General features: G+C 35.8%; 43 protein-coding genes and 1 pseudogene (2 of these 44 only partly in view). 32 read left to right on the top strand and 12 right to left on the bottom strand.

What is annotated here, in order from left to right; genetic code table 11:
- Window positions 1–1,543, bottom strand: partial view of a glycoside hydrolase family 13 protein gene (locus BCR21_RS15525; RefSeq protein ID WP_069647365.1) — the 5' portion only. It extends 323 nt beyond the left edge of the window; the window shows 1,543 of its 1,866 coding nt (coding positions 1–1,543); it begins with the start codon at window positions 1,541–1,543; its stop codon lies off the left edge, out of view.
- A gap of 371 nt (window positions 1,544–1,914) precedes the next feature.
- Here BCR21_RS15525 and BCR21_RS15520 point away from each other — a divergent pair, with 371 nt between their 5' ends.
- The 3 genes from BCR21_RS15520 (at window position 1,915) to BCR21_RS15510 (ending at window position 5,452) form a co-directional block, all read left to right on the top strand.
- Window positions 1,915–3,150: an extracellular solute-binding protein gene (locus BCR21_RS15520; RefSeq protein ID WP_069647364.1), complete on the top strand. Its 1,236-nt coding sequence runs from the start codon at window positions 1,915–1,917 to the stop codon at window positions 3,148–3,150.
- 98 nt (window positions 3,151–3,248) lie between these two features.
- On the top strand, window positions 3,249–4,604 hold the full coding sequence (locus BCR21_RS15515) for a carbohydrate ABC transporter permease (protein WP_069647363.1): 1,356 nt from the start codon (window positions 3,249–3,251) through the stop codon (window positions 4,602–4,604).
- An 8-nt stretch (window positions 4,605–4,612) separates the two neighbouring features.
- Window positions 4,613–5,452, top strand: coding sequence for a sugar ABC transporter permease (locus BCR21_RS15510; RefSeq protein ID WP_069647362.1), 840 nt, complete (start codon window positions 4,613–4,615; stop codon window positions 5,450–5,452).
- 38 nt (window positions 5,453–5,490) lie between these two features.
- Here the strand turns inward: BCR21_RS15510 and BCR21_RS15505 are convergent, their stop codons facing one another.
- Entirely contained in the window at window positions 5,491–6,126 is a 636-nt protein-coding gene (locus tag BCR21_RS15505; RefSeq protein WP_069647361.1) for an NAD(P)H-binding protein, read from the bottom strand.
- Between the two features lie 1,616 nt (window positions 6,127–7,742).
- Between BCR21_RS15505 and BCR21_RS15495 the strand changes: the two genes are divergently transcribed.
- Together BCR21_RS15495 and BCR21_RS15490 are read left to right on the top strand one after the other, a co-directional pair.
- A complete protein-coding gene (locus tag BCR21_RS15495; protein WP_069647359.1) occupies window positions 7,743–9,773 on the top strand; it encodes a leucine-rich repeat domain-containing protein in 2,031 nt (676 codons plus the stop codon).
- Window positions 9,774–9,991: 218 nt separating this feature from the next.
- Window positions 9,992–10,414, top strand: a complete 423-nt coding sequence (locus BCR21_RS15490) for a hypothetical protein (RefSeq protein ID WP_069647358.1) — start codon at window positions 9,992–9,994, stop codon at window positions 10,412–10,414.
- Between the two features lie 324 nt (window positions 10,415–10,738).
- On the opposite strand, the gene BCR21_RS15485 is transcribed toward BCR21_RS15490, so the two are convergent.
- The 3 genes and pseudogenes from BCR21_RS15485 to BCR21_RS15480 all read right to left on the bottom strand — a co-directional run.
- Entirely contained in the window at window positions 10,739–11,560 is an 822-nt protein-coding gene (locus BCR21_RS15485) for an endonuclease/exonuclease/phosphatase family protein (protein WP_069647357.1), read from the bottom strand.
- Window positions 11,561–11,697: 137 nt separating this feature from the next.
- On the bottom strand, window positions 11,698–12,117 hold the full coding sequence (locus BCR21_RS17375; RefSeq protein WP_420809832.1) for a PTS sugar transporter subunit IIA: 420 nt from the start codon (window positions 12,115–12,117) through the stop codon (window positions 11,698–11,700).
- Window positions 12,118–12,209: 92 nt separating this feature from the next.
- A pseudogene (locus tag BCR21_RS15480) lies at window positions 12,210–13,875 on the bottom strand (PTS transporter subunit IIBC); the annotation flags it as partial.
- 182 nt (window positions 13,876–14,057) lie between these two features.
- Between BCR21_RS15480 and BCR21_RS15475 the strand changes: the two are divergent.
- From BCR21_RS15475 to BCR21_RS15465, 3 genes are all read left to right on the top strand, one after another.
- Window positions 14,058–16,397, top strand: a complete 2,340-nt coding sequence (locus tag BCR21_RS15475) for a glycoside hydrolase family 65 protein (RefSeq protein WP_276204499.1) — start codon at window positions 14,058–14,060, stop codon at window positions 16,395–16,397.
- Window positions 16,390–17,064: a beta-phosphoglucomutase gene (gene pgmB / locus BCR21_RS15470; RefSeq protein WP_069647354.1), complete on the top strand. Its 675-nt coding sequence runs from the start codon at window positions 16,390–16,392 to the stop codon at window positions 17,062–17,064. The genes BCR21_RS15475 and pgmB overlap by 8 nt, the downstream gene beginning before the upstream one ends.
- Window positions 17,065–17,188: 124 nt before the next feature.
- The gene (locus BCR21_RS15465; protein ID WP_069647353.1) at window positions 17,189–18,202 is read left to right on the top strand and encodes a LacI family DNA-binding transcriptional regulator; all 1,014 of its coding nucleotides are present in this window, start codon (window positions 17,189–17,191) and stop codon (window positions 18,200–18,202) included.
- A 139-nt stretch (window positions 18,203–18,341) separates the two neighbouring features.
- Here the strand turns inward: BCR21_RS15465 and BCR21_RS15460 are convergent, their stop codons facing one another.
- Complete coding sequence (locus BCR21_RS15460) at window positions 18,342–18,923, bottom strand: lytic polysaccharide monooxygenase (RefSeq protein ID WP_240488109.1); 582 nt, start codon at window positions 18,921–18,923, stop codon at window positions 18,342–18,344.
- A 674-nt stretch (window positions 18,924–19,597) separates the two neighbouring features.
- Between BCR21_RS15460 and BCR21_RS15455 the strand changes: the two genes are divergently transcribed.
- Entirely contained in the window at window positions 19,598–22,063 is a 2,466-nt protein-coding gene (locus BCR21_RS15455; protein ID WP_069647351.1) for a heavy metal translocating P-type ATPase, read from the top strand.
- Between the two features lie 118 nt (window positions 22,064–22,181).
- Here BCR21_RS15455 and BCR21_RS15450 read toward each other — a convergent pair whose 3' ends face one another.
- The 3 genes from BCR21_RS15450 to BCR21_RS15440 all read right to left on the bottom strand — a co-directional run bounded on the left by BCR21_RS15450 (window position 22,182) and on the right by BCR21_RS15440 (window position 24,432).
- Complete coding sequence (locus BCR21_RS15450) at window positions 22,182–22,853, bottom strand: NAD(P)H-dependent oxidoreductase (protein WP_069647350.1); 672 nt, start codon at window positions 22,851–22,853, stop codon at window positions 22,182–22,184.
- A gap of 117 nt (window positions 22,854–22,970) precedes the next feature.
- A complete protein-coding gene (locus BCR21_RS15445; protein ID WP_069647349.1) occupies window positions 22,971–23,318 on the bottom strand; it encodes a winged helix-turn-helix transcriptional regulator in 348 nt (115 codons plus the stop codon).
- 106 nt (window positions 23,319–23,424) lie between these two features.
- On the bottom strand, window positions 23,425–24,432 hold the full coding sequence (locus BCR21_RS15440; RefSeq protein ID WP_069647348.1) for a serine hydrolase domain-containing protein: 1,008 nt from the start codon (window positions 24,430–24,432) through the stop codon (window positions 23,425–23,427).
- A 635-nt stretch (window positions 24,433–25,067) separates the two neighbouring features.
- Here BCR21_RS15440 and BCR21_RS15435 point away from each other — a divergent pair.
- Together BCR21_RS15435 and BCR21_RS15430 are read left to right on the top strand one after the other, a co-directional pair.
- Complete coding sequence (locus BCR21_RS15435; protein ID WP_069647347.1) at window positions 25,068–26,267, top strand: multidrug effflux MFS transporter; 1,200 nt, start codon at window positions 25,068–25,070, stop codon at window positions 26,265–26,267.
- Between the two features lie 150 nt (window positions 26,268–26,417).
- Window positions 26,418–27,326: an AEC family transporter gene (locus tag BCR21_RS15430; RefSeq protein WP_084013362.1), complete on the top strand. Its 909-nt coding sequence runs from the start codon at window positions 26,418–26,420 to the stop codon at window positions 27,324–27,326.
- 110 nt (window positions 27,327–27,436) lie between these two features.
- On the opposite strand, the gene BCR21_RS15425 is transcribed toward BCR21_RS15430, so the two are convergent.
- A complete protein-coding gene (locus BCR21_RS15425) occupies window positions 27,437–28,954 on the bottom strand; it encodes a UDP-N-acetylmuramoyl-L-alanyl-D-glutamate--L-lysine ligase (protein ID WP_069647346.1) in 1,518 nt (505 codons plus the stop codon).
- Window positions 28,955–29,416: 462 nt separating this feature from the next.
- Here BCR21_RS15425 and BCR21_RS15420 point away from each other — a divergent pair, with 462 nt between their 5' ends.
- The 5 genes from BCR21_RS15420 (at window position 29,417) to BCR21_RS15400 (ending at window position 34,621) form a co-directional block, all read left to right on the top strand.
- Window positions 29,417–31,066 (top strand): putative polysaccharide biosynthesis protein, encoded by a 1,650-nt coding sequence (locus BCR21_RS15420; protein WP_069647345.1) that lies wholly within the window; start codon window positions 29,417–29,419, stop codon window positions 31,064–31,066.
- 353 nt (window positions 31,067–31,419) lie between these two features.
- Window positions 31,420–32,142, top strand: a complete 723-nt coding sequence (locus tag BCR21_RS15415; RefSeq protein ID WP_069647344.1) for a pseudouridine synthase — start codon at window positions 31,420–31,422, stop codon at window positions 32,140–32,142.
- Between the two features lie 123 nt (window positions 32,143–32,265).
- Window positions 32,266–33,153: an ABC transporter ATP-binding protein gene (locus tag BCR21_RS15410; protein ID WP_069647343.1), complete on the top strand. Its 888-nt coding sequence runs from the start codon at window positions 32,266–32,268 to the stop codon at window positions 33,151–33,153.
- Window positions 33,150–33,971, top strand: a complete 822-nt coding sequence (locus BCR21_RS15405; protein WP_069647342.1) for an ABC transporter permease subunit — start codon at window positions 33,150–33,152, stop codon at window positions 33,969–33,971. Before BCR21_RS15410 ends, BCR21_RS15405 begins: the two co-directional genes overlap by 4 nt.
- Window positions 33,971–34,621: a TetR/AcrR family transcriptional regulator gene (locus BCR21_RS15400; RefSeq protein WP_069647341.1), complete on the top strand. Its 651-nt coding sequence runs from the start codon at window positions 33,971–33,973 to the stop codon at window positions 34,619–34,621. Before BCR21_RS15405 ends, BCR21_RS15400 begins: the two co-directional genes overlap by 1 nt.
- On the opposite strand, the gene BCR21_RS15395 is transcribed toward BCR21_RS15400, so the two are convergent.
- Window positions 34,622–35,455, bottom strand: a complete 834-nt coding sequence (locus tag BCR21_RS15395; RefSeq protein WP_069647340.1) for an NAD(P)H-hydrate dehydratase — start codon at window positions 35,453–35,455, stop codon at window positions 34,622–34,624.
- Window positions 35,456–35,607: 152 nt separating this feature from the next.
- Here BCR21_RS15395 and pepV point away from each other — a divergent pair, with 152 nt between their 5' ends.
- Entirely contained in the window at window positions 35,608–37,023 is a 1,416-nt protein-coding gene (gene pepV / locus BCR21_RS15390) for a dipeptidase PepV (protein WP_069647339.1), read from the top strand.
- A gap of 279 nt (window positions 37,024–37,302) precedes the next feature.
- On the opposite strand, the gene BCR21_RS15385 is transcribed toward pepV, so the two are convergent.
- A complete protein-coding gene (locus BCR21_RS15385; RefSeq protein WP_069647338.1) occupies window positions 37,303–38,793 on the bottom strand; it encodes an AcpB/EbpR/MafR family transcriptional regulator in 1,491 nt (496 codons plus the stop codon).
- Window positions 38,794–38,922: 129 nt separating this feature from the next.
- Between BCR21_RS15385 and BCR21_RS15380 the strand changes: the two genes are divergently transcribed.
- From BCR21_RS15380 to BCR21_RS15305, 15 genes are all read left to right on the top strand, one after another.
- Window positions 38,923–41,286: a lectin-like domain-containing protein gene (locus BCR21_RS15380; RefSeq protein WP_069647337.1), complete on the top strand. Its 2,364-nt coding sequence runs from the start codon at window positions 38,923–38,925 to the stop codon at window positions 41,284–41,286.
- A gap of 49 nt (window positions 41,287–41,335) precedes the next feature.
- Window positions 41,336–41,947 (top strand): hypothetical protein, encoded by a 612-nt coding sequence (locus BCR21_RS15375; protein WP_084013361.1) that lies wholly within the window; start codon window positions 41,336–41,338, stop codon window positions 41,945–41,947.
- A gap of 21 nt (window positions 41,948–41,968) precedes the next feature.
- Window positions 41,969–42,982, top strand: a complete 1,014-nt coding sequence (locus BCR21_RS15370; RefSeq protein WP_084013360.1) for a DUF916 domain-containing protein — start codon at window positions 41,969–41,971, stop codon at window positions 42,980–42,982.
- Between the two features lie 224 nt (window positions 42,983–43,206).
- On the top strand, window positions 43,207–43,719 hold the full coding sequence (locus BCR21_RS15365; RefSeq protein ID WP_069647336.1) for a hypothetical protein: 513 nt from the start codon (window positions 43,207–43,209) through the stop codon (window positions 43,717–43,719).
- 13 nt (window positions 43,720–43,732) lie between these two features.
- Window positions 43,733–44,821 (top strand): WxLIP family cell surface protein, encoded by a 1,089-nt coding sequence (locus BCR21_RS15360; protein ID WP_069647335.1) that lies wholly within the window; start codon window positions 43,733–43,735, stop codon window positions 44,819–44,821.
- Between the two features lie 5 nt (window positions 44,822–44,826).
- On the top strand, window positions 44,827–45,150 hold the full coding sequence (locus tag BCR21_RS15355; RefSeq protein ID WP_069647334.1) for a hypothetical protein: 324 nt from the start codon (window positions 44,827–44,829) through the stop codon (window positions 45,148–45,150).
- Between the two features lie 284 nt (window positions 45,151–45,434).
- The gene (locus BCR21_RS15345; protein WP_069647332.1) at window positions 45,435–46,148 is read left to right on the top strand and encodes a WxL domain-containing protein; all 714 of its coding nucleotides are present in this window, start codon (window positions 45,435–45,437) and stop codon (window positions 46,146–46,148) included.
- Between the two features lie 116 nt (window positions 46,149–46,264).
- Window positions 46,265–46,963, top strand: a complete 699-nt coding sequence (locus BCR21_RS15340; RefSeq protein WP_069647331.1) for a winged helix-turn-helix transcriptional regulator — start codon at window positions 46,265–46,267, stop codon at window positions 46,961–46,963.
- 186 nt (window positions 46,964–47,149) lie between these two features.
- Window positions 47,150–50,758: an LPXTG cell wall anchor domain-containing protein gene (locus tag BCR21_RS15335; protein ID WP_069647330.1), complete on the top strand. Its 3,609-nt coding sequence runs from the start codon at window positions 47,150–47,152 to the stop codon at window positions 50,756–50,758.
- Between the two features lie 334 nt (window positions 50,759–51,092).
- Entirely contained in the window at window positions 51,093–52,046 is a 954-nt protein-coding gene (locus BCR21_RS15330) for an ABC transporter ATP-binding protein (RefSeq protein ID WP_069647329.1), read from the top strand.
- Between the two features lies 1 nt (window position 52,047).
- On the top strand, window positions 52,048–53,565 hold the full coding sequence (locus tag BCR21_RS15325; RefSeq protein WP_069647328.1) for an ABC transporter permease/substrate-binding protein: 1,518 nt from the start codon (window positions 52,048–52,050) through the stop codon (window positions 53,563–53,565).
- A gap of 1,406 nt (window positions 53,566–54,971) precedes the next feature.
- Window positions 54,972–55,799, top strand: a complete 828-nt coding sequence (locus BCR21_RS15320) for a hypothetical protein (RefSeq protein WP_069647327.1) — start codon at window positions 54,972–54,974, stop codon at window positions 55,797–55,799.
- A 34-nt stretch (window positions 55,800–55,833) separates the two neighbouring features.
- Window positions 55,834–56,904 (top strand): hypothetical protein, encoded by a 1,071-nt coding sequence (locus BCR21_RS15315; protein ID WP_069647326.1) that lies wholly within the window; start codon window positions 55,834–55,836, stop codon window positions 56,902–56,904.
- 26 nt (window positions 56,905–56,930) lie between these two features.
- A complete protein-coding gene (locus BCR21_RS15310) occupies window positions 56,931–57,299 on the top strand; it encodes an ASCH domain-containing protein (RefSeq protein WP_069647325.1) in 369 nt (122 codons plus the stop codon).
- Between the two features lie 4 nt (window positions 57,300–57,303).
- A protein-coding gene (locus BCR21_RS15305; protein ID WP_069647424.1) for an AAA family ATPase crosses the window boundary here: on the top strand, window positions 57,304–57,671 show its 5' portion. The gene runs 169 nt beyond the window's last position; 368 of the gene's 537 nt are visible here — the first part of the coding sequence; it begins with the start codon at window positions 57,304–57,306; its stop codon lies beyond the right edge, outside the window.

Here is a 57,671-nt window from a genome sequence, read left to right as displayed (position 1 = left end):
GCGGTTGGTGTTCTTTTCTAAACGCAATTAATGCTTTAGTGAACTCATACATGTCTAAATCTTGTTTTTCGGGTTCCCAAATCATACATTTTCGGCAATCTGGATCGCCTGCACCGTCCATTGCATATTCATCTCCATAATAAAGGCAAGGTACACCTTTTTGTAAGTAAGTAAAGGCTAAAACTTGTTTCATCAGCTCTTTGTTATTTTGAGCAATCGTTAATAAGCGTGGTGTATCGTGGGAATCCAGCACATTGAACATGATTTGATTGGTTTGTTCACGATAAAGCATCAATTGATGGTTTAGTTCAGAAACTAGCTTGCTTAATGAAATCGTTTGATAGATAAAATAAGAAAGAATGGCATCTGTAAAAGCATAATTCATGACTCCGTGAAATTCATCTCCTTGTAGCCAAGCTTGAGAAGAATGCCAAATTTCACCTAGAATATAAATATCTGGTTTGGCTTCTGTACAAACATCGTGGAATTTACGCCAAAAACGATGATCTACTTCATTCGCTACGTCTAAACGCCACGCATCGATATCAAATTCTGTGATCCAGTAACGGGCAATTTCTAATAAAAAGTCCTGTACTTCTTTGTTGGCCGTGTTCAATTTAGGCATGTGTGGAGTGAATGCAAAAGTATCGTACGTAATATTATCTGAGAATTCAAAGTCGGCTGTCGGAGTGTAGTCAACTGGAAATTTATGGATGTGGAACCATTTGGCATAAGGTGAAGTTTCACCATTTTTGACGACGTCCTGCCACTGAGGTGAAAAGTCACCCATATGATTGAAAACGGCGTCCAACATAACACGGATCCCTCGTTTATGACATTCGTCTACGACCTTTTTAAAGAGCTTTTTATCTCCGAAAGCAGAATCAATCTCAAAATAATCAATTGTGTCATATTTGTGATTGCTAGCGGCTTGGAAAATCGGACAGAAATAAATTCCGTTGATCCCAAGGTCTACGAAGTGGTCTAAATGATCTAAAACACCTTGCAAATCCCCGCCAAAAAAGTCTTCTCGTCCAGGATGTTCTTTGCTGCCCCAAGGTAAAGTGCCTTCTGGATCGTTTGAGATATCGCCGTTGGCAAAACGTTCAGGGAAAATTTGATACCAAATGGTTTCCTTCGCCCATTGAGGTGCTTTGAAACGGTCTGCTTCGTGAAAATAAGGTAGTTTAAAATAATTGCTAGCTGATTTTAATGTAGAATCTTGATAAGGAAAGAAGCCGTGATCACCGTAAAATAACACTGTTCCATCCATGCCTTCTATTTTGAAAGCGTAACTTAGACGTCTAAACGGTGCAGAAGTTTCGATTATCCAATAGTCATGTGTTGTAGTAGATAGGTATTTTTCCATAGGAATCGTTAATTTGAACCACTCGCTGTGTTCGAATTGATACGGATCGCCATTTAATAGTTCGACGCTTTTGATATCTCCTCTACCTGTTTTTAGCCGGATGTGCATTTTATCTGATGTGTATAAATAAGCATATTCGCTTTCTGGTTGATGGTGGATCGCTGCAGTATTCATCTAATTTCTCCCCCTGTAATCGACTCGGTATCTTTTATTGTCATACTTTTCTAAAAACCACCCATATTATGACACATAAGAAAAACGTTTTCAATGTATTTTTTCGCAATCGATTGCATTTTGTTTTATCTGCTGGATGATTTACTTGATAAATAAAGTAAATCACTTTTAAAAAGCACTATTTAAGCTATATATAAATATTATCTTTGTTTAATCAGTGTTTTTCTATTTGAATAGTATGATTTCTAAAGGCTTTTTTATTGATATCAAGGAAAAAAATAAATTTATTTATATTTCTCTTGACAATTTACGCAAACGATTGCACAATATAGGAGAACAGAACAGTAAAAAATTCCTAGGAGGAACAAAAGATGAGAAGAAACACAAAAAAGCTTTTGACATTAGGGGTAACAATGACAGCGGCAGCGTTTTTACTTGCAGCTTGTGGCGGAGGATCATCAGAAGAAAAAACTTCTGCCAAAAATGAAAACGCTTCTATAAAATTATGGGTAGACGTAGCATTTGTTGATACGTATAAACCATTAGTAGAAGAATTTGAAAAAGAACATAAAGATTGGAAAGTAACCATCAAGCCAAGTGAATCTGCAACAGCACAAGAAAATCTGAAAAAAGATCCTAGTGCCGCAGCCGATGTTTTCATGATGCCTCATGATCAATTAGGTCAAATGGTGGATGCTGGAATTATTTATGCTAATACAAAATATGAAGATAGTGTGAAAGAAAATAGTACTGAAAGTGCAGTAGAAGCTGCGACGTATGATGGTAAATTATACGGCTATCCATATGGTGTCGAATCTCAAATTTTATACTATAACAAAGAAAAATTAGCTGAAGAAGATGTGAAAAGCTGGGAAAGTTTAACAGCTAAAGGCAAATTAGGCGCAAACTTCGGAGAAGCAGGTGCCAACTATATCTTTACGCCATTATTCATGTCAAATGGTGATGAATTATATGGTAAAAATGGTGAAGATATCAACGGAACGAACTTTAATAATGATAAAGGGGTCCAAGTCTTAAAATGGATTCATTCACAAAAAGATAACGCTGGTGTCGTTCAATCCAATGCTGACGCGCTTTCTAATTTAGGTAACGGTAAAATCGATGCGTTTTTATCTGGACCATGGTCTAAATTAGATGTGGAAAAAGCATTGGGAGATAACTTTGCAGTAGCACCATATCCAACAGTTGATTTGGGTAATGGCCCGGTTCAACAAAAAGCATTTTTAGGTGTGAAATTATTCGGCGTTAACGCATCTACTAAAAGTCCAGTTGCGGCAATGGCTTTAGCAGACTTCTTAACAAATAAAGAAAATCAATTAACTGTTTTTGAGAAAAATGGTACAGTACCTGCAAACAAGGATGCGCAAACAGATGGAAAAGTGACATCTGACAAAGTAGCCGAAGCTGTAATGACAATGAGTGATGCAGATCATTCCGTTGTGATGCCAAAACTTCCAGCAATGGTTTCTTTCTGGGGACCGGCTGATGCGGTGATCAATGATACGTATAATGGCAAAATCGCTGAAGATCAATACTTACCAAAATTGGATAAATTAGTGAAAGATACGAGTAAATCAGAAAAATAATTCTTCACCATTTTCAAGGTGACCTTGAGGCTGGAACGAAACTCTATGAGCTTTGTCTCAGCCTTATTTTTTATTTTAAGAACAGGAAGTGAAATGCAATGAAGCGAAAGGCAAAAGCCGATGGGCCAATTTCTTTTAGAGAGTTATTTAAAAAAGGGGATAAATCAATCAAGCTTTCTTATCTATTTATGGGAACAGCGAATATCATGAACGGACAAATCGTCAAAGGTTTAGCATTTTTAGCGCTGCAAGTTGGGTTTGTAGCGTGGTTGGTGGTTAATGGATTTCATGCATTATCAATGTTGCAAACATTGGGAACGAAATCTCAAGGTTGGATCATGGATGAGTCACTAGGAATCGAGGTTCAGCAGCCAGGGGATAACTCGATGTTGCTATTATTGTTTGGGATTGCTGCAATTATTCTTATTTTGCTTTTTATTTTTCTATACATCGTAAATCTAAGAAGTGCGCGTAAAATTTTTATATTGAAACAAGCTGGCCAATCTTTACCGACGTTAAAAGAAGACTTAAATAGTTTGTTGAATGAAAAATTTTATATTACGTTGATGAGCATTCCCTTGCTCGGAGTTTTGGCATTTACGATTTTGCCACTGCTTTATATGATTTCTATTGCATTTACGAACTATGATCATAATCATTTGCCGCCGAAAAATTTATTCCATTGGGTTGGTTTTTCTAATTTTGGGAATGTGCTGACGGGAGATATTGCTGGAACCTTCTTCCCTGTACTTACTTGGACCTTGATTTGGGCAGTTTTAGCAACAGCTACGACATTTTTCTTTGGGATTTTATTAGCGTTGTTGATCAATGCTAAAGGAGTGAAAGGGAAAAAAGTTTGGCGGACGATTTTTGTAATCACGATGGCGGTGCCACAGTTTGTCAGCTTGTTATTGATGGCGAATTTGTTTAACGGTTCAGGGCCCGTCAATGCGATGTTACAAAATTGGGGATTGATCGATCAGCCGATTCCTTTTTTGACAGATGCATTACTCGCGAAGGTTACGGTTATCTTCGTGAATATGTGGGTTGGGATTCCGGTGACGATGTTAGTTGCGACAGGGATCATTACAAATTTACCGACAGATCAAATCGAAGCAGCTGAAATCGATGGTGCAAATAAATTTCAAGTTTTTAGAAATATTACGTTTCCACAGATTTTGTTTGTTATGGCGCCTAGTTTGATCCAACAGTTTATTGGAAACATCAACAACTTCAATGTGATTTTCTTGTTGACTGGCGGACAACCGGCGAATAGTAATTTTCACTCTGCCGGTGAGACGGATTTGCTCGTTACGTGGTTGTATAAACTGACAGTGACAGCGGCTGATTATAATCTCGCATCCGTAATCGGGATCATTATTTTTGTTCTTTCAGCAGTCTTCTCATTATTTGCTTATACAAGAAGTAGTTCATTCAAAACGGAAGGGGCGTAAGCGGACTTATGAAATCGAAAAAAAGAAAAAATCTATTCTTGCACTATACGTTATTGACGATTTTGTCGATCGTTTGGATCTTTCCGATTGTTTGGATTGTGTTGACTAGCTTTAGAAGTGAAGGTGGCGCTTTTGTGACGTACTTTATTCCTAAGCAGTTTACTTTTGAAAATTATAAGATGTTACTGACGAGTTCGACGTATCCTTTTGTGCAATGGTTTTTGAATACGCTGTTTGTGGCGATTTGTAGTTGTATTTTATCGACGTTGATCACGATTGCGATGGCTTACTCTTTGAGTCGTTTACGTTTTAGAGCACGTAAACCGTTCTTGAAATTAGCATTGGTGTTGAACATGTTTCCAGGATTTATGAGTATGATCGCTGTGTATTATATTTTAAAAGCGATGAACTTGACGGGTAGTTTATTGGCGTTGATTTTAGTTTATTCATCTGGTGCAGCGTTAGGTTTTTATATTGCGAAGGGATTCTTCGATACGATTCCGATGGCCTTGGATGAATCTGCGATGATTGATGGAGCGAGTAAGTTTGAGATTTTTACGAAAATCACGTTGCCATTGAGTAAACCGATTATTGTTTATACAGCATTGATGGCATTTATGGCACCGTGGATGGATTTCATTTTTGCGAAAATCATTTTAGGTGATAACGTGAACAAATATACGGTTGCGATCGGTTTGTTTACGATGCAGACAAAAGATAAAATCGATCAGTATTTCATGGCGTTTACCGCAGGCTGTGTGCTGATTGCAGTTCCAATCACGTTGTTGTTTATCTTTATGCAGAAATATTATGTAGAAGGCATTACGAGTGGTTCAGTTAAAGGGTAACGTTTAAAAAAAGCATTTCCGTATTGGAGATGCTTTTTTTATGTTCGTCTGTGGGTGTAAGGAGAAGCTTTTCCTTCGATCACGTTGGCGATTTCTACTGCTAAATGTTCTCTTGAAATAGGATCATATCCTTGAGTAAGCTTTTTGACTCCAGGTATTTTTTTCAGTAAGTTCATGGCGGATGCACCGATAACAGAAGAAAAACGTTTTTTATCCACAACTAAACTAGGGTAAATAATCACACTTTTAATCGCTTGTTCTTGAATCAACTGTTCAGCCTGAAGTTTGGCATTCATATACTTTTTCAAAGGGAAAGGTGCGCTGTTAGCTGACAGAAACAGAAATTTTGCCGGAGTTGCCTGTGTGTTTAAATACGCTAAGATAATTTGGACAGGTTCTAGAATAAATCGCTTATAGGTAATATGTTTAGACGGATTTTCTCTAAGAATACCGATCGTATCGATGACCCAATCGGCATTTTGAACAGCTGAATGCCAATGGTCATCTGTTAGAACATCAGAACGAAGCCAGTGAACTTTTTGTGACCAAACAGTTGTTAAATCGCTTGGTTTTCCGCTGCGGGAAATAGATGTTACGTGATGACCTCGATTGATGAGTTCTTCTGAAAGTTTTTGTCCGATAAAGCCGCTGCCGCCGAAAATAGTTATCTGCATCTTCTCTTCCTACTTTCCTGAAATTATCATGATACATCTGTCTTGTAGCTAGTTTATCATTATCCGTCGGAAAGTAGGTTAAGGGATGCTTGAGGTCGAGAATAAATGATTAGTACCCATGGCATTTAGCATTTCTATTTAGTAGCAGCCTTTTCTTGGAATGACGAATTTTGTCTTTTGATTGCGATTGTTGGCATAATTTTTAGAAACTTACAAAAATATAACGAATCCTATCAAACGTCATGAGGAATTAATGAAATTGAGACGGAACTTCCTTCAGGTGAATTATTGATGCTCAAATGCTACTATCAAGGGTTATTTGATAGTGACATTACAAACGACTTTAAACTGGAAAATAAAAGGTAGACAATTTAGTAAGGATAAACGGCTCCTTTTATTTTATTCTTACTATGTAAAACTAGAGTATAGTCTAAGCTATTTCTAGTTTATGTTTTAGGTGTAAAAACTGTTATTGATAATTTGTCTTTATTAGCATATTTATGCAGAATTTAGCAAGAACGTCGATGTGCTTATTTTCATTCTATAATGTTAAAGAATCTTTCCTTTTTAGTTGTAATCGTTTAAACTAATGATAGCAAACTGTATTTTACAAAAAGAGGACTATAGGTGTCTATTAATAGCGCAACCAGTGTAGCAAGTGACGTGTCAGCTTCATTTAGTTAATCTGTGAGTGCTTTAAACAGCATTTTTATCTCTGTTAGTTCAGTACAAACCAATGTTACAGGAAATAGTGCAGCAATACAGAGTTTTTCAATATTTCAATCCAGTCTAAAAGGGGTCTCTAACAGTATTGTATAAGCAGGGGACAACATTCATTCTGTCGCCAAAGAGTTTGAAAGGATTGATCAAAAGATTGCTCAGTTACCGACTCTTTCTTTTGGTGGGTTGAGATAATGGAATTGACGGCACAACAACTCTTTGAGGACAAAAATTATCGCTTCAATAATCAATTGGAGGAACTTTAAGAAGCGCAACGAGAGAAAAAAAGAGCAAGAATTTATTGAACAACTACAAGAACGCTTTTATAGCGTGCAACAACAAGAACACAAAATTGAAGAGGTATTAGATACTGCTATGACAATAACAAAAAGTGTTCAATAGAGTTGCTCAAAAATGGGATAGGTCAGAAGGAATATCTATCTTATTTGCTTATCCCCGAAACATTGGTTTTTCATATCGTCGACACTGTATTCCTAACCAATCAATTTTTGAAAAAATCTTATGTAAAAGTTTAATCAATTTAGTTGAAAATAATTAGCTTATTATGAGTAAAACCAGTAAATAATATTTGAAATAAAAAAATTGTATACAACCATATGTGTGGAGTATACAAAACGATGGTCGACAAAAAATGATTGGGAAAAGGAGGTGTTACTTTGGAAATGATCCTGCATTTGAAGAGAAGAGTAATCAAAGAGCTCTGCCTACATGGTTAACTTGTAAAATATCAGATATTTTTGTTTTGTCTATTGGTAAGTGTTTCTCGTTGAGTGATTATCAGTATCATTCTTTTCCAATTAGTACTACCATACTCAAATTTGCTGAATTATCTATGTTTTTTACACAGTCTATTTTATAAAAAAGGAGGAATCTGTATGAAGTATCTAAAGAATTTGGTGTTGATGTTAATGTTTTTATTTGTTGGATTTCCAGTAATTTCAAATGCAAATGAAGGAAACGAAAGTACGGTGTATTTAGATGGGGAGGGGGAACATGCGATCTTTGACGGTATATTTCCCAGTAAGACGAAAGATATTTTTGAAAGTCCCGAAATAGCGAGAATAGTAAGTTCATATATAGGTAAAGTAGCAGATGATCTTGTCACCCAAGAAGACTTGGACACTATTTCTATTTTAGAGTGCTATACGAATACCAGCGCAAATGTGATTTCTTTACGTGGTTTAAAGTATCTAACTAATTTAGAAACATTAAAGATATCTGGTGGAATAATACTTCACTTTGATGAATTAAAAAGTTTAACTGAATTGAAGTCTCTAGATATATCTGATAATCAATTACAAAATCTAGAAGGGATAGAGAGCCTAACAGAATTGAAGTTTCTAAATATATCTAATAATCAATTGCAAGATCTAGAGGGAATCGAAAATTTAACTAGTCTGGAATCTCTCTATATTAATAGTAATAAATTAATAAATTTAGAAGGGATAGAGCATTTAACTAAATTGGCTGTTCTAGATGCGTCATACAATCAATTACGAGGTCTAGGGGAGATAGCAGGGTTAGTAAGTCTGGATAATTTATCTGTGTCGAATAATCAATTAGAAAGTTTAGAAGGGATAGAAAACTTAACAAGTTTGCTAAGTCTGAATGCGTCTGGAAACCAATTAACAAATCTAAAAGAGGTGCAAAATTTAACCAATCTAGTTAATTTAGATGTGCCTGATAATCAATTGAAAACCTTAGATGGTTTAGAAAATGTGTCTTATATCAATATAAGTGCATACAATAATCAAATTGAGAATATTGATGGGTTAAGAAATCTACTGTATTCTGATCATATTGATTTATCTATTAACAAAATAAGTTCTATTGAAGGTTTTTCCAATTTGATTGCTGTAAATCATTTATTTTTATCTAGTAATTGTATATCAGATTTTACCCCTATCAATAGAATTATTACCGTGTTAGCGTTAGGATTTTATGGAAATCCTGTTACGCGAGAGCATATCAAATCCTTATCAGGTATACAGTTGTACTATGGAGATTTAGCTGCTAAATATTCTACATCATGGGGTGATTCAAAATGGACATACGATAATACAACCCAAACAATGTACATTGATGGTGGGACTGTTGATTTGGACAGTACTGGTGGCCATGAGAGCGCTCCTTGGTATCCATATAAAGATGAAATTAAAAGAATTGTCTTTAAAACTATGCTGAAGCTAGAGGGGGATGGCACTTCTTTATTCGAAAAAACAAACGCATTTTCTATAAATTTGGAAAATCTTGATGTTTCAGAAGTAACGAACATGGATCATTTATTTTCTGATTCGAAGAACTTAACACACTTAGGTGTTTCTAAGTGGAACACAGATAAAGTGAGCTCTATGGAACGACTGTTTTATGGATGTACGAATATCACTACGTTGGATATAAGTGACTGGGACACTAAGGATACAAATGTATCGCAAATGTTTGCGAATGCTCCTGCCTTGGATAAGTTGGTTCTAGGTGATAAGAGTCTAATCAAAAGTAGTGGGCTAGAGGAAAAAACGAATGAATTGTATACAGGAAAGTGGAGATTAGACTCGGCCAATTCTCAGATTGTGTACGATAATAGCAAAGAGTTCATGGATAATTATGACGGAAAAATGCCAGGGATATATATAAGAGAGAGACTAGATGATCCGACAAAGGTTTCGAGTATTACGATGACCCCTGAAAAAGACACTTTATTAGAAGGAAAAAGCAAGTTGCTCTATCCAACGGTCTATCCAGAAACTGCTATCAATAAAAAAGTCATTTATAAAAGTTCTGATCCATTGATCGCAAGAGTTTTAAGTAACGGAAAGGTACAAGCTTTGAGCAAAGGGGTTGTTGAAATTACGGCTACTACTGAAGATGGAGGATTCGTGGCGACTTCGGTGTTTACTGTTGAGTAATCAACCAAAGAATTTATTACTGAGAAGAACGTAACATTATCACAATATAAGTATTGATCAAATAAAATAATGCAACAAAAATTAGGATAACAGGTCGTTAAAAGTTACGATTATAAGTACTACAAAATTAAGTAAAGGAATCTGGCATGATTTGATTGTGTCAGATTCTATTAATTGTATAATTCCCAAAAACCGTCGTTAAAGGAAGAAGTATAGATATGGCTTTAACTCGTGAATTTGAAATGTTTAAGAGTAGTAAAAATGTTGTATTTAATAAAGAAACAAGAAAAAATATGGTGAGTGTAGATGATACTTTTATATTATATGGTATAGATACTTTAAAATGGATTCCATCATTTTCAAAGAATTTTGAACAAAGTTCTAACGGTTTGGATTATTATGAAAGAACATATCTAGATTCTGAAGGAATAACTGTTTTAAAAGGGATCATTGGAGGGGGGCAAATATTTAAGTATTGCCCTGTCAAAATTGAATTAACTAGCGATTGCGATACAGAGAACGGTAAATTTAATAGTGTTATTATTGAAAAAGAAACTTTGGTAACCCAACTACAAGATCTGTTTGTTCTATGTGATAGTGCGATAAAAAAAGACTACATTTTAGTTCATTTTGGTATTTAATATAGATTTAAGATAGGGATTTTCTCTATCTTATTTTTTTGAGAATCTTTAAGTTAATAAATATTAGTATCTGACAAAAGCACGTTGAATCGGATTTTTTTAACATAATATTTATAAAAACACTAAGAATAATATTCTTATACTTATTGTCATTTAAAATAAAAGCGTAGTCCATTATTGGTTATGTGGATTTCCGATGTAATAATTTTTATATTACAATGAAACAACACTAACATTTGATTTTAAAAGCACGAAAGACATTCAAAATAAAATAAAAAAACATACGCAAAAGAGGCTAATTTATCTTTGGCGTACATTTTTATTTTATTGGATAATAGCTGACACGCCGAAATGATCACTAATTACAGGTGTACTTTTTCCATCAAAAACGATTTGGTAGCTAGAAACGGATAGTTCTTTCGAAGTGAAAATATAGTCGATTCTCAGTTTCTCTTGATTTTCTCCCCAACCATCAATGGCTTTTTCAATGGTGTGTTCACCAATTTTTTTATCCGCTGTTAAAAAGCTATCTTGCAAGTGTAAGGAGCTATCAAGAACCAATGCGTATCCGGTTTGGTTCTTGATAGCAGGGTTATTGAAGTCGCCCATCATCAGTAAAGGGGAAATGTGTTCTTGTAAGGCAATCTCAGTTTGCTGCCATTCATATGAAAATCCGCCAGTTTCAGACCACCAAGAATAGTGACAGCTTAAAGCGGTGATAGTTTTGTCTCCTAACGTTGTCTGCCCTATCAGTAAAACTCTTCTGCGGTAGTCACGGGGATCTTTTTCTGCAGAAACTACAACGGCTCGTGGCTGGATCGGCTGTTTTGAAAGGAGTGCAACGCCCTCATGATAGATCGAGTACCCAATGTGATTGTATGCCCAACTCCAATGGTAGTCGTAGCCTTGCTCTTTTAGATGCTGAACTAAAAGATATGCAAAATTGTCTTCATGGATTGGCAGCTGGTCTTCCGTGGGATGGAAGTTATGAGTAGTAATGGCTGGTAAGCTGTCAATCCGTTGATTGACTTCTTGTAGGGCAATCAGTGCATAATCCTCTTTAATGATTTGATCTGCTAGTTGTTGTAATTTTTCTAATGGCTGATTCTCTAACCAACTGTGGGTGTTCAATGTTAAAACCTTCATGTTGTTCCTCCTCGTTTAAAAACTAGTCCGCGAAGCTAGATGAAGCTAGATGAAGCTAGATAATGATAGAAAACAGGGTCAGGATAAAACTCTGTGAGCTTTAAGCCAACCCTGTTTAAACGTGTTTTTAATTATGATTAGATCTCTAAACGTCCAATAGCTGTCCCGGGATCTTGTTTACCGGTTTTATTTAAGTGAAAAACATTAATCTTCTCGCCGTTTGTAAAGACAACGATCATGGTTGTTTGTTTACCAGCAGATTTGATTTTATCTAAATCAGCTGTGGCAATGGTTTCGCCTGCAGTAATCTTTTGTCCTTCGACCACATGAATCGTAAAGGCGGATTCTTTCATTTCGATCGTATCAAGTCCCATGTGAATCAAGACTTCGATTCCCTCAGTAGTTGTAATACCTAACGCATGTTTAGAGGGGAAAATGCTGGTGATCGTTCCGTCGATCGGTGCATAAATCGTCGTGTCGGTTGGAATGACTGCGAATCCATCGCCCATCATTTTTTGTGAGAAGACAGGGTCATCAACTTGGTCGATGGCGATCACTTCGCCATTTGCGACAGGCACAATCGTTTTTGTGACGCCTAGATAATCTGGCGTATCAATCGTTGTATCAGCTGTGGTTGCCAGTGGTGAGTCTGGAATAGCAACGCCAGAATCCAATAAATCTTGAATATCTGATTTTAGCACATCCGCTTTTGGACCGTAAACAGCCTGAACCCCGTTGTCTTTAACAATCAATCCCATTGCGCCAGCTTTTTTCCAAGCCTCTTCTGTTCCAACCTTGTTTTTATCTGAAACGCTAACGCGTAAGCGAGTCATGCAGGCGTCTACATCAACGATGTTTTCTTTTCCACCTAACAAATGAACGATTGCGATGATTTGAGGGTCAATGCCGTCAGCGTTCTGAGCATTTGTTTGCGTTGAATCAGTCTGTGTTTCGTTATTATCGTAATTTCCGTTTCTACCAGGTGTAGCAAAATTGAATTTTTTGATCATAAAGTTGGCGATAAAATAAGTGAGAACACCGAATACGATGACGAAAAGAACGAAATTCAGTAAATCGCCGCCTAAGCCAGCTTTTATTGCTAATGGTGTCCGAGTCAAAAGTTCAATGTTACCAAAAGAATGAACCCGTAAATTGACGATATCCGCCATAGCAAATGCAGCGCCTTGGATGATGGCGTACACAACATATAATGGGACAGCTGCAAACATAAACATGAACTCTAAGGGTTCAGTAACCCCTGTGAGAAATACCGCTAACGCTGCTGAAAGATACATTGATTTGTAGCTTGCACGTTTATCGGGATCAACATTGCGGTACATTGCAAGTGTCATTCCCATCAAAATACCAGATGCACCAATCATCTGTCCGACTTTAAAACGAGCTGGTGTCCAGTTTGCAAGAACATAATTGTATTGAGAGGTATCACCGGCACCCTTTAAATTAACCAAATCAGTAGCCCAAGCTAACCACAATGGATCTTGCCCGAAAACCTGAGTTCCTGCCTGTGCACCAGATAAAATCTCATAGGTTCCTCCTAGTTGCGTATAGTTGATAGGAATCGTCAACATATGATGCAAACCAAACGGCAATAGTAAGCGTTCTAATGTTCCGTATAAAAAGGGTGCTAAAATCGGCGCAGTATCTTGAGATTGAGCGATCCAAAGGCCGAAATTATTAATACCAGCTTGAATATAAGGCCAAATAATGGCTAAAAGAATCGAAACGATCGTCGACCAAAGAATGACAACGAATGGGACAAAACGTTTTCCATTGAAAAAAGAAAGTGCGTCGGGCAATTTTCGATAATTATAATATTTATTGAAAGCCATCGCACCGACAAAGCCGGCAATGATCCCAACAAAAACCCCCATATTTAAAGCTGGAGCTTCTAAAATACTAGTGAAAAATCCTTTGACCATGATTTTTGTGCCGAACAATGTATGAGTAAATGCTTTGTCATCGGCTAACATTTCGCTCGTCACACCGAATATCGAACCTGTGATCCGATTGATCAAAATAAAAGAAAGTCCTGCAGCGAAGGCTCCACCTGCTCGTTCTTTCGCCCAACTTCCGCCAATCGCAAGTGCAAATAAAATATGCAAGTTGCTGATGACACCCCAACCGATGTTTTCAATCACACCGCCTGTTGTAGCGAGTGCTGTCCAATCTGGATTGATCAAAGGAATTGTTTTACCGATACTGATCATTAATCCTGCTGCAGGCATCACGGCAATCACGACCATCAATGCTTTGCCGAACTTTTGCCAAAACTCGAAACTGAATAACTTTTTCATTTTTTTCTCTCCTTTGCAATAATAGCGCAATCGTTTTCGTTGGTTGTAGTATAAAATAGTTTTCTTGTTTTGTAAACCCTTAAATAAAATCAATTCTTTTTTATTAAATATAAAACGATAGTATCATTATAGTTGAAGGTTTTTCAAACAATAAGCACTTCCTAATCAATAAATGTTTGACAATGCAATCGGTTGCGTTTATTATGATGTTAAGAAGCGAACCATTTACAGGAGGAGAGAGAATGAATCACTTATTTGAAATAGACCCGTGGAAGATTGCTACACATCAGTTAGAACGGAATGAACGTCGTTTGCAAGAATCGTTGACTTCAATGGGAAACGGTTATATGGGGATGAGAGGTAATTTTGAAGAACAGTATACGGGAGATCATCATCAAGGAACTTATTTAGCAGGTGTTTGGTATCCGGATAAGACAAGAGTCGGCTGGTGGAAAAATGGTTATCCAGAGTATTTCGGGAAAGTCATCAATGCGGTTGATTTTATTGCAATGGATATATTTGTGAATGGGGAAGCACTTGATTTAGGTGTTCAAGATCCGAAAGACTTTTATTTAGAATTAGATATGCGCAATGGTTTACTGACACGGACATTCACATTTGAACAAGGAGAGACAAGTGTTAAATTCCGTTTTGAACGTTTCTTGAGTATTGTGCAACAAGAACTAGCTGTGATTCGTGTAACAGCAGAAGTTCTTAAAGGGATAGCCGATATTGAAATCGTCTCAAAAATAGATGGCGATGTGCGCAATGAAGATAGTAATTATGATGAAATGTTCTGGGAAGCACAGCAATCAGGCTTTGAAGAAGCAATCGGTTTTTTAACGACGCGCACAATTCCCAACCCATTCGGGATCGAACAGTTTAGTGTAACGGCAGCAATGAAACATGTGACCGATGCTAAAGCAGGTATCGCTGAAACAGAACCGCTAAAAGTACAGCAAGCATTTCAAGCAACGCTACAATCGAACGAGATCATGTCACTAGAAAAGCAAGTAATTATTTTGACAAGCCGCGATGTTCCAGAGACAGAACAACAAGAAAAATCTGTTCAATTATTGAAAGAGAATACTAAGACGTTTGATGAATTATTAAAAGAACAAAACGAAGCCTGGGCTGCTCGTTGGGCACTTGCCGATGTCGTGATCGAAGGGGATGATGCGGCGCAACAAGGAATTCGCTTTAATTTATTCCAATTATTTACCACGTATTATGGTGAAGATGAACGCTTGAATATCGGACCTAAAGGTTTTACGGGTGAAAAATATGGCGGTGCCACTTATTGGGATACAGAAGCATACGCTGTTCCTCTGTATCTAGCATTGGCCAAACCAGAAGTGACAAAAAATCTATTGAAATATCGCTACAACCAATTGGAACAAGCAAAACATAATGCCCGTCAACAAGGACTAGCCGGTGCTTTATATCCGATGGTTACGTTTACCGGTATTGAGTGCCATAATGAGTGGGAAATCACATTTGAAGAAATTCATCGGAATGGTGCGATAGCCTACGCCATCTACAATTATGTGAATTACACAGGTGATAATGACTATTTGAAAAATGAAGGCTTACAAGTCTTAACTGAAATCGCACGTTTTTGGGCAGATCGAGTTCATTTTTCTAAGCGAGCTCAAAAATATATGATCCATGGTGTCACGGGACCAAATGAGTATGAAAATAATATCAACAATAACTGGTATACGAATACGATTGCTACGTGGGTGCTGCAATATACCCTAGATAATTATCGTAAATATCAAGAGGAAACACCTGTCGAGATTACGAAAGAAGAACAAGCGCATTGGCAAGAAATCATTGAAAATATGTATTATCCATTCGATGAAGAGTTAGGTGTTTTTGTTCAGCATGATACTTTTTTAGACAAAGATTTGATGCCAAGAACCGCTTTAACGCCAGCTGATTTGCCATTGAATCAACATTGGTCTTGGGACCGCATTTTACGCTCTTGCTTCATTAAACAAGCGGATGTGTTACAAGGGATTTATTTCTTTGGCGAACGTTTTTCACGAGCAGAGAAAGAGCGGAATTTCTTATTTTATGAGCCGATGACGGTTCATGAATCTTCTTTATCACCAAGTGTCCATGCGATTTTGGCGGCTGAACTTGGGATGGAAGAAAAAGCGGTAGAAATGTATCAACGGACAGCACGTTTAGATTTAGATAACTACAATAACGATACAGAAGATGGTCTGCATATCACGTCTATGACTGGTAGCTGGCTTGCGATCGTTCAAGGGTTTGCTCAAATGAAGACGGCTGATGAAAAATTAAGCTTTGCGCCGTTTTTGCCTAGTACGTGGACAAGTTATGCATTTCATGTAAATTACCGAGGTCGTTTGTTGTATGTAACAGTGGATAAAGAGAATGTTCGTATACAGCTTGTGTCAGGATCGGAGTTACCTCTTACCTTATACGGAAACAAAATGGTTTTGGTAGATGAATTAGTGTGTGCGATGGAAAAGGTGAATGAACATGTTTAAAGGTATTTTATTTGATTTAGATGGTGTGTTAACCGATACGGCGGAGTATCATTATCAGGCGTGGCAGCGTTTAGGAAAAGAAATCGGGATTACGATCGATCGTGCATTCAATGAAGAATTAAAAGGGGTTAGCCGTGAAGATTCGTTGAAATTATTATTGGCTCACGGAGATCGTACACAAGATTTCGACTCAGAGCAGTTTGCTGAACTGGCACAACGGAAAAATGAGTATTATGTAGAGATGATTCAAGAAGTCAGTACAGCTGATGTGTATCCAGGTATTTTAGATTTGTTAAAGCGTTTAAAAAAACAAGGAATCAAAATTTCGTTGGCTTCTGCTAGTAAAAATGGACCATTTCTACTTGAAAAGATGTCTTTGCTTCCCTATTTTGATGGTATTGCTGATCCAGCGGATGTCGCAAAAGGGAAACCAGATCCAGAAATTTTCCAATTAGCAGCTGAAAAAATTGGTTTGACAGCTGTAGATTGTATTGGGATCGAGGATGCTAAGGCTGGTATTCAAGCGATTTTAGCAAGTGGTGCATTCCCAATTGGTGTCGGACGTCCCGAAGATCTTGGGACAGATATCGTTTTAGTTTCTTCAACGGAAGAATTAACAGCCGATTTTTTAACTTCTTCATGGCAAACAGCAAGAAATAAAGTTTGATTTAAAGGTTATTTTCCTCGAATCAAAATGACGATAGCAACAAGGCATCAATCTATGGTATTATTTTCTACGATAGAATGATTTTTTGACAGATTTATAATAAACCGTGAAAGGAGTGGGAAAGATGACGATTACAGTGAAAGATGTTGCTAAAAAGGCTGGAGTTGCGACTTCTACTGTTTCCAGAGTGATCAACGATCATTCCAGTATTTCGGACGCTACGAAGAAAAAAGTTTATAAAGTAATGGAAGAAATGGGGTATGTACCCAACATTGCTGCCCGAAATCTTGGGAAACGTTCTTCAGGAGCTGTTGGTGTAATCTTGCCGCCGCTAGATTCTCGCGAGCGGATGGGGAATCCGTTTTATTTAGAGATTATTGAGTCAATCAATGATGAAGCGCGCAAACATAGCATGACAACAGCGATTGCTACGGCACAATCATTTGCGACTTTGCTAGAAAACGTGCAACTAATGCACCGACAAAAACAAGTTGATGGATTTATCCTGCTGTATTCAGATAAAGAGGATCCTGTCATCGATTACTTATTCGAAAATCAAGTTCCCTTCTCATTGATCGGTCAACCTTATACAAATGAGGATAAAGTTATTTATGTGGATAATGATAATCAGCTGCTAGGAAAACATGCAACAGATTATTTGATTGAAAATGGTCACAAAAATATTTTATTTATCACAAATACAACACATGAAAATGTTTATTATGAGCGTTATTTTGGCTATCAAAAAGCAATGATGTTAGCGGATTTAACGGTGCTTCCTTCTGTTGATATGGAAAACCCAGAAGATTATGTAGCATTTGAAGAGCTTTTAAAAGCAACGAAAGCAACAGCGGCTGTCGTGATCGATGATATCTTTGCGATGCGAATGATCCAATTAGCACAAATGTATGGCTATCGGGTGCCAGATGATTTTTCGGTGATCAGTTTTAATAATTCGATTTATGCGACGTTAGTCCATCCTTATCTTACGAGTATTGATATCGATATTGCGGAATTGGGTAGAATGGGGATGCAAAAACTGATTGAGTCTCTGCAGGAAAAAGAAGCGACAGGCGTTCGGATGGTGATTCCGCATCAGTTAATTAAGAGGGAAACTGTTCTTTCTTTGAAGGAATAAATTGTGAATAGAAAATAGGCAGGATTTGATTTAATTATCGAAGTCTGTCTGTTTTTTTTCGGTAAAATCGAAAAAACCAGAGACGTTTGTCCCTGGCTGCAACATAATTTAAGCTAAATCATTTTTATTATTAAAGAAATTATTTAACATCCACATCAATCGCTTGATAGAATGAATTAATCGTATCATTAATATCCCAAACCGCATAAACTACATGATATCCACTTCTGTCAGTTGGGATATTTACTTGTTGAGTTTCATCTACAGCTGGAGTAAAACCTTCTCCTTTAGGGAAGTCTTCGCCAATTGGTTGACCGATCACTTTAATAAGATCCATGTTTTTCAAAGTCAATGGTTCATTTTGGTTCCAACCTTGTTTTGTCATATAGTATCTGTATCTGTTCGTTTTATGAACAGCAGTGTGGTGCCAGTTGAAATTGTTTTCTCCAGTACTCATTGGATTTTTAACCCATCTACTTGAAGTTTGCACATTTAATGGTGAGTAAACGTCTAAACCAGCAGAAGCTAATTTACCATTTAATTTACCAGAGTCTAAATCAGCAGTAGGAGCTTCAACTCCTTGTGGTGTTGAGATGATTTCAGGATGTGATGAAATTTCTCCAGGTCCCCAACCAAACCCATTTGCTTTTGCGTTGACCACTCGGCTTGCTGGTTGGTTTACATAACCGTGAGCAGATGCCTCGTTGCCTCCGCTAAACATAGTTAATCCAGTAACACTTAAAGCTAATAAACATAACGTTAAAGATTTCTTTTTCAAAATATTCTCTCCTCTACAAATTGGTAAAATAATTATTTACAAGTTGATAATAACACTGTTATGTAGGTCTATGAATCATTATGTGTGTTATTTAATCCATGAAGTGTGTTTAGGATAAAATAACACAAATGATAATTAAAAAATATTATCAGAAAAGTTGGTTTATTTATTTTAATACTTTATGTTAATTAAATATATAGTAACGTTTTAAGCTGTTGTTAATAAGTTTGATTCAAAATTCTTAGTAACGAATTTGATTGACAAAAAGAAAAATATAAGTCTTTTATTGGTGAGTAATTATATATATTTTTATTATATAATAAAAAGAAAACGATGAGTAAAGGAGAGGGATAAGCAGGATTATCAAAAAATATTACAAAAAAATAGAAAAATGTTTATTTGGAAATTTAAAAGGAATGAAAAAAATATTTGATTTCCTCTGAAAATAGTTTTTAAAACTATTTTTTACATACACCTAAATATAATCGGTCAGATCTTTATGTTGACAATTAGCTTGTTCTATTTTAATATAAAGAAGAAATGATTCGACTACAATTATAGTCGTTGTGTTTATAAACATAAAAATAGAAACCAATAAACAAAGGAGCTGGAAAAAAATGCAAGCAAAAACATTCGATATAGAAGGCATGACCTGTGCATCTTGTGCGCAAACAGTAGAAAAAGCCACCGCAAAACTAACCGGCGTGTCAAAAGCCACTGTCAACCTAGCAACAGAAAAGCTAAATGTTGAATACGATGAAAGTAAGTTATCAGAAAGTGATATTCAAAAAGCCGTATCAGATGCAGGGTATGAAGCGTTAAGCAATGTCCAACAAAAAACATTTGATATAGAAGGTATGACGTGTGCATCATGTGCGCAAACAATCGAAAAAGCAACAAATAAGTTAGCAGGTGTATCAAAAGCCTCGGTCAATTTGGCAACAGAAAAAATGGTCGTTGATTTTGATCCATCGGTAATAAACGTTTCTGATATTACCAAAACAGTTTCAGATGCAGGCTATGAGGCAATCGAACAAGTCGATTCAGCAGATACCGTGGATAAAGACCGTGAGAAGAAACAAAAGCATATCAAGGAAATGTGGCAACGATTTTGGTTGTCAGCAGTATTTACTGTTCCGTTATTATACGTCGCAATGGGGCATATGATTGGCTTACCTTTACCCGCATTCTTAGATCCAATGGTGCATCCTGAAACATTTGCGATGGTTCAATTGGTTTTAACGATTCCAGTATTGTATTTAGGTAGAAGCTTCTTTACAGTTGGTTTTAAAGCGTTATTCAAGGGTCACCCCAATATGGATTCGTTAGTTGCTCTAGGAACGAGTGCGGCTGTTGCCTACAGTTTATATGGAACAATAATGATTTTTGCAGGTGAACCACACTTTACAATGGTGCTCTACTATGAGTCAGCAGGTGTGATCTTAACCTTAATTACATTAGGTAAATATTTTGAAGCTGTTTCAAAAGGAAAAACATCAGAAGCAATCAAAAAATTGATGGGCTTAGCGCCAAAAAATGCCCGTGTTTTCCGTAATGGTCAAGAAATGGAAATTCCAGTTGATAGCGTTCAATTAGAAGATATTGTTGTCGTTCGTCCTGGTGAAAAAATTCCAGTAGATGGTGTGGTGATCGAGGGGGCATCTGCAATCGATGAGTCAATGCTAACAGGTGAAAGTATGCCAGTTGAGAAAAAAATTGGTGATAACGTGATCGGCGCAAGTATCAACAAAAACGGTAGTTTCCGCTTTAAAGCAACCAAAGTTGGTAAAGATACGGCATTATCTCAAATCATTAAACTTGTAGAAGATGCCCAAGGCTCAAAAGCACCGATCGCAAAAATGGCGGATAAAATTTCCGGTGTCTTTGTACCGATCGTAATGGTTTTAGCTGTTTTAGCTGGTCTCGCTTGGTACTTTTTAGGTCAAGAATCTTGGGTCTTTGCTTTAACGATCACTATCTCCGTTTTAGTCATTGCATGTCCCTGTGCTTTAGGTTTAGCAACACCGACAGCCATTATGGTTGGAACAGGAAAAGGCGCTGAAAATGGTGTGTTGATCAAAAGCGGTGATGCACTTGAAACGACACATAAAATTCAAACGATCGTTTTTGATAAAACAGGAACCATCACAGAAGGAAAACCCAAAGTTACGGATATTGTTACCGCAAATGATCTGGCGCAAGATGAGTTATTACGTTTAGCGGCGTCCGCTGAAAAAGGCTCAGAGCATCCGCTTGGTGAAGCAATTGTCAATGGCGCTGAAGAAAAAAATCTGACATTTGCTACAACAGAGGCATTTTCAGCAATTCCAGGTCATGGAATCGAAGTAACGATTGAAGGGAGTCGTTTATTACTAGGAAATAAAAAATTGATGGATGACCGCAACATTTCTTTAGGCAATTTAGGCACTACGTCAGATCAATTAGCAGAGCAAGGAAAAACACCGATGTATATTGCAAAAGATGGCAGCATTGCCGGAATTATCGCAGTTGCGGATACAATCAAGCCAAACAGTATTCCAGCAATCAAAAAATTACATCAAATGGGTATTGAAGTTGCCATGATCACAGGTGACAACAAAAGAACAGCCCAAGCAATTGCAAAACAAGTAGGAATCGATCGTGTCTTAAGTGAGGTCTTACCAGAAGATAAAGCAAACGAGGTAATGAAACTTCAAAAAGAAGGTAAGAAAGTTGCCATGGTCGGTGATGGGATCAATGATGCACCAGCGTTAGCTCAAGCAGATATCGGGATCGCGATTGGTTCTGGGACAGATGTTGCCATGGAATCAGCGGATATCGTATTGATGCGCAGTGATTTGATGGATGTACCGACAGCCGTAGAGTTGAGTAAGGCAACAATTAAGAATATCAAAGAAAACTTATTCTGGGCATTCGCTTATAACACGTTAGGAATTCCAGTTGCGATGGGAGTCTTGTATCTATTCGGTGGGCCGTTATTGAATCCAATGATTGCAGGAGCTGCGATGAGTTTTAGTTCAGTGTCTGTATTGTTGAATGCGTTGAGATTGAAAGGGTTTAAGCCTTCAGTGTTGAAAAAATAAATAGATAAACTTAAGATAAAAAAATCGACTAATTTCTTAGTGAGCAGTAAAAAATACTGTTTCTAAGGTGAGTAGTCGATTTTTTTGCTGTTCAAGTAAAGTTGTAGAGATGATTTTTTTATTCGACAACTGTCAGAATTTCATCAGTAGTTTGGCGTTTTTTCAGTGGTATTTCTTTTGTACGATAACCTAATCCAAGCATATAAGAAACACCGAATTTAGTAGTATCTAAAAGTACTTTTTTACTCAAATACGTTTCTACCTCAGTGCGATTAAATCCTTCAATCGGACAACTATCAATTTCCAACAAGGCTGCCGTTGTCATCATATTAGCTAATGCGATATACGTTTGTTTAGAAGCCCAATCGAACAATGATCGTTCACTATTTAAGTCAAAATCTTTTACCTGAAATTGTTTGAACATTTGAGTTTGTGGAGCGTCTGGCGAAAAGGGGAGGCCAAATACATCCTCTACCATATGTTTTACGTGTGAGCTTTCGGCTGTAACATTTTTACGTGCCAAAGCGATGACAAAATGACTGGTCCCATTTAAACTGTTGACGGCGCCCCAAGAAAATTCCTTCAAGTCTTCTTTTACCTGAGTATTTTCTATTAGTAAAAACGACCAAGGCTCGTATCCAAATGAGCTTGGAGATAGACGTGCAGCTTCTAAAATGATTTCCCAATCTTCTGTTGGAATTTTTTTAGTTGAATCAAAAGCTTTTGTAGCATGGCGGTGTTCAAAAGCTGTTAAAATTTCTTTTCGTTTGTCTTCCTTCGTTCTATTCATGTCATTCTTCCTGCCTTTACCTAATAGTTTATTGCACTAAGCAACAAGTGGCTTTAGTGTAAAGGAAGAAATGATCAGTGTAAATCGGGGTAATTTTTTATACCACTATTTAAATGATTATTGTGTATTTAATTGATGCAAATTAAATGAATTGCCCCAATCATACATCGATTCAATGACAGGGGCCAGTGTTCTTCCGTAATCAGTTACTGAATAGCTTACAGCTATAGGCTTTTCCTGTAAGACTATCCGACTGATTAGTCCATCCGTTTCTAAATCCTTTAATTGTAAAGACAACATTCTTTTGGTAATTCCAGGTACAAAACGTTGTAATTCACTGTAACGATAAGCACCTTCAAAGATCAAATGGTACAAAAACACGCTTTTCCATTTACCTGAAATTAGCTGTAAAGTTGATTCTACCGAACAGCCATCTAAACAATTATGAATTTTTCGTTTTGCCATTGAATTACCCCCTAGTCTTTATTTTGTTGAAACTGTCAGTGATAGATTATGTATTATAATAGCATAATCAATATTTTTATATGATGTACATTGTCTTGCAATAGATTCAATCCTTTGAGGAATCATCCTTTTTAGCCAAACAAGCAGAAAGCTCTTTATGCATCGCCCAAACATTTTGCCCTAAATTGCTCATAATAGTAATCGTGCGATTTAAGGATCGATCATAAGAAGAGATAAACGAAATACCGGGATCTTGCCCTTGCATATAAGGAAAAGGTTGTTCATTGTTTTGAGCGATCCAAAAGCCATAGCCGTAATAATCAGAAGCTTGCATCGTTTGCATTAAATTTACCGCATGTGTAGAAATGATTTTTCCGCTAAACAATGTTTGCCAAAAACGTTCAAGATCTTTTAAAGTAGTAAAACAACCGCCAGCACCAGTACCTTTGACGTCTATACTGTAAATGTTGCTGTAATATTCCTTTGATTCTTTATCGTAAATATAAGCATTAGCAACATTAGCGGGCAGTCGATCTAAAGCGAAGTAACCAGTCGAAGTCATGCCAGCTGGGTCAAAAATGGCGTGCTTCAAATAACCATCAAAATCTTGGCGTGTAACTTCTTCGATGATTGCCGCTAAAAGAACGTATCCTGTATTGTTATATTGAAATTTTTTCCCAGGAAGATCCATCATTTTTTTATCAATAAACAGTGGCAAAAGATCGCTATTTTTGCGTATTTTATAATTAGGGAAATCTTCCCATAATTCAGCATAGTCAGTAAGTTCTTCTTCATCAAAATAATCCCCGATCCCAGAGGTATGATTTAGTAGCTGATGTACCGTGACATTAGGATCGATATTAGGCATTTTCTTTGAGAGAATTTGGTCGATCGGTTGATCGATCCCGATTTTCTTTTCTTCGATCAGCTTCATGATGGCGACTGCAATGAAGGTTTTACCGCCGGATGCTGTACCGAAAATCGTATCAACAGTATTTTTTATTTTATTAGGAAGATCTCGATATCCGAAAGCCTCGAATAATAATGATTCATCATTTGATGTAATATTAACAAAACCACTGAAGTCTGCTGGGATAGATTGTTTCAAGTTCATGAGCGAAGCTCCTTTATCAGAATGTTTATTTGCTTGTTATGTATTTAGGATAAGTTTATCATTAATTGGCTGAAAGATGTTTTATTTTTTTACTTTTAGAAATATTTTGACTTGAGAAGGAAGTTAACAGCTTGAGTTAGGTTGCGCTTGGAATTGAAAACAGAATAGGATTTGTGCTACCATGAGGAAGATGGGAAATGACCATATAAATAAATGAAAAGGAAGTGATCAGCAGATGAATACCTATAAATTAATATTGATTATGCTCCCGCCGCTTCCCGGAGATAGATGTTTTTTTTCAACCCTTTAATTTAATGAACTGGGGAAGTGGGATAGTGCTGTGCTCTGCTCTGCTTCGATCTCGACAATTCCTAAGAGATAAGGCTCTAAGGATTGAAGACTTCGGAAAAAAGATAGAATCTACCTGTGATAAAAAGCATCACAAATAGATTTTCCTATTTTCCAGTCGAGACCGAACGAACCCGCTTCGCTTTTAATGTTATCTAGCTGCATGGGCTAGCTCTTCGGAAAAAAGATAAAAATTGAATGAGGCAAAAAGCACCTCAGTCAATTTTTCCTATTTTTCAGTCAGAGCTGGACGAGCCCATTCCGCTTTTAATTTAGGAGGAATTTTCTTGAAAAAAAGCATCGAAACTCGTATACCATCGTTATTATTACTGATTGTTTTAGTTGGGTTTCCACAGATCAGTGAAACGATTTTTACTCCGTCACTGCCAGATATTGCCCATGATTTTCAAGCGTCGATGGCAATGGTTCAGTTAACGTTGAGTATTTATTTTCTAGCCTTTGCGCTAGGTGTGTTCTTTTGGGGCTGGTTGTCTGATTTTATTGGACGGCGTAAGGCTATGCTTTATGGCTTGTTGTTTTATGGAATTGGCAGCTTTCTTTGTTTTCGTTCAGAGACGATCGAAGTATTGCTGCTAGCTCGATTTGTTCAAGCTTTTGGTGCTAGTACAGGATCGGTTGTCACTCAAACGATATTGCGTGAAAGTTATTCTGGGAATCAGCGTCATGCATTATTTGCGCAAATTTCTGCAGCTCTTGCCTTTACCCCGGCAATTGGTCCACTGATTGGCGGTATTGTTGATCAGTATTGGGGGTTTAGGGCGGTTTTTCTTGTATTAGTATTCATGAGTGTGTTGATTTTTTGTTATGCGTTTTTGCGTTTGCCGGAAACGTTTGAAGTAAGTAAGCGAGTACCAGTAAAATTGTTACCTATCGTTAAACGTCTGTTAATGAACCCAAAAGTCTTGACCTATGGATTTTTGATAGGGGCGATCAATGGTGTGTTGTTCAGTTACTATGCAGAAGCGCCATTTATCTTTATTGAACAATTTCATTTATCAACCGCGATGTATGGATTTTTAGGCATTGGTGTGGCTGGGGCTTCAATTCTAGGTTCTTTATTGTCCAAACGGTTATTGCCGATTTATCAGCCGGAGAAAATCATTCTGATTGGCATCAGATGTATGTTGTTTGGAGCGGTTTTTCTGTTTTTCGCCAGTGCGGCAACTGTTCTACCGGAAATGATTCAGTTTTGGTTGATGTTGATAGGGATTTTCATTTTGCTGACTGGTACAGGAACGGCTTTACCTAATTGCCTTAGTTTAGCATTAAGTGATTTTCAAGATGTGATTGGAACCGCTGGAGCTATCTTTAGTTTAGGTTATTATCTGCTGGTTAGTTTATTCACGTTTGGAATGAGTAAACTTCACAACGGAACTTTGCTTATAATGCCATTGTATTTTCTAGTTATCGGTAGCTTGATGTTATTTTTAACAAGAAAATATCTATTGCCTGGAAATAAAAAGTGATAGTAACGCTATTTTAAAGTTATGAAAATGAAAAAACATCTGCGTAAGAAAGTTTGCGTGGATGTTTTTTTGTTAAAATCGATGAGGAATAGAATTTTTTTGCTATACTTTATGTTAGTGATAGAAGTAGATAAGTGAGGAGCGAGCTGGTTGAAAGAAATTTTAGTACAAGCAATTGGGTTTTGTTTTGTCATATTTTTGGGTTATCTAATGAAGCGAATCGGTTTATTGAGTAAAGCGGATGGTGGAATGTTATCCGTTATTATTGTAAATATAACGTTGCCCGCAACGGTTATCGTTAGTTTAGCCAGTATCGTTGTTTCGGGAACGTTGTTTTTCTTGTTGTTAATGGGTATCCTTTTGAATATTTTGGTGATTTTGATTGGTGGGCGAGTGAGTAAAAAGCGTCCCATTCTAGAACAGAAATTTCAAATGTATTCGATGTCAGGATATAATATCGGTAATTTTAGTTTACCGTTTATTCAAGGTTTTTATCCTTTAGCGGTGCCATTTCTCTTGATGTTTGATATTGGAAATAGTGTAATGTTGACAGGGGGAAGTACCTTGTTGATTGATAAAGTAGTGGGAGCTAAAGAAGAGACAACACTTAAGAGAATTGTTTTGTCTTTGTTTAAATCAGCGCCTTTTACAGCCTATATGGTGATGTTGTTACTGAGGATCTGTCAAGTTGGACTGCCTGTAGAAGTGTTAGGGATCCTAGAAATGATCGCCAAAGCAAATGGGTTTTTATCGATGTTTATGATTGGATTATACTTTGAATTGAGATTACCTAAAAAAGCCTTACATTTAGTGAAAGAAGTTCTGGCTTGGCGTTATCTATGTGGGGCAGCGTTTGCGTTGTTATTTGCTTTTGTAATTCCATTGTCTCCATTGTTGAGAATCGTTTTAGTTGTGCTGAGTGTCGCGCCGATGCCGACATTTTCAGTGATCAATAGTGTCAAAGCTGGAATGCCGGAAGAAACAGTTGGGTTTACGTCTTCAGCAAGCATTTTGATTAGTTTGGTATTGATGACGCTGATAATGATGTTGATGGGTTGAAAATAGGAAAAAAAGCAGAGATAAAAGTGTTTCACTTTTTTTCGCTATTTATTCAAATTTAAAGCGCAAACCAAAGCGAATTATTCGTTTTGGTTTGCGCTTTTTCTTTTTTATCCAAGGATTAAACGTTCAGCGATAGAAAAGTCACCCTCATAAGGTGTATCTTCTCCACCAACTTTTTGATATAAGTCAGCACCTTTACCGGCTAAGACGACGGCGTCAGCGGGTTTGCTCAAAGACAAGGCCTCTTTGATTGCTTCACCACGATCAAGTACGGTTTCGATTTGAATATCTGTCGTGATATGACCTGCAATCTCAGCGCAGATATCTGCTGGGTTTTCATCAGCCGGATCATCTGTCGTTAAAATAGCAATATCAGCTAGTTCAGATAAAACAGTTCCGAAATCTTTTCGTCTAGAAATTGCTTTGTTTCCAGTGCTGCCGATTACGACAAGTAAGCGACCACTAGGATGTTCTTCTTTGACAAACGTTAAAAGATTCTTTAAACTATCGTAATTGTGTGCATAATCTACATAGACTTTTGCGCCATTTTTATTTGTTAATAATTCCATTCGACCAGGAACAGTGGTTTCTTTGATCCCTTGCTGACAATCTTTGCGTGTAGCACCAACCAGAGCACTAGCAAGAACAGCACTTAGCGCATTCCCTTTATTGAAATCACCGCCTAAACGTAAGTGATACTCACCAGAAACGGCTAATGTGTCGTTTTCTGTGCTTATAGAAAAGGCAAGTGAGTCATCAGGGGTCGTTTGATAGATATAATCTGCATCTGTGGATGATTGATCGCCATAAACGAGATAAGGGACTTTATGAAGCTCTGCTGTTTCTTTCAATAATTGGAAATGATCTGATTCATGATTTAAAATCATCGTTTTTGAATGTTTGATCAACTGGCGTTTACAATAAAAATAATCATCGAATGTAGGATGTTCGATGGGGCTGATATGGTCAGGCGTGATATTCAGAAAAATCCCTACATCGAAAAATAAACCATATACTCGATTGGTTTTATAGGCTTGTGAGGACACTTCCATGATGAAGTGGGTCATGTTGTTTTTAACCGCTTCTGCCATCATTTGATAAAGATCAAGTGATTCAGGTGTTGTTAAATGTGATTTGAAAAAAGTTTGCCCATCTAAAGTAGAATTCATGGTAGACAACATCGCCGTTTTTTTATTGGTTGCCTGATCTAAAATAAATTTAGTAAAGTAAGCTGCAGTTGTTTTGCCTTTTGTGCCGGTGAAGCCGATCAGCTTTAATTTATTTTGCGGGTAATCATAAAAGGCCATACTTAAAACAGCCATTGCTTTTTTGATATCTGTTACAATGATTCCTAATGCTGCAGGTACATCATACGGTTGCTCCGCTACATAAACGTCAAGTCCTGATTTGACGGCTTTTTCTAAATATTCTGATTTGAAATTCAATCCTTTGCAGAAAAAAAGTGTATCAGCATTTACTGTACGGGAGTCATAGGAAACGGTGTTAAACGTTTTATTATTCAACGAGGTAGGTAAAGTCAAAGACCAGCCTTCTGCTGAAATGAATTCTTTTAAAAGATGTTCTTTGAGTAAACATTCACGGATTTTTTCTAAAGAAATAGTCATCATTACGCCTCCAAGCGGTATCTAAAATCTGAATGTAAGATTTTTGGGATAGAAAACTTTAGAAATTCATCATACAATTTAAACGTCAAAACTTCAAGGCGCTTGCTAGGAGCGGAAGAAAAATCTTGGGAAAATATTAAGTTTGGGAGAACTAAATCTACTATCAACGCTCTATTTAAAATAACAAACGCATAATAAATATATTTTGGTGAAATGCAAAAAATAAATATGGATTTAAAGCGATATTGAGTTGTTTTTACTCGGAATATAAATAAAAAAGAAATAGTTATAAACGGAGTGTTTATTTGCTTTTTAGATATTTTAAAATTGAAAACGACTGTTTTTTTACAAAATCTGTGAGGAAAATACAAATAAGTTAATTTATTCAAGAAAGTCGTTGCATATACTTGATTTAACAATTAAAATAAAGAAAGCATGTTCAAAGAAAGTTGGAGGAGTTAAATGATAAATCAACCAAATCCTGCTGATCAACCGATCTTGACCAATCAAGAGAAAATGGTTAAAGGATCGGCTTGGATGACAGCTAGTAATATAATTTCTCGTTTGTTGGGTGCGGTATATATTATCCCATGGTATGCATGGATGGGAGAACACGCCAATGAAGCGAATAGTTTATCTTCAATGGGGTATACCGTATACGCTCTCTTTTTATTAATATCTACAGCAGGAATTCCTGCCGCTATTGCTAAGCAGACTTCTTATTACAATTCATTGAATGAATATAAGATCAGCCGGCAGCTTTTTTATAAAGCTCTTCAATTGATGGCCATTTTAGGGGGCATTTTTGCGATCGTTATGTATCTGGCCTCGCCACTTTTGGCAAAATGGTCTGGTGGGGGAGAAGAACTGATCCCGACAATGCGATCGTTAAGTTTAGCTGTTTTGATTTTCCCATGTATGAGTGTAGTGCGAGGCTATTTCCAAGGAAATCAGGATATGATGCCTTATGCTTTGTCGCAAATCGTTGAACAAGTTGCACGTGTTTTTTATATGTTGTTAACAGCGTTTATCATTATGAAGATGATCGATGGTAATTATGTTGATGCAGTAACACAATCAACGTTTGCAGCATTTGTGGGGATGTTGGCAAGTCTTATTGTTTTGTTTTACTATTTCCAAAAACAAAAACCAATGTTTGACTATCTTGCAGAACATAGTGCGAATGAGCATGAAGCGTCAACACGCGATTTATTGATTGAGACATTAAAAGAAGCACTTCCTTTTATTATTGTTGGTTCAGGTGTGACAGTCTTTAAATTGGTCGATCAATTTACGTTTTCTAATTTTATGAATACATTTACGACTTATTCTGGTAGTCAGCTACGAACACTATTTGCGATTTTTAATGCAAATCCAGATAAATTGACAATGGTCGTGATTGCTTTAGCAACATCTATCTCAGCTACGGGATTACCGTTGATCACTGAAGCCATTACCTTGAAAAAATATAGAGATTTATCAAAATTAATCAGTAACAACTTACAGTTATTTATGTTTGTGATGTTGCCGGCGACATTTGGTATGATCGTTTTGGCCAAACCACTGTATACAATGTTTTATGCACCAGATGCTTTAGGTGTATCGGTCTTGATTCAAGCGTGTTTTGCAGGTTTGTTTATGGGACTTTACATGTTATCGTCAACAATGTTGATGGGGATGTATGAGAACAAAGCTGCGATCAAGTACTTTGGTTTAGGTTTAGCATTGAAATTGATTGTTCAATATCCAAGTGTGCGTTTGTTTGAAGTATATGGTCCATTGATTGCGACGATGATCGGTTTTACACTATCATGTGTACTGATCATGAGAAAAATCAAAAAAGTCAGCCATTTTAATTATGGTTTGACATTACGACGCGGTTTATTGATTTTCTTGATCACGTTAGTTATGATGGTTGCTGCAATCATCATGAGACAATTCTTATACCTATTCTTAGACCCAACCCGTAAGTTCCAATCTTTTGTGATCATTTTATTTGTAGCATCATTTGGAGGAGCGGTTTATGGCTATATCACACTTAAATTGCGTTTAGCAGATAAATTACTAGGAGCAGGTGTGGGTAGAATTCGTCATAAGTTGAAAATAAAATAAAGCAAATCAAGTAGCGGGACGAAATGTTCCGCTATTGTTATATCTAGCTTTTCAGGCTAGCCTTTCGGAAAAAAGATAAAAATAGATTGCGGCAAAAAGCGCCACCCTCAATTTTTCCTATTTTTCTGTCAAGGCAGAACGAGCCTGTTCAGCTTTTAGTCATATCTAGCTTCTCAGGTTGGGCACTACGCTACGCTTCGATCTCAACAATTCCTAAGAGCTAAAGCTCTAAGGATTGAAGGTTTCAGGAAAAAAGAAAAAATAGATTGTGGCAAAAAGCACCACTCTCAATTTTTCCTATTTTCTGTCAAGGCAAAGCGAGCCTGTTCAGCTTTTAAATTTAGGAGGATCATATGCGTTTAGATAAATTTCTTGCAGAAACTGGAGTCGGTAGTCGCAAAGAATCAAAGCAATTGCTAAAAAAAGGCTTGGTAACTGTAAATGAAGAGGTTATTAAAGATGGGAAAACACAGATCGATGAGAAGCGAGATGTTATTAAGTTTCTTGGAGAACAATTGACCTATCAAAAATATTATTATTATATGCTGCATAAACCGCAAGGCGTGATTTCAGCAACAGAAGATAAATGGGATCAAACAGTGATCGATTTATTGAAAAATGAAGATTATCGCGAAGATTTATTCCCTGTTGGTCGTTTAGATAAAGATACAGAGGGGTTATTGTTGTTAACAAATGACGGTCAGCTTGCCCATCAATTATTATCACCCAAAAAGCACGTTGATAAAGAATATTTTGCACAAGTCCAAGGAATCGTGACGGAAGAAGATGTTCGCCATTTTGCGGCAGGATTTGCTTTAACAAATAAGGAACAAGTCAAACCCAGTCAGCTAATGATTGAATCAGTCGATAAAATAAATGAAATTTCAGAAATTCGCCTGATTATTCAAGAAGGTAAATTTCATCAAGTCAAGCGCATGTTTGAAGCAGTTGACAAAAAAGTTGTCTATCTGAAACGATTGCGGATGGGAAGTCTATGGCTAGATGAAGAACTGGCTTTAGGAGAATATCGTATTTTGACTGAAGAAGAGCTTGAAAAATTGAAGATAAACCAATAAAAGAATGTGATGGAAGCGAGTGTTTTGTTTTAAAACAAGGTTTCCATCACATTTTCTTTGCTCTTCACTCAAGATAGAGATATACTTCAATTGACTAGTTAGTCAATGAGGAGGAATAATAAAATGCATGCCATTGAACTTAAAGGATTGACCAAATTATATAAAAAACAACCAGCCATCGATCAAGTAGAGCTATCAGTAGAAAAAGGTGAAATCTACGGTTTTATCGGTCCCAATGGAGCTGGAAAATCAACAACGATCAAAGCGATGTTGAATTTCATTTACCCAGATCAAGGAACAGCTACTTTACTTGGTTTGGACAGTATTAAAGACGCGAAAGAAATTCGCAAGCGAACGGGTTATGTATCAAGTGATGTCCGCTTTTATCCAAATATGACAACGGTTGAAGTGCTTAAATATGTGGCGGAGTTTCATCAGCTAAAGGATAGTAAAAAGCAAATCGATTATTTTATTGAGTTATTCGATATCGATGCTCAGAAAAAAATGTCTGATCTGTCTTTGGGAAACAAAAAGAAAATCGCCATCACTGCAGGAATTTTACCTAATCCAGAATTACTGATTTTAGATGAACCTACGAATGGGTTGGATCCACTAATGCAGCATCGTTTGTTTGAAGAGTTAGAAAAGTACAATCAAAAGGGCATGACGATCTTTTTATCCAGTCATGATTTAAATGAAGTCCAACAACATGCGCACCGAGCAGCGTTTATTCGACAAGGAAAAATTATTACCGTTCAAGATATTACAAAAGAAAAATCATTAGGTAAAGTCATTACATTGATTGGGGATCATATCCCGTTATCTATATTTGAAAAAATGGGCGCAGCTATTTTAAAACACCAAGGAAACGAAACCCGTTTATTGTATGAGGGCGATCTACATGAAATCTTACCGTTATTAGCGGATTCTTCAATTCAAGATTTTACGATCACAAATCCTGAATTGGAAGATCAGTTTATGGCGTTGTACGAAGGAGGAGATGGAAAATGATTACAGCTAAAATCGAAAGTAAGTCTTTGGTAAAAGGGTTGATCATTTGGACTATTTTATTTGCTGTTATTATTTTTGGCTTTAGTGCAGTCTATCCTCAAATGCATAGTTCAGCTATGGAGGATCTTCTAGGCGCAAAACTAGATGGGCTGTCTCCGTCATTGTTAAAAACTTTCAATATCAGCGTAAATGGACAAACAAGCTTTTTAGTTGCAACGGGTTTCTTCGGTTACTACTTTCAATATATGTTTTTGGCGGCTTCCATTTATGCTATGATGCTTGGGAGTCAAGCGCTGATCAAAGAAGAAACTGATGGCACAATTGAATTCTTATATGCGCAACCTGTGACACGCAAAGGAATCGTTACGAGTAAATTTGTAGGAAATCTATTTATTTTAGCGGTTTTCTGGTTGATTTCACTAGGTGTTTCTGTAGGTTCCACATTACTCTATCGTCAATCGACTGATTCGGTTGCGACGATCACTAGAGAAATTAGTAAGATCTTTATGCAAGAAAGTTTGATTTTGCTATTTTTCCTAACGCTAGGCTTTTTTGTTTCAACCTTTTTAAAATCCAGCAAACAAAGTACCAGTATTTCGTTAGGTATTGTTTTTGGTTTTTACTTAATTGGAATTTTTTCCGATTTGAATGACTCATTTAGCTGGGCAAAAAATATTTCTCCTACACATATGGGGATTCCAGGTAACTTGTTGGATAAGGGATTATCTGCTGGAAATGTCATTTTATTGAGTCTTCTGATTGCTTTATTCCTAGGTGCAACATATAGGGTTTATCAACGGAAGGATCTGAAAGTCTAGTGAAAGAAATCAATATCGATCAGCAAAAATACGAGCGGATTTTACAAGCGGCATTAAAGCAGTTCGCAACTTATGGCTACCAAAAAGCAAATACAGATGAAATAGCACGTGATGCTGGGGTGTCTAAAGGCTTGATTTTCCATTATTTTGGTAAAAAACAAGTATTGTATGAGCGTACGGTCAGCAGAGTGATTGATTTTCTAATTGAACAATCAAATGATTTATTTACAAAGCAATATACGGACTTGGTAGAAGTGGTTGTCGTATCGACGCAGTATAAAATGAAATTAGAACAGGAATATCCTGATTATATTCATTTATTGATTGCGGCGTATGCACAAAACCATAGCTTGCCTAAAGCAATTCAAGCGAAGTTAGCACAATATATGGATGAAAATATGGAAATCGCGCATCAACTTTTGACCGGCATCATCGAACAGTTGCCTATAAAAAAGGAAATTGCAAAGCAAGATGTTATTCAGCTAGTATTAGGTGTTTTTAACCAAGTCTCTGTGGAAAGTTTGCAGTTTTTAAAAGCTCATCCAGAAGTAACTGAGGTTAAACAAATGCAGTTTCTAGCAGAACGAGCAGAGATTTACATGGGGATTTTACAAACAGGATTTCTAGAAAATAAAGCAGAGGAAAAATGATTATCGTTTTTCCTCTGTTTTTTTCATGTAATAAGGTAAGTTTTTACTGATTTCAGTTGGTAATACTACGTATTTTTCTTTTCCCAACTCTTCTCCAATCAAACTATGAAGATAAACAGCAGCGCAAATAGCTGCTTCTTTTTCTTGAAACTGTGCCAGAAAGCCAGTGATCATCCCAGCCAGTGTATCGCCCATTCCACCAGTTGCCATAGCTGGAGTTCCTAATGGATTTCTATACTGTGAAGAGGCAGTATAAATTTCTGTTCGGTGGCTTTTTAAAATAATCGTTGCATCTAATTGCTTTTGTACAGCTTGGTTGTTTGCAGCAGTTTGATCAATAATTTTAAGTCCGCTTAGTCGTTCCCACTCCATTTGATGAGGTGTGAATACCACTTTTTTGGGGTAGTTTAAAGAATACTGATTTTGGGCAAATAACGTAATGGCTGATCCGTCGATCACGAGCCACTGTTCTGATTTTTGGTGTTGTAAGACTTTTTCTAACATTTGCCGACTATGAGTGTCTAAACCTAAACCAGGTCCAATCAAAATAACATCCGCTGTCTCAATTAAATCACTAAATTCTTGAGTGAACGCCCAATCTAACACCATTGCTTCAGGTAAACGAGCGTGAAGAGCTGTGTGATTTTTTTCTGCAGTCACGACCGAAACTAGACCGCTGCCCGCCTTGATACAAGCTTCCGAGCTCATGATGATCGCTCCGCCATACATGTTATTTCCACCAATCAAAACAGAACGGCCAAAGGTTCCTTTGTGAGAATTTTGTGGACGAGACTTGATCACAGTCGTCAAATTTTCTTGTGATAGTTCTTTCATCTGAATCCTCCCCCTTAGTGATTTACCTTCAGTATAAATCTGTTTCGAATGAAGAGCAAAATATTACGGAAAAAAACTGTTCCCGCCTTTTTCTTTTAAGCGAGTTAGTGGTATGATGGGAAGGTAGAATAATGAATTGGAGTGACTAAAAAATGACAATTGATTGGCAAAAAGAAGTAGACGCACGTAAAGATGCGCTATTAGAAGATTTACAAAATTTATTACGCATCAACAGTGAGCGTGATGACTCTAAAGTAACACCAGATGCACCTTTTGGACCTGGTCCTGTAGCTGGCTTAAAACATATGTTAGCGTATGGCGAACGTGATGGTTTTGTTGTGAAAAACGTGGATAACTATGCCGGACATATCGAATATGGTGAAGGCGATGAAACATTAGGAATTTTTGGGCATATGGATGTTGTACCTGCTGGGGACGGTTGGGACACAGATCCTTATGAGCCAGTAATTAAAGACGGCAAAATCTTTGCCCGTGGTTCGAGTGATGATAAAGGCCCAAGTATGGCCGCTTATTATGCATTAAGAATCATCAAAGATTTAGGTTTACCATTATCTAAAAAAGTTCGCTTTGTCGTTGGTAGTGACGAAGAAAGCGGCTGGGGCGATATGGATTATTACTTCAAACACGAAGAAAAACCAGACTTTGGTTTCTCTCCAGATGCAGAATTTCCGATCATCAATGGTGAAAAAGGGAATGTCTCTTTATATGCTCGTTTTGGTGGATCAAGCGAAGGCGAATATGGTTTAGAAAGCTTTAATGCTGGGTTGCGTGAAAACATGGTTCCAGGTACAGCGACAGCTGTGATTACTGTTCCAACTGCCGAAGCTGCTGAAAAAATGCAAGGCGCATTTAGCGTTTTTGTCGATGAAGAACCGATTTCTGGTACGTTAGAAGCCAATGGCACAACGGTTACGATCAAAGTTGTTGGAAAAGGTGCACACGGTGCTAGCCCGCAATCTGGGATCAATGCAGCGACATTCTTAGCATTATTCTTAAACAGCTATGGATTTGCTGGTGCAGCGAAAGAATTTATCCAAGTTGCAGCAACACTTGTTCACGAAGATTTTTATGGTGAAAAATTAGGCGTAGCCTTTGAAGATGCTAAAATGGGTAAACTGACAATGAATGCTGGTTTATTCGTCTTCAAGAAAGATGCTGAAGAAGGCAACTTTATGAGCTTGAATTTCCGTTACCCTAAAGGCATAACTGCAGCAGATTTACAATCTGGCGTAAAAGCAACAGCAGGCGCGATCGGTGCAGAAATCGTTCAAGGTGGACGCAACCAAGAACCGCATTATGTGCCAGCAGATGATCCATTGGTTGAAACGTTATTACAAGTTTATGAAGATCATACTGGTCAAAAAGGCCATGAACAAATCATCGGTGGTGGCACTTACGGACGTTTACTAAAACGTGGTGTGGCGTACGGCGCAATGTTCCCGGGTTATACAGATACAATGCATCAAGCCAATGAATTTATGGCATTGGATGATTTATTCCGTGCAACAGCAATTTATGCGGATGCGATTTATCGTTTGGCGAAGTAAGGGTTTCTGATTTTAGAAAATGATTAGAAATGACTAGGAAGTATTTTATTGTGTGATATTTTAATAGGAAATAGTGATAAGTTAGGTGCGATAATTCACATAAGCTGTGAGTTTATTGCACCTATTTTAATATTCTTTTGAAAGAATTTTACTATGTCTAATAAAATTTTACTTGATTGATTTTATCCTTTTAAACATAAAGCACTTATTCTTTCTGCTTGGTTTTGTGCGGAGGTAAGTGCTTTTTTGTACTTTAAATCTAAAACAAAAGAGCAAGGTTCAAGAATCAGAAAAATCAACTATTTCATTAGACAGATATTGATTGATAAGACTAAGTAAGGGAGATAAGTTTCGGTTATAGAGAAAACGTGTATCTACGTAAAGTGTGTCTTTGATATTCTCGGTTAGAAAATCACTAGGATTTAAAGCTGTATGAATGACCAAATCAATAGGTTCATTTATCCCATTAATCCCAGAATAAAAAGCCACATTCACGATATTTGAGAAATAATCTGTTAAAATGCGTAAAAGTTTTTTTTCAATTAGTGGTTCTAAATCTGTACAAAAACTAATGTTAATTTTTCGAGAAAAAGTAGTGGGTGGATAAATGACGGATAAAACAACGCTGTAATGATAAGATAAAAACTCTTTATTCTCTTTCGTTAAGGAAAAATCTTCTTCAATCAAGTCCATTATCTTGTTAATAAAGGGCTGCATATTTTTTTTATTAAAAAAATCCATCTTCGTATCATTGATTACACGACAATTTTTAAACAATATTAGATTCATGTGTGTTGAAACTAAATAATTAAATACAATATTAGTATCAATCTCGGTTAGTGACCCTAAGGTTTTGGTGATGAATTTAAGAATCTTAATATTCAACTGAGTATTCGTATCAAATTGCTCGTAATCCCTCATAGCGCTATTAAAATAAGAATAAAATCTTGGTTTAGTAGCTAACCAAAAATAGAAATAATAGAATTCTTCTGTATTAAGAAAAAGTGATTTAATTTGCTGCATATCTTTTATAAAAGGCTTCAAAATAGAGAAACAATTAGTGATGGCTGGACTTACTTCAAAAAATTGACCACACTGAGTACGTATCTCTTGAATAGCTAAAGTATAATGGATTCTTCGTTTGTCAATCAATGAAAATGGCCTAATTGCTTTTTGTAACAAACGCTCTGTTTTATCTTTGATGGCTTTTTCATTAATCGTCTTAAATGGCCATGTATTGCCTTTGAAAAATTCCCAAAAGAAATTTTCTGAAAGCCTTCGAATATTGGCTTCATTTCCCTCTAAATAGTAGAATCCATTCCTGATTTTTAAACTAATATTAAAAAATGCCGTGACTTGCTTAAAATCTTTAATTTTACTCTTTAACGTCGAATCACTAATGAAAAATTCAAGAGGGAAAAAATCTTTACTTACTTTATTATGTAAAATCAGTTGTGTTAAAAACTGTACGGGCCACATATCAAAAAGAATATCTCGATAATATTGACCAAATCCGAATATATTTTTAATTTCTAAAAGATACCCTTTTTTTCTGTCTGATTTTACCGAAAATATATATTTTTCTTCAGATTCTTTTTCAAATTGATTTAAATATTTTTTTAAAGTTGTTTGGGTATATCCCAAAGATGAATGTAATTCTTCTAATGTCATCCAATCATTTTTAAGCTCTAAAGCCTTTAAAATAGAGAGCTTTTTTTTTGTATCTGGTTCATATAAAAAGTCAAGTAGTGTTTCTAAAGTAGGGTACATTTATAGGATCCTTTCTAAAAAATAAGACATTTTTTTTTACTGAAAACATAAAAAAAATGTCCCCTTTGAGGTGACAAGCAATTATATAATTAGTATACAAAAAAAAAATAAGGAATGGAAGTTATTGAATTGAATTATTATAAGTTGGGATATATACTCTCTTTTTTTTGCCTTTTTCTCCTTCCAATAAATAGTTTTGCTATAGAAAGTGGAACATCTTCTAATACTGAATATTCCGCGATAGAATCTACAGAAAATACGCTTGATCCTGTGTCACGACCGTATGACGCTATTCGAGATACGAGAGGTATTGATTATATACCAGAAGGTGGTATCACGATAGATGGCTTGTTTGATAATCCTGTTGGAGGTACTGGATTTACGATAAAAAACTATGTGCCGAATAACTCAGTAAATAACGGGTTTCCCTATAGTGAAATTACAATTGGCGGAAAAAATAATTGGATTTCTATGTGGTCGTTAGAAACGAATAAATTAGATTTTTCTCAATCTTTTAAAGGAAGAATGTTTGTTAACTTTGGAACGAATCAATCAGATGGATTTACGTTTACGATGCATAATGACACGAAAAAAACACAAGCACTGACAACGGCACAAAATAAAAGAACCGATGGACAAAATTTAGGTGTATATGGGGCAAGTGCTTCTTCACAAGGACTTTTTACTACAACCTATCCGAATACAGATGCGATAAAAAATTCTTTTTCCGTGGAATTCGATTTATACAAGAATGGAAAGGAAAGTTACCCGAATGCATTTGATGTATCCGATAATCCTTTAGGTGAATTAAATGCACCCCATCTAGCGTATACATTTCCTGGAAATTTAACTGCGACGTACCAACCAATTGACAAAAGTGTTTTAGGAGATATTTCCGATGCGAATGGTTGGTTTTCGTTAGGATTAGTAGGACGATCAGCTAGGATACAGCATAATGCTTATCAATATATGAATAATGCTTTAAAAACACAGAGTGTCCAAGATGGTACGTGGTATGAATTTAATTTCAACTTTGACTTTGATAAAAAAGAATTCACGTATTCATTAAGAGATCCCAAGAATGGTGCCGAGACAGCAACCATTCTTGTTCCTTGGAATACACTCTCTTCAGAATTAAAATTGTCAGTTAATGATAACAAAGCATATTGGGGATTCACCGCTGCCAATGGTGCTAGTGAAGGTAGTGTGAAAATAGTTTTTGCTGATGCGCCAGTAGAATTAAAATATTCTTTGGATAATGACGTTTTTAATAATGAGGGAGAAAATATTGTCTTAGAAACAAATGGAAGCAACAGCCAAAAATTTGCAAAAAAAGGAGAAGATGTTTCCTTTAAAACAACTGCCACATTACAAAACATAGCCTATGAAACAACAAATTTAATTTATCAAGCAAGTCTGAGTGCAAACCAGTTTGATCTAACTACATTAAAAGAGGCAAAAGTAAGTGTAAACGATCAATATCTAGGCTCTTATGTACCAACTGTTGATACTAAGAATAGTAAATTTATTCTTAGTATGCCCGTGACTGCCAAAAAAGGAGATTATGTAACAATTGAATTTAAAGTAAAAAGTACGACTGAGTCAGCAATTGATGAGCTATCTAAATTTACTTCCAGTTTGTTATTGCTAAATGTTAATTCGGGCAATCAAGATTTTCTTTCCTCTATGCCTATTCATTTTCTTTTGAAACATATAGCTGACCCAATTACAGCATCATGGTCAAATGACGCAGTAACAACAACCATAACGAAAGAAATTGATAGAGCGGCACTTGCTGATACGGATTACCCATTGACATTTTATTACAGTGGAGGAACTGCTGGATCAGTAATCCATTACAAGTTAGTAAAGGATGGACAATTACTTACCGATGATACGTTAATTAATGAAAGTAACACCTCTACCCAAAAGAGTAAGGAATTACAACTCCCAAACAGCGCACTCGCATATGGTAATAATATAGTGAATCTATCGATTTATGAAGAAGCCAACCCCAATACGATTATACAGCTTACAGCAATTATTACAGTAAATGGTTCGCTACAAGTTACTCAGGTGCCGAACCTGTTGAGTTGGACTAATCTCAAAATTGGGGAAACAAAAAGGGAACTTCCTAGAGATGCTGGAAATACAATTGATTTGACAGTAACTGACAGTCGGCAGCGGCAAACAAAAGATTGGTCTCTCAGCATTGCTACAGTTACTAAAGATCCAACAGCATTAGCGAGTAGCAATTTCGTATGGAAAACATCAAGCGGACCCAGTCAATTAATTCCAGACAAGCAGTCCGGTAATTCATTAACAATCATGGATGCGACAACTGCTTCACTGAATCGCTTATATGACTATCAATTACATTTCGAAAATACAGAAGGCATACTACTTAAAAATACCGAGTATCTTGCAATCGGTACTTACAAGAATAAGAAAACAATCCAGTGGACATTGAATCAAGTGCATATGCCTGACTAAGAGCGAGACAATTGAAGAAAAGAAAATCGAAAATAGAATGAGGAAAACGATGAAAAGAAGAAACCGTTATGTATATATCATAACTACCTTTGCTATCATGCATGCATTAAGCTCAAGCCAGCTAGTATCCGCAGAGGAGGTTGCTGATCAAACAAAGGAGACACCAATTATTATTACTGTGATTGATAATGATGATGGAACAGGTGTCGATCCGTTAGATCCAACAGATCCGACTCAAAAAAGTCTATTATTAGAAACTGTGCCGAAAAACTATCAATTTAAGACGAAATTACAAGGACAAACAGTTACAGCAACAGCGAAATCGCAAGAAACCTTGGCCGTATTTAATGACCGAATCAAACGTGAATGGTCGGTCAAGGCACAGGTAGTAGATAATCAATTACTCATTGTTCGTTCTGGTGAACGATTGGCTGTGACAAGTTTCAAAATAAATCAAACTGAACTTGTAGGTACAGGTGCAACAGGAATCATTGCACAGGCAGTGACAAATAAGACGGCGCAGAACAATACGGGTGTAATTAAAACCGCAATTTCAGATTTAAGTATCACATTTAACGATTTAAATCGTGAATTAATTGCAGGAGATGCTTTAAAAGGAACGATTAGTTACAAACTGTATAACACACCAGCTGCGCAATAAAATTGTAAGGATGATGTTTAAATGAAGATGACCTATCATCGCATATTATTTGCGTGCTTTTTATGCTGTCTGTTAGTAGTGTTTGTTCATTCAAAACAAGGGAATGCACAAGAAACAACTAGCACTGAAATGGGGTATCACATTTATGCCATTTTACCAGAAAATCAACAAAATCCAGACAACTCATTTTTTGATTTACGAATGACACCTGGGCAGGAGCAGACAATTGAAGTTGCCATTGTCAACGACTCGTCAGAGGAACAGACCTTTACGATAGACATCAATCAAGCCTATACCAATGAACAGGGCTTTATCGATTATTCTGACAAGCAACAAACGCAAGAAACAAACAAACAATTAACGATTGACCAAATTGTTACGTATAAGAAAACCGTTACGATACAAAAACAACATACTGAAAAAGTCCCCATTACACTGAAAATGCCTAAGGAAGCCTATGCTGGTGAAATATTGGCAGGAATTAAAGTCAGTAAACTGGAAAAGCAGATAAATCAAGAAGGTATTACTAATACATACAGTTATCTTTTGGGGCTGCGATTGACAGAAAATGACCAAATTGTACAACGAAAGGTTGGGTTGGAAAAAATTGAACCGACAATTGCTTTTGGTAAAGCGAGTATTACGATTGATTTAATAAATCCAGTACGGGAAGCATATGGTCACTTGAACTATCATGTTGAAGTTCGAGAGGCTGAAACAGGAAAACTGATCAACCAAAAAGAGTATACCGAGTTACAGTTGGCACCCGTTTCAACATATCATTTTTCCATCGACTGGGACGATCAGCATTTAGTAGCTGGTAACTATAAATTAAAACTAATAATCACAGATAAAAAAGAGAATAACTGGACATATCATAGAAAATTTTCTATCAGTCCCAATGCAGCTAAACAAGTTAATACAATGGTTGCTGAAAACAAACAATTTCCTGATATAAGACTTCTATTATGTGCAATTTTACTAATACTCACCGTCTTAGTAATTTTTCTTATCAAAAAAAGGACTAGTTCTTAATTAGAATAGGAAATAGTTATGAAGAATACAAGCGGTATTATACAAATCAGAGAAAAATGAAACTGAGAGGAAAGTATTGTCGAACTGGGTTGCGTTAGAGAAAACATTTTCATATAAGCCACAAAAAAAGACATATTATCTTATTCAAGCAGCTTAGTGATTATTATGAACAGCCCAGATGAAGGATAAATACGGAAATCAGAAAAAGACGATTGGAGATACTAATGGACATTAAAACAGAAGATAGTAGAAAATGGTGGGCATTTATTGGTAAAGTCCTATTCATTCTTGGAGGATGGAGCCTATATTTTGCTGTATTTGTGCATTGCTACAAAGAAATCGTTTTTTACCTCGATAAACAAGCAAATGGGCTGATTCAATTTCTTTTCTTATTGTCATATTCAGGATATGAAATTATGTGGCTTACTATAGGATATGTCATCATGCTACTGGGAAGTACGTTACTACTTTTATGGAATCCTCAAACACGAAAACTTAAGCCAACATTGGCAAAACAAGAAATAGTTCTTAGTATTTTACTTATCTTTGTTGCAATAGTTCCTATAGGTACACGTCTGTGGTCGTTTTTTCTAATGGCTTTTGTATTAGCATTTACGATTGGATTCATCGCTTGCATATTGTTAAGACAGGAAGAAAACGATGAAATGGTTGGACAAGAAGATGAGGTAGTTAACAATTGCTGCGGAATGGGAAGAAATAAGAAATTCATTAGCTAGGAGGACAGTCGTAATGAAAATAATAAAATTGTTTTATATCTTGGCATTTTTTATTGTAGTAAGCATATTCCCTTCAGGAGAAGTGATTGCTGCAGATGAAAAAGATAACTTAGGTTACACGGTATCAATGGTTCAACCAAAAACGCAAATCGATCCAAAACGAAGCTATTTCTATATCCAAACCAGACCAAATGAGCCACAAAATATTGAAGTTCGCATTAAAAGTACGAAAAAAGAAGCAGTAAAAATCAAAATTTTTAGTCAAAATGCGATCACCGGAAATAACGGAACGATTGACTATACAGAAGAACTAGCAGATCAAGATGTCAGCTTAACTTCACCGATAACAGAGATGGTAAGAGTGGAGCCACATGAAGTCACTGTAGAAAATTTTGAAGAGAAAACGATAAAAATAACAATCACACCACCGAAAGAATCGTATAAAGGCGTAAAGATGGGGGCACTCGTCTTTGCGCTAGATCAAGGCAAAGAAACTAAAAACGGTGTGGCTACTGAATTTTCATATCGGATTGGCTTGATTACATCAGAGTCAGGAGATGAATTTACTAATGGAGAAACATTAAACCTGACAGAAGCAAAAGCATCTATTAAACGAGGGAAAAAAATGGTGTTGGCTACATTACAAAATCCTGAGCCAAAAACCCTTGAGGGATTAACCATCTCCGCAGAGTTAACTAAAAAAAACAGTGAAAAAGTTATCAAGAAAAAAAATGTCGAAAATTACGCTATGGCACCAAATAGCCATGTTGATTTTGAGATAGATTGGGGAACGGATACCTTGCCCTCGGGAAAGTATATGATTACATTGGCTATTCATAGTGACTACCAAGAATGGTATTTACAAAAAGAATTCACAATTACTAATCAACAAGCAAAAACGATTAATACAGAGAGTGCCTTCAAGATCATCACACCCAAGTGGGGAAAAATAATAGCTAGTGCTTTACTATTTTTAACCCTTATAAACGGATGCTGGTTAATAGTGAGAAGAAGAAAATGGGAAATGGCGTGGGAAAAATTACGTCTGTCAAAGAAAAAAGAACGAGTAAAGAAAAAAAATAAAGCTAAAAATCAGAGGTGAGTACCGTGAAAAAAATCATCGGGGGTTGTGTTGGACTTCTGCTCTTACTTTGGTTGATCACACCCTACCAAGTAGCAGCAGAGGTAACAAATCGGACAGATGCAGCAATCAGCTTTGAAGAAGCACAAAAGGAAAACAAAGGAAAATTGCCGTCTACCTATGTACCAAAAGAAAATACATCAACATACAGGGGACAGTTGCCTTATACAGGGGAGCTAGTTCAGTCTTTCATTTTTCTATTGGCAGTTATCGAAGGGCTAATAATTTGTCTTTGTATTTTTAGTTTTAAAAGAATTTGCGACTCAAAGAAAGGAGGAGAGGGCGAATGAGCTTTTTATGGGTATACATTTTATGTGGAATAGGAGTTACCTCTATTGTTTTTTTTCTTCTGACATTATCTAGAGATGTATTTTTGATCAAACGGTTAAAAAAAAAGAAACAGTTCTTATTGTTAAACTTTTCATTTCTCGTCTTTACATTTATTAGCGTGACACTAGTTATCTATTTATTAGTGCTATTAAAGGATCAGATTCAATTACTCGGCTAAAAAAAAACTGTATTTACACTACTAACTGCTATCAATTTATTCACCTATAAGAAAGGTGATAAAATTTTGAAAAAATTGTTTGTTTTAACATTAATATCTGCAACAACTTTGGGATTTGCGACAATTCCAGCAAGTGCCGCTGAGGTCGATAAAGACACCTCTGATTTAGGTATCCAATTTGATACAGATGGTCCTGTAAAACCAGGACCTGGTCCATATAAAGATAATCTGGCATTGGTGTGGACACCATCTAAGTTTGATTTTGGAAAACAAAAAGCAGTTGGAAATTCTTCTACTTATAACAATACAGTCCAAGGAGACCAATTCATTGTCGTCAATGACGACCGCGCAGGGGAAACAAATGACCAAGGGGTTACAACAACTTCTAGCTGGAAAGTTACGGCAACACTGTCAAAACTTTTATCTACAGATAGTTCAACAACAGAACTGCCTGCTAAGTTGACATTTGGATTAGATTCACCACAAGCTTACAATATTGGGGAAGTTGATGCAGAGACGAATGACTTTACACCAAACCCAATTGAAGGAAATTTAAGTACACTAATCGATCCAAACAATATTGTAGTTGGCAAAAATGTAGTACTAGAAGCAGGAAATACGTCAGCTGTTGAAATGCTAGGGAAAACTAAGGCAGATACGATGAAGGACGGTTTCGCAACAAAATTAACAGATACAAAGCTAGTTGTTACATCAAGCACTGGTGCAGAAGGAAAGAAATTTAAAGGTGCTGTAACTTGGAGTCTAGATAACACATATTAATCAACAACATAATTATTGAAAATAATAAGGATTGATGTGAATAAATTGGTAGCAGTTAGTAGTGTAAATTTAATTTTAAATGTAAGTATTTTATCAAAAGTATGGAGGAAATTCTAATGTACAATATAGGTTATATAGACTTATCTGGAACTAACTCGGATCAGTACATAAAAGTTTTGTCTAAAGAGTGTAAGTTGACACGTTATGACACATCTGTCTTTGAAGAATGTCCTGTAGACATAGATGGCTTTCTAATATTAGATGGAGCTGGCGAATCATTTTTTCAAATTAGTGATTTTATTTTAAAAATCAGAAAACAATCCAAAACATTTATTTGGATTGTCTCACAACGACTAGATAACATTGCAAAAGTTGTATTTTTAAAAATGGGAGCAGATGATAATTTTTGTAAAGAACAAACACTTGAAGAATTCTACTTGAAAATATTGAATTCATTAAAAAGAAAGCAAGGAACACTAGAGAAACATAAATTTGAAATGAATAGAATTTCTACAAAAATTGAAAACAAATATGAACGAATACATCTTGATGATAGCAATCTATCCTTGACGCTCAATGGTCAAGATGTTGAATTAACGAATATTGAATTTAAAGTAATGGCTATCTTGATAAAAAAACGAGGACAAACAGTGACGTATGAAGAGTTATATAAAGCAGTATGGGGACAGAGTTATTCTGGTATTAATTACAAAATTGCCAATATAATTTTTCATATTAGAGAAAAAATAGAAAAAGCTGGATTGGACATAATTTTTATAAAAACAATCCGCTCAAAAGGATATATACTGATGTAATAATCCTTTTTATTTTGATGGATAAAGAATAAGAAGTGTCAAATTTTAAAAGGGAGTTAGAAAAAAGTGAAGAGATTTCAATATATATCTAGACTTCTTCTGATAGTTATACTATTCAGTCAGATGATATTTTCACCGCAAGTAGTTCAGGCTGTAAATAGGGTCGTTTTTGACGAAAAACTTGAAATGGATAACGAAAAAACTAGTGCTGCGACAACGATAAAAAAAGAAATTTTTGAAGAACCCTTTAGTCAAAAAGACAATAGTGAAGCTATCAATGATGAAGTAAAAACCAATCAAGAATACGGAGTAGAAATAAATGGTCCCACAAGCTTATCATTAAGCTCGAATGGTACATATGAGATAATGGTAAAATCTATGGCAACGCCTCAAAATACTCTGGATGATGTTATATTAAATATTTATATACCCGAAGGATATGAATATGATGAAGTTGCTCAGAATAATTATATCAAGGAAAGTAATTATGATTCAGAACAAAAACGTTTAACGATTAAATTGATGAACATGGCCCAGGCAGCTGTTAATTTTAGTTTCACGGTCACACATGTGGATGATTCGGCTAAGTATCCAAATATAGAAAAAATATTTTCTGTCCAAGGAAATAGTACTCCTTTGGGTAGTACTCCCTCAGATGAGACGGTTACAAAAATCGTAGGGGAGATTGACTATAAAGTGAATAAAACATATAGCGTACCACCAGCTAGTAGTAATCGAAATGTTACTTACGCTTTCAATATCGTCCCAGAGGTGGATTCTTTAAATCAATTCGTTACAAAATCTCAAACAATTACTGATAAACTTCCTATCGGTGTAGAAATAGTTAGCACAAATGATTCATCTGGTAGCTGGGAAGTATTTGGGGATAGTTCTACAGGTATCGAAGCTATATGGACCCGAAATGCTGATTATGGACCGAACTCAAGCTTGTTAAGCAATCAGCCTTCTATTACTGTGAATTATCCTAAAGAAAAATTTCCAGATTACACGAAACCACCTATTAATACTGCGGAGTTATCATTAACAGATAAGAATGATCAAGACTATGATGGCAAACCAGGGAATAGTCAAAGTTTAGGATTTTTACCTACTACTGGAAGTACTCTTGGTATAGAAAAAAAAGCTTCAGATGGTAGTGGCAGTTCACCTTGGTACTCGGGAACATGGTCGAGAAAATTTGGGATATCAGGTAGTTATGGTTCTAATACGTTAAATAAAATAAGAGAATTGACAATTACCGATTCTGCCTATGAACACGATAATCAAGAATTTTGGAATCATGTAAACCTATACCTTTTGAACGTTAACTTTAATTCGGTGTTACAGGTAGAGGATGTACCATATGTTGTTGAATATCAAACATCTGAAAATGATACGTGGCATGTTGGAGCATCAGGAACTACAGCGAAAAATACTCAATTTATGTTTACAACCATGGGAAGTATACATTGGCAAAATGCGGCTCATAAAATATATTTACCCAAAGATATACTGGTTGCAGGATTGCGTGTAAAAGTGGGAGATAAAAATGAAGAGGCAAAAATTTCCCCTACAAGTCAAATAGACATAGATACTTTTTTAATTCCAATCTATAAAGATTTTAAAACTAAAATAGGCGATGGAGAAAAAGAGTATCAAAACACTGGAGTTATCTCTGGCGTTGATGAGGATGGAAATGATATTGAAGCCGCAACAAGTGTTTTTGCAAAAAAAATTAAGGACAGCGTCCCAATTACTACAACTGTTAAAGCACCGAATAGCTTTAAACCGGGAGATTCAATACAATATACCGCTTATATAAATAATTTAAGTCCAACTGACAGTTATAAAGAAGGACGTATGAAAGTTGTCTTGCCTACAGGGATGTTTTTGGATACTACAAAAACAATTGATCGAGTTTCAGCGTATTTACCAGAGCCATATCTTGATATAGTAGTACCAGAAATTGGTGAAGGAGTGAACGTAACGACTGATTTCATAGGTGGTCAGAATGAAGCGGAACCATTAAAACAAGTTGTGTGCTTCAATTTTAATACGGCACTTCCTTTGACTAGAGGAGCTGGGATAGCCTCAGATAGATGGGCAGAAGGATTTGGATACAATATTCCGGTTACCGTAACGAATAGCGCATATAATGCAAATAAAAATGGAGCGAAAGTGGAGTCATGGGCATACATTGAAGACCCTTTATATAATCAAGTTCCAAATGCTAATTTTAGAACATATATTACTGATGATATTCATGATTTTGATGTAAAAAGAGATGAAATAGCCTATAGTTCAGCGAATTCTCAAGTGCAATCAAGTGGTGGATTGTTACTTACAAAATTGAGTAAAGCAGATTCAGATTTAGACTATCAGATAGATAGTCAGCTTGAAGTTGGAGAAAATGGTAGTTGGAATTTGTTGATGGAAAATACATTAGCGGGAACTGTGACAGACTTAAAATTGTTTGATAAGCTTCCTCAAACAGAATTTGAGACAAAATTAGAAGGACCGATCACGTCAAGTAACCCTGATGCTGAGATAGAATATTCTAGGAATGCAAGCGACTATGATACTGGTGACTGGACAACGAATTGGAAAGAGGCAACAGCCTTTAGGGTGTCTCTTAACAAATTAGAAATCGATGATTCTATCAATATTATAGTACCGACAAAACTCCCTTCCAATGCTAAGGTCAATCAAAAAATAAAGAACAGTTTTTCTACTAGCTTAAATTTCAACAATAAACATCTTTCTTTTGTATCAAATGAGGCGAGTATGGTTGTCAAAGAACCTTCTGGTAAGATTCTATTAGAAAAAATAGACAAAGATACTCAAGATGCTTTACAAGGTGCTGTTTTTGAACTTCAAAATAAAGAGGGTGAAATAATACAAAGCAACTTAATAACTAACGAATCTGGAGAGTTAATAGTCAGTGGCCTTGCTCCTGGGGAGTATCAGTTTATAGAACAAAAAGCACCTGTTGGTTATGAGTTGGATCAAACGCCATTATATTTTACAATTGAAAAAGGACAAACAACTGTGTCGAAAATTTCTGCGATAAACAAGAGAATCAAAGGGAGTATTTTACTACAAAAAGTAGATGAAGATACTAATCAGCCACTGTCAGGAGCAGTTTTTGAATTACAGGACGAAAATCATAAAGTAATACTAAAGAATATGATTACTGATCAGACGGGGAGATTTGCGATCAATGATTTATCTTCTGGTATCTATTATATTGTAGAAACTAGTGCTCCTAAAGGGTATCAGCTAAATAATGAACCAATTAAGTTTGAGGTAAATGATAAAACCGAATCAGAACAGATCATTACAATAACGAACAAAGTAAAAGATCATGTCTTGAGAGTAATAAAAAAAGATAAGCAGGATGATACAGTTCTTAGCGGAGCGGTCTTTAACTTATATGATAGTCAAGGAATACCCGTTCAAAAAAACTTGAAAACGGATAAAAACGGTGTATTTATTCTAGAAAACTTGAAGGAAGGACAATATCAATTGAAAGAAATTACTTCTCCTAAAGGCTATCAAATCGCTACAAAACCAATTGATTTTACTATGAGAGAAGATAATAGAACTGGCAGCATAAATGTTTACAATAGTCGTTTGGTGGGTGAGGACACCATCTCCAAAAAATCTATAAATTCAACTTATTTGCCAGTAACAGGAGAACGAAAGACCTTTTGGTTAATTTTTTTCGGAGCGACAATAATTTTAATAGCAGTAATAGTAATGAGTGCCAAGAATAGAAAGAAAAATAGTATGTAAGTCAATTTCCTATGTTTGAAAAAATTGATAATCAAGAAACGTACTACTCGAAATTCTTCCTAAGTCATGTAGTTAATATGATAGTTAGCTTTTTTATTTTGAAATGTCGTCATAACGGTATGATTTATCGTTTGGCGGAATAAGCTTCACTACTATAATCTGAAAACAAATTAGAAAACCTGACAGACAGTTGTCAGGTTTTTTTCTGTACAATAGAAACAAGTCGTTAGAAACATCGGACATTTTCAAGTATACTTATAAACATACTTAAAAATAATGAAAGATTACCTAAAGATAAATAGCACGTGCATACAAGAAAAAATGAGGTGAACAAATGATTAATTTTCAAAACGTATCAAAAAAATACAACGACCAATTAGTATTAGAAGACTTCGATGTCTCAATTGAAGACGGTGAATTTTTTGTATTAGTCGGCCCAAGTGGTAGTGGGAAAACTACAACCTTAAAAATGATCAATCGCTTGATTGAACCAACAGATGGCGATATCTATTTTAATGATCAAAGGCTGATTGATTATAATCTAAAAGAATTACGCTTAACGATCGGCTATGTTCTCCAACAAATCGCCCTTTTTCCAAATCTGACAGTTGCTGAAAATATCGAATTGATTCCAGAAATGAAACACTGGAGCAAAGCTAAACGACGTGAAAGAACTGAAGAATTACTAAGAAAAGTTAGCTTATCACCTAAAGAATATCTTCACCGAAAACCAGCTGAATTATCCGGTGGTGAACAACAGCGTATTGGAATTTTACGTGCGATTGCAGCTAAACCAGACATCATTTTAATGGATGAACCGTTTAGTGCGCTAGATCCAATCTCTAAAGGTCAATTGCAACTATTAATCAAGGAGCTGCATAAGGAGTTAGCTAGCACAGTTGTTTTCGTAACCCATGATATGAATGAAGCTTTACTTTTGGGCGATCGAATTTGTGTGATGAAAGAGGGGAAAATCGTTCAAACAGATACACCAGAAGCAATCAAAAGCCACCCAGCTAATGAATTTGTGGCACAGTTTTTCCAACATGAACACGCCAACTTGGAAAATTATTGTGCGGAAGACTTATTAGCATCTGGGTTTATAGAAGATGGACAAGTAGATAGTGAAACAACCGTGAATTTAGGTACAGATCTACCAACGGTGATTCGCTTACTGGTAGATGGAAAAACGGTTGTACTAGTTGATGAGAAAGGGCCTATCGGTGAAATCACAGATCGAACGATTTTACGCTTCTTAGAGACGAAGATAGAAAAAGGTGATCAATAATATGGGAAAACTGATCGAAACATTCGTTGCTCGTAAAGAAGACTTTATCCAAGCAGTCGTCGAGCATATCCAACTATCGTTACTGTCACTATTGATTGCGATTCTTATAGCGATTCCATTAGCGATTTTACTGACGAATTATAAAAAAGTCGCTGAGTTTGTCCTGCAAATTACGGGTATTTTTCAAACGATTCCTTCATTGGCTTTACTTGGTTTATTGATTCCGGTTATCGGTATCGGAAGTCCACCAGCAATTGTTGCGTTAGTGATTTATGCCCTATTTCCGATTTTGCAAAATACCTATACAGGTCTGACAGAAATCGATCCTTCCTTAGAAGAAGCGGCCGAAGCCTTTGGGATGAATAAACGAGAAAAACTAATCAAATTCGAACTGCAACTAGCCTTACCATATATCATTTCAGGGATTCGTACAGCGACAGTTATGATCATCGGAACGGCAACGCTTGCGGCACTGATCGGTGCAGGAGGTCTCGGAACATTCATCTTACTAGGAATCGACCGAAATAATGTCTACCTGATCTTGATCGGCGCAATTTCTTCCGCTGTCTTGGCGGTCTTGTTTAACTTTGGGATTCATTTATTAGAGAAAGCCACAGTGAAACGCATCGTAGCAGCATTTATGGTCTTACTTGCTTTATTAGTGGGTTCATTTGTCTATACCCATCAAGAAGCAGAGCAAAAAGAAATCACAGTAGCAGGAAAATTAGGTGCAGAGCCAGATATCTTGATTAACATGTATAAAGAATTGATTGAAGCAAACAGCGATATCCACGTAAACCTAAAATCAAACTTTGGGAAAACCAGTTTCCTATTTAATGCACTAAAATCTGGTGAAATCGATGTCTATCCAGAATTTACTGGAACCGTTCTTGAAACCTTTTTGAAGGACAATAAGAACACTTCTAATGATCCAAGAGAAGTATACGAATATGCACGAGATCAAATCAAAAAACAAGAAAATATGGATTATCTAGAACCAATGCGTTATGAAAATACCTATGCTGTCGCAGTTAAACGATCATTCGCAGAAGAAAATGGGCTGAAAACAATCGAAGATTTGAAAAAAGTTGAAAGTCAGCTAAAAGCTGGTTTTACCCTAGAATTTATCGATCGTGAGGACGGCTATAAAGGGTTACAAAAATTATATAACTTGAATTTCGATGTGAAGTCGATGGAGCCATCATTACGTTATCAAGCAATCAATAATGGGGATGTCAACGTGGTGGATGCTTATTCGACTGATAGTGAATTGAAACAGTATGATTTGGTGATTTTAAAAGACAATAAGCGACTATTTCCACCATATCAAGGTGCGCCATTGCTGAAAGCTGAGACACTTGAGAAATATCCAGAATTAAAAGAACTATTGCAGCCTTTGGTTGGTAAGATCACGGAAGAAGAAATGAGTGAGATGAATTACCAAGTGAATGTGGAGCAAAAAGATCCGGCGACCGTTGCGCATGATTATTTGGTGGAGCATGGGATGTTGGAAAAATAATGGTTGATAGATGAAAAGGCACAACATAAGAGAGCTATCTATCTCTTATGTTGTGTTTTTTATACTTTATAAGGTATAATAAAAAAGAAAGCAATCGCACTTAAGTGCGATTGCAAAAAAAGCCAGTGCTGATAACACTGACTCTTTAGTTGATTTCTGACTAAAGCTCGATAAGACGAATTGCCACTATCTTACTTTAGCTGAGCAGATAGTGGTCTTTTTTTGTCTAGCATCACGAACTAACCCTATCGACAAATAGATAAAGTCACACAAAGATAAAAAACATCTTTGCAGGACTTTCCTAATTTGCTTAAGGGTTAAGCGAGTTCATTCTGCTTTTCTGTATCAAAAATCAAAGTGATAAAAAGTTTAATCCCTTCGACAATATAGTAAGCCACAAGCCTGCCGACTATTTTCGAAGCGATATCTTTTAACAAATCCTTCAAGGACCGCTTTTCCAATGCATTAAAGCAGGACAAAAGCGATAAAGACATATCTTTATGGCATCAACTCCTTTTTCAGAGCTTCAGCCGTTATTCAACTAGTTATAGTATAACAAAAATTGTATCGATAGTGTATTAAATATTTTACAAAATGGTAACGAGCAAACAGTCAGCCGTGAAGAATGTTTATTTGATTTAATGCTACGTATTCTGGTAGATAGCATTCTTTCTTACTATACGCATTATTGACCTAGGCAACTTGATTTATCAGTTCGTGCTGATTGTTTTTGGCTTCAAAATACTAAGTGACCGCTTAATATCTTGAGGTGTCGGCTGTTTCCTCGTTACTATCGTGGCTGCAAGGATCTGTCATAAAAAAGGCTTGCTCCGTCAAAAGTTAGCACAAAATCAACAGATCATTACAGCAGGTAACGCATGGTGAGAGAAGTCAGATTTGCGGTAACTTCCTCGAAAACGATTGTTTAAATCTAAAAAAAGCGTTGCGCAACCGTAAAATAGAACGAAAAAAAAACGGTTCCGGACACCTGCCGAAACCGCGCTAAGTACAATTAAGAAGCATCGAACTGTTGTATTAAACTCAGAACATCAGAAAAAACACTAGTAATTTCATGAAATATTGAGTAAAATAAAAACAGTCAATGAAAATTGACTAAGGGCAACTTGTACATTCAGGTGAACTCTGATTGTATAAGGCTCTGTGGGATGACGACCAATCTTCCTGCAGAGTGCCTTTTTATTTTGTCTAGCTGAACGACATTCGTTTGGCTAGATTTTTTTTCGTTCTATCTCATTCCATTTTAATTTAAGTGGAGTGGAGAGTCAATGGGGGAATGTAAAATTTTGTAAAAGATAATTTAATATATATATATGACTTTGTGTGTATATTTGGTATAATGATTTTGGCAGTGTTTTACTAAATGAGTAATAAGGAGATAGTTATTAATGTATTATTTGGTTAAAGTAGAACATCGTGAAGATGCTAAATTAATGAAGATCGTAGATGAATTATCAGACGTTGAATTTATGCATGTATTAAGTATTTTTGATGTTAATCATTCATTTAAGCAAATTAGGCAGATGTACGAAATAACTGAAGAAATAAACACGGATTTATTAGATTTTCTTCATTTTGAAAACCTTAATAAGTGTTTAACAGATTACTCGGAATCTGCTTTTAAGGTTATGAAAACTGCCAATAAATTAATTCTGAATTATTGTACAGCAATAAAATTATTGATTGAAAAGATTGAATACTTTACTAGAGATAATATTGAGCGGTTGGAAAAGTTTAAAACTATTTTTTCTAGTATGTATGATAATGAGTTATCATATAGATTCTTAATGAGATTAAGAAACTATATAATACATAATGCAATGCCTTTTTCTACTTTTACAATTGGTAAAAAGAAAACTAATGTGTTGCTCAATAAAAATGAACTACTAAAATGGGGAAAGTGGAATAAAGTAAAAGAAGATATAGAAAAAATGGATGAGGGAATAAATTTATATCCAATCATAGAAGAGATGAGAAGTCTGATGTATACCGTTTATATCAATGTTTTAGATACGTATGCAGATGATTTGTTTGAAGCCTATACTAAGCATGAACGATTATTAGAAAAATATAAAGCAGATGATTTACTGTTTTCAAGTGAACCATTTCAGAAAAATATAGATTTAAAAAATCTAATCGTCTTACCTATAAGCTCGCTAAAAGACTCTATAAAAGAGTTAGAAAAAGTTCCTAATATATGTATTACTTATAAGTAATACATATATAGTTTGATATTAAGGGGGATAAATTTTGGAATTGATCAATTATGATATTTTATCTATACAAAAAACTAAATTTAAGAATTGTAATATTGAAGAAGAGTTTTTTTCAAGCTTAAAAAAAGATTATCCTACTTTTGAAAATTGGTTTATATCTAAACAAGATGAACCTGTCTATGTTCATAAAGATGAGTGTGGAAACATTCAGGGTTTTTTATATTTGAAAGAGGAAATTGAGACAGAAAATTATAGTCAAATGGTTTCACCGTTACTCCCTAAAAAGAGGTTAAAAATAGGAACTTTTAAGATTAGTGAGAACGGTTATTATATGGGAGAAAGATTTTTTAAAGTGATTTTTGAAAATGCGATAAAAAATAATTTGTTAGAAATCTATGTAACGATTTTTTCTCATCATAAATTGCTAATTGATTACTTTAAAAAATTTGGATTTAAACAAATAACAACACTAACAAAGACAGGAGAGCTAGTGTTTGTTAGAGATTTGGAAGTTTATGAAGATAATGATTATCAAGGATATCCTATTTTGGATAAGAGTGAAAAGAATAATTATATCTTGCCTATTAGACCAGAATATCATACTCGTTTACTGCCAGATGCAATTTTAAAAACAGAAGATAATTCTGCTTATACAAGTAATAACAAAGCTGGTAATGCACTAAAAAAAGTTTATTTTGGTAAAAATCTATGGTCACACCATCCCAGATGTGGAGATATTATATTTTTTTACAGAACAAAGGATCCTAATAATACCAGTCCTGCACATTACCAATCAGTCATTACTTCAATTGGCGTGGTATCTAGATATGGAATGACCAATCAATTGAATAATACGGAGTTGAATAGATTACTTAACAAATGTGTACTTGAAAAGCAAGTAATTCAAGATATCAAAAGTTCCTACAGTACATATAGATTTGTTGAATTTGTATACTTTGGTAAGTTAGATTCCCGTGCAATTAATTTGGCATATATGAGGAGTTTAGGAGTTCAAGCACCAAGAGGACTTGATCTAGTTTCTAATTCTTTTGCAGATATAGTGATTGAGGAATCTGGATTTTCAGAGGGAATTATTATAGAATAGAGCATATTGTAGAGGAGAGTGTTGAAATGTGTACTATTTTACTATCAATCCATCCAGAATTTGTTGAGAAAATTATGAATGGGGAAAAGAAATTTGAGTTTAGAAAAGTTATAACAAAAAAGAAGCCTAATAAAATAATTATTTATTCAACTTCTCCTATATGTAAAATAATAGGTGAAGCTGAAGTAGAAGATATACTTGTGGATGATCCAGAATTAGTGTGGAATGAAACGAAAAACTTTTCGGGAGTTAATAAAGAGTTTTATATAGAATATTTTAATGATAAGGAAATTGCTGTAGCTTACAAATTAAAAAATGTAGTAAAGTATGAAGAGCCAATAATGTTGAAAGATTATGGGGTCAAATCTGCTCCTCAATCTTTTGTATATGTGTGATATTATGATTTACAGTGCGAAAAAAATATTTGTCTGCGGTATACACGGCGTGGGGAAAACTAGTTTTATTAAGAACTCAGATTCGTTACAAGCTTATACTAAATATACCTGTAGCGAGTTAATTAAGAATTATAGTGGGCAAGAGTTTAAATTCAAAAAAATAGATAATTTAAGTAATAATCAAGATATTTTATTAGATGCAGTGAATTATTATGTTAATGAAGAAATGGTTCTTTTAGATGGGCACGTTGTTCTTTTTAATAAAGAGAAGAAAATTGAAATTATAGATATTTCAATTTTTAAATGCTTAAGTATCGAGTACATAATTTTCTTACAAGCAGATCCTAAAATCATATTTGAGCGGCTTGTAAA

It is taken from the genome of Enterococcus ureasiticus (assembly GCF_001730285.1).
Taxonomy (GTDB): Bacteria; Bacillota; Bacilli; order Lactobacillales; family Enterococcaceae; genus Enterococcus_L; species Enterococcus_L ureasiticus.
The sequence above is the reverse complement of the archived record's forward strand: the minus strand, read 5'-3'. Positions and strand labels throughout refer to the sequence as shown.

Excerpts from the sequence above, each read along its gene's own strand:
- BCR21_RS15365 (WP_069647336.1), top strand. The coding sequence starts at position 43,207 with ATGGACATTAAAACAGAAGATAGTAGAAAATGGTGGGCATTTATTGGT.
- BCR21_RS15310 (WP_069647325.1), top strand. The coding sequence starts at position 56,931 with ATGTGTACTATTTTACTATCAATCCATCCAGAATTTGTTGAGAAAATT.
- BCR21_RS15425 (WP_069647346.1), bottom strand. The coding sequence starts at position 28,954 with ATGACTATTTCTTTAGAAAAAATCCGTGAATGTTTACTCAAAGAACAT.
- BCR21_RS15455 (WP_069647351.1), top strand. The coding sequence starts at position 19,598 with ATGCAAGCAAAAACATTCGATATAGAAGGCATGACCTGTGCATCTTGT.
- BCR21_RS15405 (WP_069647342.1), top strand. The coding sequence starts at position 33,150 with ATGATTACAGCTAAAATCGAAAGTAAGTCTTTGGTAAAAGGGTTGATC.
- BCR21_RS15395 (WP_069647340.1), bottom strand. The coding sequence starts at position 35,455 with ATGAAAGAACTATCACAAGAAAATTTGACGACTGTGATCAAGTCTCGT.
- BCR21_RS15485 (WP_069647357.1), bottom strand. The coding sequence starts at position 11,560 with ATGAAGGTTTTAACATTGAACACCCACAGTTGGTTAGAGAATCAGCCA.
- BCR21_RS15450 (WP_069647350.1), bottom strand. The coding sequence starts at position 22,853 with ATGAATAGAACGAAGGAAGACAAACGAAAAGAAATTTTAACAGCTTTT.
- BCR21_RS15320 (WP_069647327.1), top strand. The coding sequence starts at position 54,972 with ATGTATTATTTGGTTAAAGTAGAACATCGTGAAGATGCTAAATTAATG.
- BCR21_RS15460 (WP_240488109.1), bottom strand. The coding sequence starts at position 18,923 with ATGTTTAGCGGAGGCAACGAGGCATCTGCTCACGGTTATGTAAACCAA.
- BCR21_RS15415 (WP_069647344.1), top strand. The coding sequence starts at position 31,420 with ATGCGTTTAGATAAATTTCTTGCAGAAACTGGAGTCGGTAGTCGCAAA.
- BCR21_RS15475 (WP_276204499.1), top strand. The coding sequence starts at position 14,058 with ATGCAATCGGTTGCGTTTATTATGATGTTAAGAAGCGAACCATTTACA.
- BCR21_RS15495 (WP_069647359.1), top strand. The coding sequence starts at position 7,743 with ATGAAGTATCTAAAGAATTTGGTGTTGATGTTAATGTTTTTATTTGTT.
- BCR21_RS15340 (WP_069647331.1), top strand. The coding sequence starts at position 46,265 with ATGTACAATATAGGTTATATAGACTTATCTGGAACTAACTCGGATCAG.
- BCR21_RS15360 (WP_069647335.1), top strand. The coding sequence starts at position 43,733 with ATGAAAATAATAAAATTGTTTTATATCTTGGCATTTTTTATTGTAGTA.
- BCR21_RS15375 (WP_084013361.1), top strand. The coding sequence starts at position 41,336 with ATGAAAAGAAGAAACCGTTATGTATATATCATAACTACCTTTGCTATC.
- BCR21_RS15420 (WP_069647345.1), top strand. The coding sequence starts at position 29,417 with ATGATAAATCAACCAAATCCTGCTGATCAACCGATCTTGACCAATCAA.
- BCR21_RS15465 (WP_069647353.1), top strand. The coding sequence starts at position 17,189 with ATGACGATTACAGTGAAAGATGTTGCTAAAAAGGCTGGAGTTGCGACT.
- BCR21_RS15370 (WP_084013360.1), top strand. The coding sequence starts at position 41,969 with ATGAAGATGACCTATCATCGCATATTATTTGCGTGCTTTTTATGCTGT.
- BCR21_RS15440 (WP_069647348.1), bottom strand. The coding sequence starts at position 24,432 with ATGAACTTGAAACAATCTATCCCAGCAGACTTCAGTGGTTTTGTTAAT.
- pgmB (WP_069647354.1), top strand. The coding sequence starts at position 16,390 with ATGTTTAAAGGTATTTTATTTGATTTAGATGGTGTGTTAACCGATACG.
- BCR21_RS15385 (WP_069647338.1), bottom strand. The coding sequence starts at position 38,793 with ATGTACCCTACTTTAGAAACACTACTTGACTTTTTATATGAACCAGAT.
- BCR21_RS15410 (WP_069647343.1), top strand. The coding sequence starts at position 32,266 with ATGCATGCCATTGAACTTAAAGGATTGACCAAATTATATAAAAAACAA.
- BCR21_RS15330 (WP_069647329.1), top strand. The coding sequence starts at position 51,093 with ATGATTAATTTTCAAAACGTATCAAAAAAATACAACGACCAATTAGTA.
- BCR21_RS15445 (WP_069647349.1), bottom strand. The coding sequence starts at position 23,318 with ATGGCAAAACGAAAAATTCATAATTGTTTAGATGGCTGTTCGGTAGAA.
- BCR21_RS15510 (WP_069647362.1), top strand. The coding sequence starts at position 4,613 with ATGAAATCGAAAAAAAGAAAAAATCTATTCTTGCACTATACGTTATTG.
- BCR21_RS15490 (WP_069647358.1), top strand. The coding sequence starts at position 9,992 with ATGGCTTTAACTCGTGAATTTGAAATGTTTAAGAGTAGTAAAAATGTT.
- BCR21_RS15520 (WP_069647364.1), top strand. The coding sequence starts at position 1,915 with ATGAGAAGAAACACAAAAAAGCTTTTGACATTAGGGGTAACAATGACA.
- BCR21_RS15505 (WP_069647361.1), bottom strand. The coding sequence starts at position 6,126 with ATGCAGATAACTATTTTCGGCGGCAGCGGCTTTATCGGACAAAAACTT.
- BCR21_RS15515 (WP_069647363.1), top strand. The coding sequence starts at position 3,249 with ATGAAGCGAAAGGCAAAAGCCGATGGGCCAATTTCTTTTAGAGAGTTA.
- BCR21_RS15335 (WP_069647330.1), top strand. The coding sequence starts at position 47,150 with ATGGATAACGAAAAAACTAGTGCTGCGACAACGATAAAAAAAGAAATT.
- BCR21_RS15325 (WP_069647328.1), top strand. The coding sequence starts at position 52,048 with ATGGGAAAACTGATCGAAACATTCGTTGCTCGTAAAGAAGACTTTATC.
- pepV (WP_069647339.1), top strand. The coding sequence starts at position 35,608 with ATGACAATTGATTGGCAAAAAGAAGTAGACGCACGTAAAGATGCGCTA.